The sequence below is a fragment of the Microcoleus sp. w2-18bC1 genome, assembly GCF_036700365.1.
Classification (GTDB): Bacteria; Cyanobacteriota; Cyanobacteriia; order Cyanobacteriales; family Microcoleaceae; genus Microcoleus.
Genome location: NZ_JAUBOS010000001.1, coordinates 57,672 through 115,342 on the forward strand (window position 1 = coordinate 57,672; position 57,671 = coordinate 115,342).

The 57,671-nt window shown below is 44.9% G+C and carries 39 protein-coding genes and 1 riboswitch (2 of these 40 cut by a window edge); of the genes, 15 read left to right on the forward strand and 24 right to left on the reverse strand.

What is annotated here, in order from left to right; all coding sequences use genetic code 11:
- On the forward strand, positions 1-412 hold the 3' portion of the coding sequence (locus tag QT979_RS00260) for a Uma2 family endonuclease (RefSeq protein WP_333212024.1). Its footprint begins 176 nt before the window's first position; 412 of the gene's 588 nt are visible here — the last part of the coding sequence; its start codon lies beyond the left edge, outside the window; its stop codon occupies positions 410-412.
- Positions 413-466: 54 nt separating this feature from the next.
- On the forward strand, positions 467-3,850 hold the full coding sequence (locus QT979_RS00265; protein WP_333307404.1) for an Eco57I restriction-modification methylase domain-containing protein: 3,384 nt from the start codon (positions 467-469) through the stop codon (positions 3,848-3,850).
- A 503-nt stretch (positions 3,851-4,353) separates the two neighbouring features.
- Here QT979_RS00265 and QT979_RS00270 read toward each other — a convergent pair.
- On the reverse strand, positions 4,354-4,608 hold the full coding sequence (locus tag QT979_RS00270) for a DUF559 domain-containing protein (RefSeq protein ID WP_333307407.1): 255 nt from the start codon (positions 4,606-4,608) through the stop codon (positions 4,354-4,356).
- Positions 4,609-4,964: 356 nt separating this feature from the next.
- The gene (locus QT979_RS00275; protein ID WP_333307410.1) at positions 4,965-9,824 is read right to left on the reverse strand and encodes a glutamate synthase-related protein; all 4,860 of its coding nucleotides are present in this window, start codon (positions 9,822-9,824) and stop codon (positions 4,965-4,967) included.
- 1,572 nt (positions 9,825-11,396) lie between these two features.
- Between QT979_RS00275 and QT979_RS00280 the strand changes: the two genes are divergently transcribed.
- The 5 genes from QT979_RS00280 to QT979_RS00300 all read left to right on the forward strand — a co-directional run bounded on the left by QT979_RS00280 (position 11,397) and on the right by QT979_RS00300 (position 20,959).
- A complete protein-coding gene (locus QT979_RS00280; protein ID WP_333307413.1) occupies positions 11,397-16,889 on the forward strand; it encodes an AAA family ATPase in 5,493 nt (1,830 codons plus the stop codon).
- Positions 16,890-17,022: 133 nt separating this feature from the next.
- Positions 17,023-19,158, forward strand: a complete 2,136-nt coding sequence (locus tag QT979_RS00285; protein ID WP_333307416.1) for a phosphodiester glycosidase family protein — start codon at positions 17,023-17,025, stop codon at positions 19,156-19,158.
- 85 nt (positions 19,159-19,243) lie between these two features.
- Entirely contained in the window at positions 19,244-19,402 is a 159-nt protein-coding gene (locus tag QT979_RS00290; RefSeq protein WP_333307419.1) for a hypothetical protein, read from the forward strand.
- A 325-nt stretch (positions 19,403-19,727) separates the two neighbouring features.
- A complete protein-coding gene (gene aroF, locus QT979_RS00295; RefSeq protein WP_333307422.1) occupies positions 19,728-20,588 on the forward strand; it encodes a 3-deoxy-7-phosphoheptulonate synthase in 861 nt (286 codons plus the stop codon).
- A gap of 173 nt (positions 20,589-20,761) precedes the next feature.
- Positions 20,762-20,959, forward strand: coding sequence for a heavy-metal-associated domain-containing protein (locus QT979_RS00300; RefSeq protein WP_333209897.1), 198 nt, complete (start codon positions 20,762-20,764; stop codon positions 20,957-20,959).
- A 114-nt stretch (positions 20,960-21,073) separates the two neighbouring features.
- On the opposite strand, the gene QT979_RS00305 is transcribed toward QT979_RS00300, so the two are convergent.
- Together QT979_RS00305 and QT979_RS28925 are read right to left on the reverse strand one after the other, a co-directional pair.
- On the reverse strand, positions 21,074-21,484 hold the full coding sequence (locus tag QT979_RS00305) for a metalloregulator ArsR/SmtB family transcription factor (protein ID WP_333307886.1): 411 nt from the start codon (positions 21,482-21,484) through the stop codon (positions 21,074-21,076).
- 109 nt (positions 21,485-21,593) lie between these two features.
- Complete coding sequence (locus tag QT979_RS28925; RefSeq protein ID WP_445304746.1) at positions 21,594-21,812, reverse strand: hypothetical protein; 219 nt, start codon at positions 21,810-21,812, stop codon at positions 21,594-21,596.
- A gap of 275 nt (positions 21,813-22,087) precedes the next feature.
- Here QT979_RS28925 and QT979_RS00315 point away from each other — a divergent pair, with 275 nt between their 5' ends.
- Positions 22,088-22,348: a DUF7219 family protein gene (locus QT979_RS00315; RefSeq protein WP_006631574.1), complete on the forward strand. Its 261-nt coding sequence runs from the start codon at positions 22,088-22,090 to the stop codon at positions 22,346-22,348.
- Positions 22,349-22,465: 117 nt separating this feature from the next.
- Here QT979_RS00315 and QT979_RS00320 read toward each other — a convergent pair whose 3' ends face one another.
- The gene (locus tag QT979_RS00320) at positions 22,466-23,566 is read right to left on the reverse strand and encodes a metal ABC transporter solute-binding protein, Zn/Mn family (RefSeq protein ID WP_333307427.1); all 1,101 of its coding nucleotides are present in this window, start codon (positions 23,564-23,566) and stop codon (positions 22,466-22,468) included.
- Positions 23,567-23,632: 66 nt separating this feature from the next.
- Here QT979_RS00320 and QT979_RS00325 point away from each other — a divergent pair, with 66 nt between their 5' ends.
- Together QT979_RS00325 and QT979_RS00330 are read left to right on the forward strand one after the other, a co-directional pair.
- Complete coding sequence (locus QT979_RS00325) at positions 23,633-24,352, forward strand: metal ABC transporter ATP-binding protein (RefSeq protein WP_333307430.1); 720 nt, start codon at positions 23,633-23,635, stop codon at positions 24,350-24,352.
- A 128-nt stretch (positions 24,353-24,480) separates the two neighbouring features.
- Positions 24,481-25,320 carry a metal ABC transporter permease gene (locus tag QT979_RS00330; protein WP_333209902.1) on the forward strand — a complete coding sequence of 280 codons (840 nt, stop codon included), beginning with the start codon at positions 24,481-24,483 and terminating at the stop codon, positions 25,318-25,320.
- A 287-nt stretch (positions 25,321-25,607) separates the two neighbouring features.
- Here QT979_RS00330 and QT979_RS00335 read toward each other — a convergent pair whose 3' ends face one another.
- From QT979_RS00335 to QT979_RS00355, 5 genes are all read right to left on the reverse strand, one after another.
- Positions 25,608-26,288 (reverse strand): CADD family putative folate metabolism protein, encoded by a 681-nt coding sequence (locus QT979_RS00335; RefSeq protein ID WP_333209904.1) that lies wholly within the window; start codon positions 26,286-26,288, stop codon positions 25,608-25,610.
- A gap of 121 nt (positions 26,289-26,409) precedes the next feature.
- Positions 26,410-27,492: a WD40 repeat domain-containing protein gene (locus QT979_RS00340; protein ID WP_333209906.1), complete on the reverse strand. Its 1,083-nt coding sequence runs from the start codon at positions 27,490-27,492 to the stop codon at positions 26,410-26,412.
- On the reverse strand, positions 27,480-28,451 hold the full coding sequence (locus QT979_RS00345) for a GTP-binding protein (RefSeq protein WP_333307434.1): 972 nt from the start codon (positions 28,449-28,451) through the stop codon (positions 27,480-27,482). The genes QT979_RS00340 and QT979_RS00345 overlap by 13 nt, the downstream gene beginning before the upstream one ends.
- A gap of 182 nt (positions 28,452-28,633) precedes the next feature.
- Entirely contained in the window at positions 28,634-29,668 is a 1,035-nt protein-coding gene (gene cobW / locus QT979_RS00350) for a cobalamin biosynthesis protein CobW (protein WP_333307437.1), read from the reverse strand.
- A 368-nt stretch (positions 29,669-30,036) separates the two neighbouring features.
- Positions 30,037-30,447 carry a DUF1636 domain-containing protein gene (locus tag QT979_RS00355; RefSeq protein ID WP_333160448.1) on the reverse strand — a complete coding sequence of 137 codons (411 nt, stop codon included), beginning with the start codon at positions 30,445-30,447 and terminating at the stop codon, positions 30,037-30,039.
- Between the two features lie 22 nt (positions 30,448-30,469).
- A riboswitch (cobalamin riboswitch) is annotated at positions 30,470-30,616 on the reverse strand.
- 267 nt (positions 30,617-30,883) lie between these two features.
- Here QT979_RS00355 and QT979_RS00360 point away from each other — a divergent pair.
- Both QT979_RS00360 and QT979_RS00365 read left to right on the forward strand, forming a co-directional pair.
- Complete coding sequence (locus QT979_RS00360) at positions 30,884-32,875, forward strand: serine/threonine-protein kinase (protein ID WP_333307440.1); 1,992 nt, start codon at positions 30,884-30,886, stop codon at positions 32,873-32,875.
- Between the two features lie 87 nt (positions 32,876-32,962).
- A complete protein-coding gene (locus tag QT979_RS00365; protein WP_333307443.1) occupies positions 32,963-34,246 on the forward strand; it encodes a serine/threonine-protein kinase in 1,284 nt (427 codons plus the stop codon).
- Here QT979_RS00365 and QT979_RS00370 read toward each other — a convergent pair.
- The 3 genes from QT979_RS00370 to cynS all read right to left on the reverse strand — a co-directional run bounded on the left by QT979_RS00370 (position 34,238) and on the right by cynS (position 36,955).
- Positions 34,238-34,849 (reverse strand): type IV pilin-like G/H family protein, encoded by a 612-nt coding sequence (locus tag QT979_RS00370; RefSeq protein ID WP_333307446.1) that lies wholly within the window; start codon positions 34,847-34,849, stop codon positions 34,238-34,240. The two genes, QT979_RS00365 and QT979_RS00370, sit on opposite strands and share 9 nt — an antisense overlap.
- Positions 34,850-34,904: 55 nt before the next feature.
- Positions 34,905-36,284, reverse strand: coding sequence for an ATP-dependent protease ATP-binding subunit ClpX (clpX, locus tag QT979_RS00375; RefSeq protein ID WP_333307449.1), 1,380 nt, complete (start codon positions 36,282-36,284; stop codon positions 34,905-34,907).
- 227 nt (positions 36,285-36,511) lie between these two features.
- Positions 36,512-36,955 (reverse strand): cyanase, encoded by a 444-nt coding sequence (cynS, locus tag QT979_RS00380; protein WP_333209926.1) that lies wholly within the window; start codon positions 36,953-36,955, stop codon positions 36,512-36,514.
- Between the two features lie 539 nt (positions 36,956-37,494).
- Between cynS and QT979_RS00385 the strand changes: the two genes are divergently transcribed.
- Both QT979_RS00385 and QT979_RS00390 read left to right on the forward strand, forming a co-directional pair.
- Positions 37,495-37,839, forward strand: a complete 345-nt coding sequence (locus QT979_RS00385; RefSeq protein WP_333209928.1) for a slr1659 superfamily regulator — start codon at positions 37,495-37,497, stop codon at positions 37,837-37,839.
- A gap of 147 nt (positions 37,840-37,986) precedes the next feature.
- Positions 37,987-40,125 carry an ATP-binding protein gene (locus QT979_RS00390; RefSeq protein ID WP_333307454.1) on the forward strand — a complete coding sequence of 713 codons (2,139 nt, stop codon included), beginning with the start codon at positions 37,987-37,989 and terminating at the stop codon, positions 40,123-40,125.
- A 590-nt stretch (positions 40,126-40,715) separates the two neighbouring features.
- Here the strand turns inward: QT979_RS00390 and QT979_RS00395 are convergent.
- On the reverse strand, positions 40,716-40,973 hold the full coding sequence (locus QT979_RS00395; RefSeq protein ID WP_333209931.1) for a hypothetical protein: 258 nt from the start codon (positions 40,971-40,973) through the stop codon (positions 40,716-40,718).
- 102 nt (positions 40,974-41,075) lie between these two features.
- On the opposite strand from QT979_RS00395, the gene QT979_RS00400 reads away from it, so the two are divergent.
- On the forward strand, positions 41,076-43,661 hold the full coding sequence (locus tag QT979_RS00400) for a PAS domain S-box protein (protein WP_333307457.1): 2,586 nt from the start codon (positions 41,076-41,078) through the stop codon (positions 43,659-43,661).
- A 93-nt stretch (positions 43,662-43,754) separates the two neighbouring features.
- Here QT979_RS00400 and QT979_RS00405 read toward each other — a convergent pair whose 3' ends face one another.
- The 10 genes from QT979_RS00405 to QT979_RS00450 all read right to left on the reverse strand — a co-directional run.
- Positions 43,755-44,216 (reverse strand): VOC family protein, encoded by a 462-nt coding sequence (locus QT979_RS00405; protein WP_333307460.1) that lies wholly within the window; start codon positions 44,214-44,216, stop codon positions 43,755-43,757.
- A gap of 497 nt (positions 44,217-44,713) precedes the next feature.
- Positions 44,714-45,199, reverse strand: a complete 486-nt coding sequence (locus QT979_RS00410) for a glutathione peroxidase (RefSeq protein ID WP_333157861.1) — start codon at positions 45,197-45,199, stop codon at positions 44,714-44,716.
- A gap of 289 nt (positions 45,200-45,488) precedes the next feature.
- Entirely contained in the window at positions 45,489-46,382 is an 894-nt protein-coding gene (locus tag QT979_RS00415; RefSeq protein WP_333307463.1) for a DUF2382 domain-containing protein, read from the reverse strand.
- A gap of 222 nt (positions 46,383-46,604) precedes the next feature.
- Complete coding sequence (locus QT979_RS00420; protein WP_333209941.1) at positions 46,605-47,468, reverse strand: DUF2382 domain-containing protein; 864 nt, start codon at positions 47,466-47,468, stop codon at positions 46,605-46,607.
- Between the two features lie 390 nt (positions 47,469-47,858).
- A complete protein-coding gene (locus QT979_RS00425; RefSeq protein ID WP_333230378.1) occupies positions 47,859-48,374 on the reverse strand; it encodes a DUF1499 domain-containing protein in 516 nt (171 codons plus the stop codon).
- 188 nt (positions 48,375-48,562) lie between these two features.
- Positions 48,563-50,221, reverse strand: coding sequence for an adenylate/guanylate cyclase domain-containing protein (locus QT979_RS00430; protein WP_333307466.1), 1,659 nt, complete (start codon positions 50,219-50,221; stop codon positions 48,563-48,565).
- Positions 50,196-52,754 (reverse strand): response regulator, encoded by a 2,559-nt coding sequence (locus QT979_RS00435; RefSeq protein WP_333307469.1) that lies wholly within the window; start codon positions 52,752-52,754, stop codon positions 50,196-50,198. The genes QT979_RS00430 and QT979_RS00435 overlap by 26 nt, the downstream gene beginning before the upstream one ends.
- On the reverse strand, positions 52,751-53,143 hold the full coding sequence (locus tag QT979_RS00440; RefSeq protein ID WP_333209949.1) for a response regulator: 393 nt from the start codon (positions 53,141-53,143) through the stop codon (positions 52,751-52,753). The genes QT979_RS00435 and QT979_RS00440 overlap by 4 nt, the downstream gene beginning before the upstream one ends.
- Before the next feature lie 210 nt (positions 53,144-53,353).
- Positions 53,354-54,778 carry a response regulator gene (locus QT979_RS00445; protein WP_333307472.1) on the reverse strand — a complete coding sequence of 475 codons (1,425 nt, stop codon included), beginning with the start codon at positions 54,776-54,778 and terminating at the stop codon, positions 53,354-53,356.
- A 7-nt stretch (positions 54,779-54,785) separates the two neighbouring features.
- Positions 54,786-57,671 carry the 3' portion of a PAS domain S-box protein gene (locus QT979_RS00450; RefSeq protein ID WP_445304749.1) on the reverse strand. It continues 1,059 nt past the right edge of the window, so only the last 2,886 of its 3,945 coding nucleotides appear in the window; its start codon lies off the right edge, out of view; the stop codon is at positions 54,786-54,788.

The following is a 57,671-nucleotide window of genomic DNA, read 5'->3' on the forward strand; positions in this document are numbered from 1 at the left end:
GCAAAACTATAAGGCTTTTATCGGTGACTTACGGTTGTCGATACCGCGCTATCATCTCTATACTTATCCAGATGTGATGGTGGTTCAAGGCGAACCAGTGCTTTTAGACGATCGCACAGATACAATAATTAATCCTTTGATGATTGTTGAAGTTTTGTCAAAAAGTACGAAAAATTACGATCAAGGGGATAAGTTTGATTATTATCGCTCGATTCCTGAGTTTCGAGAATATATTTTAATCGATCAGTATAAATTTTATGTCGAGCAGTTTGTCAAGACTTCGGAAAATAAGTGGCTTTTAAGTGAATACGAATCGGCAGATGCAGTGCTGGCTTTGTCTTCGCTGCCGTTTCAAATTCAATTGGGCGAAATTTATGAAGGGATTAGATTTGAAACGACTGGCGCTAGTTAGGATTTCACAACCGCTTTTTTGCTGTAAAATTAAATCGATCGCCTTTTCAACTTTATGACAAATCGCTCTACTCGCGCCCTTTTTCACAGCAAAACACTCAACACTGCTTTGCGTGCTTTTAGCTTTCCGCAAGATATGGAACAGCGCCGCCAAAAATTGGGAAGGTGGATTGCTGCACTTAAAACGGGTACGTTAGACGAAGTTAAAGAAGTTTCGCTGCACGGCAGTTTTATTAATGATATTTTTCAGGATATTTTGGGATATTGCTCGGTAATTCAAGGTGGGGGGAAAGCTTGGGAAATTAACGCGGAACAAACGATATCTGATGGCGGCGGTTCTGCTGACGGGGCGATCGGCTTTTTTACTGCTGCTGGCAATCCTAAAGGCACAGCCGTTTCCCTGCAAGGTAAAGTGATTGCTCCGATCGAACTCAAGGGAGCGAAAAATGATTTAGACCGTCCCGCATCCGGGCGATCGGAATCAGCAGTTGACCAAGGTTGGCGCTACGCTAATTATACACCCGATTGTCGCTGGATTATTGTCTCGAATTATCGAGAGTTGCGACTTTATCATACCAATAAAACTCCTGCTTATTACGAACAATTTTTTCTGGCTGACTTGGCGGATATGGAAGCTTTTAAGCGGTTTTACTTTCTGCTGTGTCGCCGCAATTTTTTGCCTAAAAACCAAGATCAAACAGGTTCTGTTATAGACAGACTGTTAAAAGACTCTGACGAAGCTCAAGAGGAAATCACCAATAAATTATATCAAGAGTACAAAGCAATTCGACTCGCTCTCGTCAAGCATTTTCGCTTTTCTGGGCCGCAGGATATCCCCAACCGCGATCGCGTACTCATCGAAAAAGCTCAAAAAACTTTAGACCGCGTTTTATTCATTGCTTTTTGTGAAGATAAAGGGTTGCTGCCGCGAAACACCCTCAGCAACGCTCACGACCACACAGACCAATACAATCCTAGATTAATTTGGGAAAATTATCAATCTGTATTTCGCTGGGTAGATGTGGGAAATGATGACCCTCCTGTACCGGGATACAACGGCGGTTTATTTAAATTCGATCCGGTTTTAGACGCACAATTGACTGTGCCAAATCCCTTATGCAGTCTGCTTAATAAGCTGACCAGATTTGATTTTGATACCGAAGTTTCTGTTGATATTTTGGGGCATATTTTCGAGCAGTCTGTTACAGATTTGGAAGAATTAAATGCTGAAACTACCGGACAGGAATACAATCAGAAAAAAGGCAAGCGGAAAACTCAAGGTGTGTTTTACACGCCAGCTTTTATTACTCAGTATATTGTCGAGGTTTCTCTCGGTGGCTATTTGCAGCGGCGAGAGCAAGAATTGCGCGATTTCTTCCTAATGGGCGAAGTTGCTGAAGTGTCGGTGCAGCCAGCAAAGAAAACTGCAATTAAGTTTTGGAAAACATATCGAGACGAGGTGCTGCAAAAAACGCGCGTTATCGATCCGGCGTGCGGTTCGGGAGCTTTTTTGATTGCGGCTTTTGATTATTTGATGCAGCAGTACGAAAGAGTCGATCGCGAATTGAATGCTTTGGGATGTCAGCCAAAAGACGGCAACTCGCTGGAATTTGACCGAAGCATTTTAAGTAACAACCTGTACGGCGTAGATTTGCTGCCGGAATCGGCGGAAATCACTAAACTTTCTCTGTGGTTGAAGACGGCCGAACCTGGTAAAACCCTGACGTATTTGGATGATAATATTAAAGCGGGAAACTCGATCGTCGCTGACAGTAATGTAGCAGATACAGCGTTTGATTGGCAAGCTGAATTTTCCCAGATTTTTGCTGATGGCGGTTTTGATGTTGTGATTGGCAATCCGCCTTACGTGCGGCAGGAGTTGCTATCTCCAATTAAACCATACTTGCAAGCAAATTATGAATCATATAACGGCGTAGCAGACCTTTATACTTACTTTTATGAACTCGGATTAAAGATTCTCAAACCGGGGGGAGTGCTTTCGTATATTGTCACAAATAAATGGCTGCGGTCGGGATACGGCGAACCTCTACGCAAGTTCTTTGCCAGTCAAGGTTTACTAGAGCAAATTATTGATTTCGGACACGCGCCAATTTTTGAGGATGCTGATACTTTTCCCTGTATTGTCGCAGTTAGAAAACCTAACGCTTCTCTATGTATCTCTGAAACTGAAAGCGAGAGTGAGCAAGGTAAATTTGAACCTAATTCGTCTGTGATTGTTTGTCCGGTTCCGCGCGAGGAACTTGCTAATATCAACCTTACACAATACGTTCAACAACACGGCTATCAAATTTCGCGAGATCGTTTTACTGCGAATGCTTGGAGTTTGGAACCTCCTGCTGTTGATGATTTGATGCAAAAAATTCAACGAGTGGGTGTTCCGCTTAAAGATTTTGCAGGGGTTAAGCCTTATCGAGGTATTTTAACAGGATTGAATGAAGCTTTTTTAATTGATGAAGCTACTAAAAACAGTCTAGTGCAAGCAGACCCTAAATCCGCTGAAATCATCAAGCCATTATTGCGAGGTCAGAACCTTAAACGCTGGAGTCCAGAGTGGGAAAATCTTTGGATTATTCTGCTGAAGTCTAGCAGCGATAGTGTATGGCCGTGGAGTACCGCAAACGATAAAGCAGAGGAAGTATTTTCACAAACATTTCCATCGGTATATAAGTATATGAAGCCGATGCAAGAAAAACTGTCTAAGCGTTCCGACCAAGGGCGTTACTGGTGGGAACTGCGATCGTGTGCCTACTATAACGTTTTTCAAGAACCAAAAATTATCACTCAAGATTTGGCTACTTATTCTTGGTTTTGCTTCGTCTCTCAAGAGATATACCCAGTGAATACTTGCTATCTATGGCCAACAGGAAATTTTTATATGCTTGGGTGGCTGTGTTCGCCAATAACTTGGTGGATTTGTCACCACACTTTGCAAAAAGGAATCAATGACACACTGCGAATGTTTAGAGAACAGGTAGAAGCTTTACCCATCGCACCACCAACTGACTTAATTCGTGCCGAAGTAGAACCAATTGTCAGCCGTTTAATTGAAATCGCCAAAACTAATCAAGAAACTCACCGAGATGTCTTGCAATGGCTGGAAATCACTTATTTAATTGATAAAGTCGGACAAAAACTCGAAGATTTTTCTGCCCTTTCTTTGGCAGAGTTTGTAGCAGAAATCAGAAAGCGGATGCCGAAAACTAAATCCTCCGATCCTCTCGGCGTTGCTGGACTAAAAGCAGTCCGCGAAACTTATAATGAATATGCACCGGCCATTCAATCTCGCAAAGCTGAGGCGTTGAGACTCGAACACCGTTTATCCGACTTAGTTAATCAAGCTTACGGATTGACACCGGAAGAAATAGATTTGATGTGGAAAACAGCACCTCCGCGAATGCCGATCACCCGACAGATTTGATCTAATATTAGAGCCGTGTTTGTCTTCGTCTGGAATGTTGGGATAACAATTTTTGCCGCCGACCAATTATGCAATTTGTGCGGGATTTAAAGGTTAATTCTTGACCTTTGAGGTAATTTTTAATCTCCTGTCATCTTGCTCCCCCCTTAGCAAGGGGGGTAAAACACCTAATGCTCTCAGCGATTTAATCCCCTGTTATCCCATCTTGCTCCCCCCCTTAGCAAGGGGGGGCTGGGGGGGGTTAAAAAGCCAAGCAACAACGAAAAAACCCTCTTGCTCTCCCCCTTAGCAAGGGGGTAAAACACCTAATGCTCTCAGCGATTTAATCCCCTGTTATCCCATCTTTCTCCCCCCCTTAGTAAGGGGGGGCTGGGGGGGGTTAAAACACCTAATGTTCTCAGCGATTTAATCCCATCTACAATCACATCTAGAACCCCATCCAAATTATGATAAACATTATCATTTGTAAACCTCAAAAAATTAATTCTTGCTGATTCAATAAATTATTGCCTTTCCGCATCATATTCTACAGCACCTTCTTGAAAATGACTATCACCGTCAACTTCTAGTGCTAACTTGATTTCCGGTGAGTAGAAATCAATCACAAATTCTGCTACGCTGTACTGTCTGCGAAATTTACAATTCTCAAGCTGTCTGTTTTTGATTTTGTCCCAGAGACGTTTTTCAGCTTTTGTCATTTCTCTGCGAAGCCGCTGTCGCTTGAGTTTTTCTGAGGTTTTGTTGTAAAGTTTTGTCATTTTTTTATTGGGGTCTTTTCGTTGCTTGCTTGGCTTTTTTTACCCCCCCCAGCCCCCCCTTGCTAAGGGGGGGAGCAAGAGGGTTTTTCATTGCTTGCTTGGCTTTTCTTACCCCCCCCAGCCCCCCCTTAGCAAGGGGGGGAGCAAGAGAGTTTTTTCGTTGCTTGGCTTTTTTTACCCCCGTTGCTAAGGGGGGGAGCAAGAGGGTTTTTCGTTCTTGCTTGGCTTTTTTTACCCCCGTTGCTAAGGAGGAGCAAGAGGGTTTTTTGAGGTTTTGTGAACTATCCGTGTAAGTCCGGTAGATGAAAAAAAGGGGCAACTCGCGTCGCCCCTCTTCTATTTAATCAACTGGAAAATTACGCTTCCACAGCAATCTTTTGTTCCGAAGCCTCCGGCGAATTCGCTTCGCTTGGCGGCACAACTTGCCAGAACTTAGGCAAATATTCCGACCAATTTGCTAAAATATTCTCAGCTTTCTTGCTGCCGGTTCGATCGCACTGAGCCTCAATCAACTCCTTCAATTGCGCCTCCCCAGCCGCCGTACAAACGCGCTGCATTTTCACAATCTCCCCGTTGACGTGAGCCGGAAAAGTCCCATCTTCATCGAGGAAATAAGCCAAGCCACCAGTCATTCCAGCGCCGACGTTGCGGCCGACTTTTCCTAACACGACAATCACGCCGCCAGTCATGTACTCGCAGCAGTGATCGCCCGCACCTTCAATGACTGCTTTCGCCATCGAGTTACGCACCGCAAACCGTTCGCCAGCTTTACCCGCAGCTAACAGAGTTCCCCCCGTCGCACCGTACAAACAAGTGTTACCGACGATCGCATTTTCGGAAGCATTATAAGTCGCACCAGCCGGCGGTGCGATCGCGATTTCGCCCCCGTGCATCCCTTTACCAACGTAGTCATTGGCTTGGCCTGACAGTACCAGCGTCATCCCCGGCAAATTGAACGCGCCGAAGCTTTGGCCCGCGCTACCAGTGAAGTTGAGGGTGATTTGACCGCTAAAACCAGTGTTACCGTGTTGCTGTGCGATCGCACCTGCTAAACGTGCGCCTACAGTGCGATCGGTATTCACCAATTTTACACTCTTGCTAACAGTGCCGTGATTGGCGATCGCACTTTGAATCTCAGCATCCGCCAGCAAATCGTCATCTAACACAGGCCCGTTAGTGTGTACATCGCCGTGGATCAAGAAAGATCGATCGCTCTTAGTATCAGGTAACTTGGTCAAACAATCCAAATTAATCGCTTGAGTTTTAGTTAGTTGCACCCCCTCGCGCATTTTCAGCAAATCCGCGCGGCCGATGATATCTGCGATCGACTTATAACCCAATTTCGCCAGCAAACTCCGCACTTCTTGTGCTACGAAATAGAAGAAATTAACAACGTGTTCCGGCGTTCCGGGGAACCGTTTCCGCAAGTGTTCTTGTTGAGTTGTCACGCCCACCGGACAACTATTCATGTGGCAAACGCGAGCCATAATACAGCCTTCTGCAATCATTGCCACCGTGCCAAAACCGTACTCTTCGCCGCCCATCAAAGCGCCTACAATCACGTCCCAGCCACTTTTAAAGCCACCGTCAACGCGCAGTAAAACTCGATCGCGCAATTTATTTTCCATCAGCACCCGGTGAACTTCAGTCAATCCGAGTTCCCACGGAGAACCTGCGTGCTTAATCGAACTCAGTGGCGAAGCACCGGTGCCGCCATCGTGGCCGGAAATTTGAATCACATCAGCATTTGCCTTAGCGACACCGGCGGCTACAGTCCCGATGCCGACTTCCGACACCAACTTCACCGAAACTCCTGCTTTCGGATTGATTTGGTGCAAGTCAAAAATCAACTGCGCCAAATCCTCGATCGAATAAATGTCGTGGTGAGGAGGAGGCGAAATCAGCGTGACACCCGGTTTCGATCGGCGCAAATAAGCAATGTACTCGCTCACTTTCGGCCCCGGCAATTGACCGCCTTCACCCGGTTTTGCACCTTGTGCGATTTTAATTTCGATTTGTTGGGCGTTCATCAGGTACTCAGGAGTCACCCCGAAACGCCCGGAAGCTACCTGTTTGATGGATGAAGAAGCTGTATCGCCGTTCTGCAAACCTTTCAAGTGAGGTAGCGTTTGTGAGAAACCCGCCGCGCTCACATCGTTTAGCACTTTGTAGCGCACCGGATCTTCGCCACCTTCGCCGGAGTTCGATTTGCCGCCGATGCGGTTCATGGCAATCGCGAGAGTTTCGTGGGCTTCTGGGGACAAGGCGCCCAGGGACATACCGCCGGTGGCGAACCGCTTGACAATATCTGCTACAGATTCTACGTCTTCAATGGCAATGGAAGGGCGATCGCTCACAAAATCCAGCAAATCCCGCAAAGCCGTTACCGGGCGATTTTCGAGCTGTTTCTTGTAAACCTCGTAATGGTCGTAGGCACTTTCACCATTTTTGTCACCAATTGGTGTCATTTTTGGTTCGGCCCCATTGCCGTTACCGTTGCTTCCTTCTTCCTTCTTCCTAACATCCGTTACATCCGTTACATCCGTTACAGAATCCGTTGCCGAACTTCCTTCTTCCTTCTTCCTTCTTCCTTCGTTAAAAGTAGTCACAGCCTTGTGCAAAGCCTTCGCCATTTCCGGGCTGTTCATGTGATATTCACCGCCCCGGCGGTACTGCACAAAGCCGTAATTTTCCAGCTTTTTGAGGTGCAATTCTGGGAAAGCCTGACTGTGGAAAGACATTACCTCGTTAGCCAGTTCCGCCACACTCAAACCGCCGATCCGAGAAACAGTGCCTTTGAAACCCAAATCGAGCAAATCACCGCCAATGCCGATCGCCTCAAAGATTTGCGCCCCCTGATAGCTAGCCAGCAGTGAAATCCCCATTTTCGACATAATCTTCAGCAAGCCGTTTTCCACCGCTGTGCGGTATCTAGCTTGAGCCTGTTCCACGGTAATATTGGGAACTTTGCCGTGCTGCATCAAGTTTTGAGTCTTGCTGTCAGACCACCAGGCGCGCACGCTTTCCAATGCCAAGTAAGGGCAAACAGCCACCGCCCCGTAACCAATCAAACAAGCGAAGTGGTGAGTGCTCCAACATTGCGCGGTATCCACAACCAGCGAAGTTTGCATCCGCAGGCCGACGCTAATTAAGTGGTGGTGAACCGCACCAACTGCCAGGAATGGCGGAATATAAGTACATTCAGCACTCAATCCAACACTAGATAAATCTCCCTCTTCCTTCTCCCCTCTTCCTTCTTCCTTCTTCCTTCTTCCTTCTTCCTTCGATAGTCGATCGCTCAAAATCAGAATTCTCGAACCCTCGCGCACCGAAGCAGCCGCCTTTTGACAAAGTTGCTCGACTGCTGTTTTCAAACCAGAAGGTCCAGCAGAAATTTTGTAAAGAGTTGACAATTCCGTAGCTGGGAAAGACTTTTGATCTTTCAAGAAAGACAGTTCAGCGTCGTTGAGTACGGGAGAATCAATTTTCAGCCGCTTGGCATTTTCCGGCACTGCTTGCAGTAAATTGCCCCGCAGGCCCACATTCATCGTCAGCGACATCACCATCCCCTCGCGCAGGGGGTCGATCGGCGGATTTGTGACTTGAGCGAACCGCTGTTTGAAATAGTTGTACAGCAACTGAGGCTTTTCTGACAATACAGCTAAGGGAGCGTCGTCGCCCATGCAGAAAGTCGGTTCTTTCCCAGAACTCGCCATCTCGACGATTACCATGTCCAAATCTTCGGCTGTGTAGCCGAAAGCAGTTTGGGTTGCCAACAGCGTTTGCGAGTCTAGGGTTGCTGTTTCGGCAAAAGGCTGCGGTTCCAAGGTTTCGCGGTGTTTTTCCAGCCATTCGCCGTAGGGATGCCGCTTAGCAATTCGCTGCTTGAGTTGCCAATTTTTGAGAATTTCTTGAGTTTGGAGGTCAACGGCAATCATTTGTCCGGGTCCCAAACGGCCTTTTTCGACAATATCTGCTTCGGGAATATCGACAACTCCGGCTTCGGAGGCCACAATTACCAAACCGTCTTTAGTAATGCAGTAGCGGGCCGGCCGCAAACCGTTGCGATCAAGCGTAGCACCTACTTGTTTCCCGTCGCTGAACACCAGCAGTGCCGGGCCGTCCCAAGGTTCTTGAATGCCGCTGTAATATTCGTAAAAATCGACAATTTCTGGATAGGGAGCCAAATCCGGCTGATTTTTGTAGGCTTCAGGTACCAGAATTGTCAGGGATTCTAGGGGGGTGCGGCCGGAGTGCACCAACAACTCCATCACGTTGTCTAAGTTTGCCGAATCGCTGCTTTCGGGATTGACAATTGGGTTGAACGTGTCGATATCAGCTTGAGTCCAATTCGGGTGAGCTAAATTGGCTTGCCGCGCCTTCATCCAGGTAATATTGCCCAACAGCGTGTTAATTTCGCCGTTGTGTCCCAGCAAGCGCATCGGCTGGGCTAAGTGCCAGCGGGGCATGGTGTTGGTGCTGAAGCGCCGGTGATAGACGGCAAAAGAGCTTTTATAAGCGGGATTTTTCAGGTCTGGGTAAAATTCTGCTAGTACAGCCGATCGCACCATGCCTTTATAGACGATCGTGCGGCAGGAAAAAGAGCAAGTATAAAAGTCTTGGCGGGTGAAGTTGGGGCGATTTGACAGCGCGTGTCCGATCGTGCGGCGCGCCAAAAATAGATGTTTGTCGAGTTCGTCTCCGGCTAAGTGCGGTGAACTGACAATTACTTGTTCGATTTGAGGTTGATTTTCTAGCGCTTGCTCGCCCAAAACCGATGGTACAATGGGAACTTTGCGCCATCCCAAAAGTTTCAGCCCGCGATCGGTCAGAACTTGCTCAACCACCTGCCGCGCTATAGTCGCTTGAAATTTATCTTGAGACAGAAACAGCATTCCCACGCCGCAGTTTTCCCGCGCCGGAGGCACAATTCCCTGTTCGGCAAACCAAGCATCCAGCAATTCCCAAGGAATCGCGGTCATCAAACCCGCACCGTCGCCGGAATCCGAGTCAGCGCTGCAACCGCCGCGATGTTCCAGACAAGTTAAAGCTGGAAGCGCTTTTTCAATAATCGAGTGCGTAGCTTCGCCGCTTTGGTTGGCAATAAACCCCACACCGCAGGCATCTCTTTCTTCCACTAACCAGCTTTGGCCGGCGAATGGAGTTCCTCGCTCTGTTTGATGCACGTTTCTGTTTGGATCGATCGTGTTACCCATGTTGATTGAATGTTATTTCCGTGATTGTGTGTTGATGCGTTTTTATAGCTCGGAGAGAGAAGGCTGCCGAGCGGTGGGAGCCTAGTAAACTTTAAGACAGCACATTGGAAGCTGATTTGATTAAAAATTTACGTCTATGCGGCCTGTACCTAGCACTGAAACCCTGTTTGCAGATTTTAAATTATCTCGCTCGCATCGCCTCAGAGATGTCTCCTAGAATACCCTGCTGTTAAAAAGCAGTGATTCTTTGGGCGATCGCCGCCCTGCAACTAGATACATTGCAGCCGATCTAGTTTTTTGTGTGGGTTTTTCCTGAGTCCGCAAGGGTAGCCTTGCAGCGAACACAGGTAGATAGTAACTTTAGCGTTATTTTGCTTGCTGCGCTGTTGAGTTGCTTTCGTCAGCGCCCGCAGACACAAAAGCAACCTGCCCGCTCAGTCGGTAGGTGCAATGTAGCAGCGCGGTTCACAACTGGTGAAACCTGTCTTATTGTGAAGTCAACTCTCAAGCCGCGAACATCAAGTTTATCAAAAAATTGATAAAATTTCACCCATTAGACTTAGAGTTTGCGTGCAAGTCTTGTCAGCGATCGTCCAGAACTCACGCTAAGATGCCTAGCCGAAAAAGGTTGACAGTTTTCCATAACTCTAATTGAGATTTTTTTACCCACAAAGTTTTGTCATCTCAAATCCGTTGGCATCGGAATTATTGATCTCTCTCTTCCCTTTCTCTGTATCCTCTGCGTCCTCTGCGGTTTAATCATTCCGATACAACGGGAATGGATATCACTCATCAATGCAGGATATTTCAAGGATTTCTAACACATTAGGAGCATCTGGTAGAGCCTGCGCCGCCTTTTGGAACACGCGCCCAAATGGATACTTGCTTGCTGACAAGATTCGGGGAGAGGCAAAAATTTTAGACCACTGTCCAAGCTGCCAGATTCATTGAAGTAAATCTCAAATCTCAAACTCAACTCGACTAACGCTCACAAGATTGTCCTTGGTAATTTTGTTTAGCTCAACCGTGAGCGTTTTTACAGATTTGATTGGCATGGGGAATATTTCATGCCTATCTTTTATAAAAGAAAGGTTAGTTAGGGGAAATCGTAAGACTGGTAAAATGTGCAGATGGTGATTACGCTCAATTCTGCATACAGGTAGACCGAAGCCCAGTGATATAAATCATGGTAATCCTATTATATGAGAGAAATAATTAAAATAACTTGACACTGATTAAAATAGCAGAGCGCTTGAGAATTCACGCTTTTTTCGTAAGGAAGAGGTTGGCTTAAATTAACCCCGCACACTTGTATCAATGCGTGTTAATGACTCAGAAAATCAGCCAAAAGCTAAAGTAATTTTAGGTCAACGCTATCTCAAAAAAAGTATACAACCAAAAACAACCAAAATATTAAGTCTGGCTTTAAAAAAGCGCTTTCATAATTTGAGCGACAAAGTAGATTAAACTAAATATAGTTAATCAATAGCACGGCCGATAGAGCGAAAATAGTAGATAGTAACTCTAAAAAGCTTCAGGCTTGACAGAAGCAGTAGGAGTAGGTAGGTAGGTATGGCTAGCATAACAAATATTTTTCGAGGGTATCAAATCAACGAGCAAATATACGCAGGCAATCGAACTCTAGTTTATCGTGGCCGTCGGTCTTCAGATCAGCAGCCCGTCGTGATCAAACTGCTGCGAAATGACTTTCCCCGCTTCAACGAACTGGTTCACTTCCGCAATCAGTTTGTCATTACTAAAAACTTAGAGATCCCCGGCACTGTCAAGGCATACAGCCTGGAGACTTACCATAACCACTATGGTCTGGTGATGGAAGACTTTGGGGGAATTTCCTTAAGTAGTTACCTCGCTAGTCTGGTATTCGCCAGCAAGGAACCTCTGGAAGGCTTGCCCATTAACGAGTTTCTTCCCATTGCAATTCAAATTTCCAACTCGCTTGACGGACTTTATCGCCACCACATCATCCATAAAGACCTCAAACCTGCCAACATTCTAATTAACCCTGTCAGCAAACAAGTTAAGCTGATTGACTTCAGCATCGCTTCCCTGTTGCCGCGCCAAACCCAAGAAATTCAAAATCCCAACCTCCTCGAAGGCACTTTACCTTACATATCTCCCGAACAAACTGGGCGAATGAACCGAGGCATTGACTACCGCACGGATTTCTACTCTCTGGGAGTCACATTCTACGAACTGCTGACGAGACAGTTGCCTTTCCAAAGCGAAGATCCGATCGAGTTAGTACACTGTCACCTTGCCAAGCAGCCTATCCCAGTTCATCACCTCAACAATAACGTTCCATTGGTGCTGTCTGAAATTGTTAGCAAACTGATGGCGAAGAATGCTGAAGATAGGTATCAAAGTGCGATCGGACTCAAGTTTGATTTGGAAACTTGTTTGTACGAATGGGAAGATACAGGTCAAATTACTTCCTTTAAATTGGGAACGCGAGATTTGTGCGATCGCTTCATCATTCCCGAAAAATTATACGGTAGAGAGAACGAAGTATTCTCCCTACTAGCAGCCTTCGATCGCGTGAGTGCAGGAAGCGCGGAAATGATGCTGGTGGCTGGCTTCTCAGGCATTGGCAAAACCGCTGTTGTCAACGAAGTTCACAAACCGATTGTCGCAGCTAGAGGTTACTTCATCAAAGGCAAATTCGACCAATTTGGGCGCAGCCAACCCTTCTCAGCTTTTGTACAAGCTTTTCGCGATTTAATGAACCAATTGCTGAGCGAAACAGATGCTAAAGTTGAACAGTGGAAGACTCAAATCCTAGCAGCATTGGGCGAGAATGCTCAGGTAATTGTTGAGGTAATTCCCGAACTAGAGCGGATTATCGGAGAGCAACCACCCGCACCAGAACTTTCGGGCAGTGCTGCCCAAAATCGCTTCAATCGGTTATTAGAGAACTTCATTCAACTCTTCGCCACCCAAGAACATCCCCTCGTCATCTTCTTAGACGACTTGCAATGGGCCGACTCAGCCTCATTGAAGTTGATTCAACTTCTGATGAGCGATCGCGATCGGCACTATCTCTTATTAATTGGAGCGTATCGAGATAACGAAGTCAGTCCCGTACACCCTTTATTACTGACATTATCCGAAATTCAACAGACGGGAGCTACAGTCAACACCATTACCCTCACGCCGCTGGATTGCGTCAATTTGAATTGTTTGATTGCCGATACTTTAGTTTGTTCTAGAGCGTTGGCTATGCCCTTAACAGAACTGGTCGATCAAAAAACCCAAGGCAATCCATTTTTCAGCACACAATTCCTCAAATCATTGCATGAAGATGGGCTAATTACCTTTAATTTTGATGAGCGGTATTGGCAGTGCGATATCGCGACTGTGCGAACCTTAGCCCTGACTGATGATGTTGTCGAGTTCATGGCGATTCAACTGCAAAAGTTGCCATCCCAGACTCAAGAAGTTTTAAAGTTAGCTGCCTGTATTGGCAACGAATTTGATATAGAAACGCTGGCGGTAGTGTGTGAAAAATCTTCTTCAGATACGGCAGCCAACTTGTGGCCAGCTTTGCAAGCAGGGTTGATTCTCCCACTAACTGAAGTTTATAAGTTTTTCACTTCAGAGGAGTTGGAATTCACAAATCAGAATTCAGAAGAAGAAAGCGATACTTCTGACTCGTGGTTCCAGAATCCAGAATCCTGTTATTACAAATTTCTGCACGATCGCGTACAGCAAGCAGCTTACGTTTTGATTCCCGAATCCCAGAAACAATCCACTCACCTCAATATTGGTCAACTTTTGTTGATTAATACTCCCACAACAGAAAGGGAAGAGAAAATTTTTAATATAGTCAACCAGTTGAATTATGGTGTTGATTTAATTACCGAGTCAACCGAGCGTTACCAACTGGCTGAGTTGAATTTAATCGCTGGACGCAAGGCGAAGAATTCTACTGCTTATGCTGCAGCCCGCAAATATTTAAGTTTTGGCAGGCAAATTCTAGCTCCCGATAGCTGGCACACTCACTATGAAACAGTTCTCGAACTGCACGTATTAGGGGCAGAAACCGCATACCTGAGCTATGATTTTCAGGACATGGAGGAATTAGCAGCTTTAGTCCTGCACAATGCCAGAACGCTGCTGGATAAGGTGAAAGTTTATGAAATCGAGCTATCTGCTTGTACGGCGCAAGTCAAACCTCAACAAGCAGTTGAAATGGGGTTAGCAGTTCTCAAACTCTTGGGAATCTGCTTTCCAGAAAATCCAACACCGGCAGATATCCAGCAGGGACTAGAACAAACCGCATCACTTTTTGCTGGGAAAAAAATTGCAGACTTTATAGATTTGCCAGAAATGGAAAATCTCCAAAAGCAAGCAGCCTTGCGAATTTTATCAGCTATAGTTTCTCCAGCCTACATCACTGCTCCACTTCTCCTGCCACTGGTTATTGTCGAAATGGTTCAGTTGTCGGTTAGTTATGGGAATGCTCCCTTATCTGCTTTTGCTTACGGCTTGTATGGATTGGTATTAAGCGGTGTACTTCAAGACATTGAAACTGGGTTTGAATTTGGGCAATTGGCGTTAAATATTGTTGATTTATTTAATGCTAATTACCTCAAAACCAAAGTCTATTATACAGTCGGCGTTCACATCATACATGGTAAACATCATGTTAAAGAAACCATCCCTCTTTTAAAAGAGGGTTACGCCAGAGGACTGGAAACAGGAGAGCTAGAATTAGGATATTCAGCCAAAGAAATTTCTCAATATTCATATTTAATCGGTCGGGACATTGCAGGGCTCGAAGAGGAGGTAGCGACCTACTGCAATGCGCTGGTTCAATTTAAACAAGAAGCAGCGTTAAATTATACTCAAATCGTTCATCAGGCTTTATTAAATCTGCTGGGGCGATCGGAAAATCCCTGTCAATTTGTGGGAGATGCCTACAATGAACAAACAATGCTCCCATTTCACATCCAAGCAAACGATCGCAACGGACTCCACTATTTTTATTTCCATAAACTGCTTGTGTGTTACCTGTTTGGAGAAACCGAGCAAGCTTTAGAAAATGCTCGGCAAGCCGAACAGTATTTAGACGCGGTGACGGGTATGCTCAATGTGCCGATGTTCTACTTTTATGACTCTCTAGCACGGCTGGGAGTGTGTAGGGATGGGGGTTCATCGGAAGAGAAAGAAGAACATCTGCAAAAAGTGAGAAGCAACCAGGAAACCCTTCATAAATGGGCACATCACGCCCCCATGAATTTCTCGCACAAATGTTATCTAGTGGAAGCCGAACGGTTCCGAGTGCTGGGTGAATATGTGCAGGCGATGGAGAGTTACGATCGCGCCATTTTTCTTGCTAAAGAAAACGATTATCTCAACGAAGAGGCTCTGGCGCATGAATTGGCTGCTAAATTCTACCTGGCATGGGGGAAAGAAAAAGTTGGTCAGGTATATCTAATAGATGCTTACTATGCTTATGCTCGTTGGGGAGCGAAAGCAAAAATCGACGATCTAGAGCAACGCTATCCCGAACTTCTCGCTCCTATCTTCAAACAGGAAAATGCTCGTTCATTCGAGGAAGCTACTACCTCCCATGAGACTTCATTGATTTCTAGTCATCGCCAAACAATTGCTGGAAGTACGAGCACCGCAGTAATAGATTTACCAACTGTTATCAAAGCTTATCAAGCTCTGTCTAGCGAAATTAAGCTGGAACAATTGCTCACTACCCTTATGGAAGTAGCGATTCAGAATGCAGGCGCTCAAACAGGAGTATTAATTTTGAAAGAAGAGGACAACTGGACAATCGCCGTCCACTGTAGCGATCGCCAAGGCTGTCTTCTGCAAGAAACTATTGGGATCGAGAAGAGCGAATCTATTCCCCAGACTGTGATTAATTACGTCAAACGCACCAAGAAAACCCTAGTTTTCGATGATGTCAAAACTGAATTAATATTTACTTCTGACCCGTATATACAGCAGCAGCAACCTAAGAGCATCCTCTGTAGTCCGATTATCCATCAAGGCAAAATGATGGCAATTCTGTATTTGGAAAATAATCTGACGACAGGGGCATTCACTCACGATCGCGTGGCCCTCCTCAACATCCTCTGCTCCCAAGCTGCCATCTCGCTGGAGAACGCCCGCTTGTATCAGCAATCTCAACAGCTTTATCAACAATCTCAGGATTATGCTCAAAAACTGGAGCAGTCTATCCAGGATCTCAAACAGATGCAACTGCAATTGGTGCAGGGTGAAAAAATGTCGGCTCTGGGAAATTTAGTCGCAGGTGTAGCCCACGAAATTAACAATCCCGTAGGCTTTATAGCAGGCAATTTGCAACCCGCTCAAGAATACGTGGGGGATTTATTCAATTTGATTGATTTGTATCAAGAAAAATTTCCCAATCCGGGAGTGGAAATTGAAGCAGAAATAGAGGATATGGACTTGGAGTATTTGCGAGAAGATTTGCCCAAATTGATTGGTTCGATGCAGGAAGGAGTCGATCGCATCCGCAATATCAGTACGAGTTTGAGAACGTTTTCCAGGGCAGATAGCGATCGACCAGTTGCTTTCAATATTCACGATGGACTTGAAAGCACTGTGCTAATTCTCAAGCACCGTTTAAAAGCCAGCGAGTTTCGCCCTGCCATTGAAATTGTGAGAGAGTATGGTAACTTGCCCCTAGTGAAATGCTTTCCGGGACAGTTAAACCAGGTATTTATGAATGTGCTGGCTAATGCTATTGACGCTCTGGAGGAGTCCAATAAGGGGCGGAGTTTTAGTGAAATTAAAACCCTACCTAATCAAATCACAGTTCAAACAGCTCTGAGCGAAGACAATAATCAGGTTGTGATTCGCATTAAAGATAATGGAGTGGGGATGTCGCCCGAAGTCAAGGAAAACATCTTTAACCACTTATTTACAACCAAGGCTGTGGGTCAAGGAACTGGATTAGGATTGTCGATCGCCCATCAAATTGTTGTAGAAAAACATGGAGGTACGTTACTGGTGAATTCTTCTTTGGGGGAGGGTTCGGAGCTGGTGATTTCTATTCCGGGGTGAGCCTTTTGTAGTAGGGCTTGAGGGCAATTAGTGCGATCGGCTAAAAATATCGGATTTAGTAAGAAGAAACATACGGATCTTCCGGGTTTCTAAATCCCCATGCGTTTAGAAGTGAAATTGTGAGTTGTAAGCTGTGAAACGTAATTTTTTCTATTGGCGTCTAATATTGTCAGTCTCGATTTTACCCGTACTGGCGATCGTCCCGTCTTTAGTGTGGAATCAACCCGCCAGAGCACAAGAGGGGGAGAGGGCTGGGTTGATTTATTATGCTTCGAGAGCCCGCCAGGGAATGAATTCCCTGGCTGATAGCGAAAGTCGGTTAAAACCGACTGAAATATTCACCGATAGTTCTCTTGAGAGAACTTCAGTTATGAGACAGGGGTGGAAACCCCTGTCGGACTATAAGTTTTTGGCTCAATCTGTACCGCCATCTTCGATAATTAGACAAGGCAGCCAAGTGTCTCTAAACGGCCGCATTCTCCCCCTAACTTGGACTCAGCAGCCGGCAAACAGCACTTCTGGGAATTTCCGAACTTGGATTGCTGATGTTGGATTGATGCAAAGTGCGGGAGTGGATTTGCTTAGCAGCGCCGACAGTGCCAAACAACCGGTGCAGTGGTTTTCGGTATCTTTAACCGGCGCTCAAAGCTTAGCAGCGCGGGCAACAGGCCCGTATCGTTACTTAGATGTTACCGATTTTGCTAGACTTGCGGGCTGGGAGATATCTGCTGATGGGAATATTCTAAAAATTACTTCTCAAAGTGCAAGTGTTACCGGAATTCGGCAAGCAGAAATAGAATCGGGCGATCGCATTGTAGTAGATCTCGATCGACCCGCCCCCTGGCAAATCAACTTTGTCAATAAACCAATCCCGTCGCCGACACCCACACCCAACCCCCCGGACGACCCCACAAAGCCCGCTATCCCACTGCCAAACCTCCGCACAGCGCCAAACCTCGAAACACCAGACGACCCGACCAAACCCGCTCTCCCGCTGCCAATAACGCCCGCAGCGCCGATCGCCGGTCAAGAATGGTCGATCGCGATCGATGCCAAAGCCGCACCCGCCATAATTCAGCAGACTTTCTCAACCAGCAAACAATTGCTATCACTAAAAGTCGAACCTGACGGCGTTCAAACCAAAGTCAAAGTCACGATTCCTTTAGGTTGGCGGCCGCAAGTTTTCAGTCTGGGAAATCCCAATCGATTAGTAATCGATATTCGGCCAGATTCGTTACTAGAAAAAAACATTGTTTGGGCGCCCGGTGTGCAGTGGCGACAGCAGTATCAAAATTTAGGTAATGCTCGTTTTCCGGTAGTTTGGTTAGAAGTTAATCCCCGTCAAGCTGGTGTAAAAATTCGACCAATTCTCAGCAATCCGCCTGCTGATCAAGGCACTGCACCTTTATTGCAAACAGCAGAAGCGTCGGGTGCGGCTGCGGCAATTAATGCAGGTTTTTTCAATCGAATTAATCGCTTAGCTTTAGGGGCAATTCGGCGGGACAATAAATGGCTTTCCGGGCCGATTTTGAACCGGGGGGCGATCGCCTGGAACGATCGGGGAGAATTTGCGATCGATCGTTTAACTTTGCAAGAAATTTTGATTACTCCGGCAAATCAATTTTTGCCTGTTTCTCACCTCAATAGTGCCTACGTACAACCGGGAATCGGTCGCTACAATTCTGATTGGGGCACAACTTATACTCCGTTGTCTGGCAATGAAATAGTTGTGACAGTTGCGGGCGATAGAGTTGTCAGCCAATCCCCCGGAGGTGCGGTGGGAACAACAACTTTTTCCATTCCAGCTAACGGTTATATTTTGGTTTTGCGTGCCGATTTGTTCCCGGCATCTGAACTCTCTATCGGCACTTTATTGCGTTTGGAAACTAACACTTTTCCTGCTGATTTCAACCGTTTTCCTTACATTATCGGCGGCGGGCCGGTGTTGGTACAAAACAGTCAAGTTGTGCTGGATGCTAGGGCGGAAGGGTTTAGCGATGCGTTTGTTAGACAGACAGCAATTAGAAGTGCGATCGGGCGAAATGCTGCGGGGAATTTGCTGATTGTAGCGGTGCACAATCGCGCGGGCGGGGCGGGGCCAAATTTCGCAGAACTGGCGCAGATTTTGCAGCAAATGGGTGCTGTGGATGCTTTAAATTTGGATGGGGGAAGTTCGACGGGTTTGTATTTGGGAGGTAGTTTGCTCGATCGACCTCCGTCAACTGCTGCGAGAGTTCATAATGCGATCGGTATTTTCATTCAACCATAAGTAGTTAATCTTCGACATTAATTTTCGGCGGTTAGAAACCGTTACTACACAAACAAAGTCCACCTACGTGGACTGGTAAATGTGAATGTCCCAACCTGCGGAGGCAGGTTTCGTCTTTGTAGCCGCGGTTTCCAACCGCCGCGGCATCTACAAATCTTTTGCCAAAAATAACTTGACATCCCAGTCTCCCTGTGCTAGCTTGTCGAATAGTATGGTGTTTAATCCACAAATCGCAGCACTTTAGCTATGTTCACAGCCAACAGCTATTTTTATTTTTGGTACAGCCAAGTTCGCCCGGAGTGAATTGGTAATTCACTGTGAACATCCGGGCGAACCGCAGATTAACACCTGCGGTTTTGTTTTTTCTAGTTTTTTTCCCAACCACCAATCGAGTACAAGCGAAAACAGCAATGACATTATTCAGTAACTGGTACAACAGCTTTTATTTTTGGCCCAACAAGAGTTCTGGGTAAATTGTCGCGCTGTCTTTTCGCACGAACCCGGAACTCTTAAAAGTTCCGGGTTTTTTGTTGTCAACCACCCACTTAATTTTCCTGGAAAATACCCTCATGTTAGAAGCCAAACTCGTCACTAAATCTCATCCCGAACACCAAACAATTGTCAAAATCTCAGAAACAGTCTCAGTCGGCGGCACAGAATTACTAATCATCGGTGGCCCCTGTACCGTCGAAAGTTCTGCACAAATGGAAACCGTCGCCCGCCAACTATCCGCCGCATCCGTGCAAGCTTTGCGAGGCGGAGTCTACAAACCCCGCACTTCTCCCTATGCTTTCCAAGGGATGGGAATTGAGGGACTGGAAATTTTAGCTGATGTCAGCCGGCGTTACGGTTTACCCGTGGTGACAGAGGTAATGTCGATCGCCCAAATCGAGCCAGTTGTCACCTATGCTGATATGCTGCAATTAGGCAGTCGGAATATGCAAAACTTCGAGTTACTAAAGGCGATCGGTCAAGCCGGAAAACCAGTCCTGCTAAAACGCGGTTTGTCAGCCACAATCGAAGAATTTGTGATGGCCGCCGAATACATTCTCAGTCACGGAAATCCTCATGTAGTTCTCTGCGAAAGAGGCATCCGCAGCTTCGACAATTACACCCGGAATGTATTAGATTTGGGTGCAGTCGCAGCACTGAAACAGTTAACTCATTTGCCAGTAATTGTAGACCCTTCTCACGCCGTCGGCAAGCGAGAATTAGTCGCACCACTAGCCAAAGCAGCGGTTGCTTGCGGTGCAGACGGATTAATTATCGAGTGTCACCCGCAACCGGAAAAATCGGTTTCTGATGCGCGGCAAGCTCTTTCTTTACCAGATATGGTAGATTTAGTTGCGAGTTTGCGCCCTGTAGCCGCCGCCGTTGGCCGGTGCATACCCGAAATTAATGTGCATTCACAGGTATTAAGTTTGAAGTGATATTAGTGGGAAATAATCTATAAATTTTAACGTCAAACTCTACAGTCGGTTTTAACCGAATTGAGCTTTGAGGCAGGGGTTTAAACCCCTGCCGAAATCGGGGAAAGCGCGTGTTTCACGAATTTAGATTAAAATAAAAAATAATACTGTCATCTACGAAAATTTGCTTAATTATGGCAATACTACTTAACGTTCCCTCGATCGTCTGCTCTGGCTGCGGTGATACAATTACCAAAGCCATCAAAACTGTTGAATCCGATGCTACTGTCAATGTGGATGTCGCAGCTAAGACTGTTACAGTAGAAGCTCAAGCTTCGGAAGAGTCAATTAAACAGGCGGTTGTTGCTACAGGCCACACCGTCCAAGATTAATATCTAGTTGGGTGGGGGCGGATTTACGAGATTAGTGGTCTTAAACCAAAATAATTGGTAAAAGCCGCCCCTAGAGAATTTTAAATCCATTACCAATGCCCAATGCCCAAAAGCTTAATCTGCTTCGTCTAAGTGGTCGGCGACGGCTTGGTAAAGTTCAAAAACGTGGCGATCGAGTAAACTATAAAAAACTTGTCTCCCAACCTTGCGGTAACTTACCAACCGCATCGCCCGCAATGCCCGCAACTGATGCGATACTGCTGACTCACTCATACTCAATGCCGCAGCTAAGTCACACACGCACAGTTCTTGTTTTGCCAAAACCGACAGCAGCCGCAGGCGATTCGCATCTCCCAAAAGACTGAAAAACTCAGCCATCCGCTGCGCTTTTGCGGTGTTGAGAACTTGTGTTTGGATGTCCCCGGCCCGTACACTGTCAACTAGGTGCGGTCGATCGCACACTGGTGTATCGTTTTCTTGGTGAGGCTGACTTATCGCTCCATTAACAGCAGAGTTGGGTGACATCTTTTCCCGGCTAATTTTAATTCTCATTTTCATTTTAGTGCGATCGGCAAAGCTTTTGTAACAAAACTTTTACACTCCCTTGACTTATATCTGAATATGTGTTCATATATTAGTAGAGACAAACAACCCCACCAGGAGAATGTAAAATGACTACTGCCACCCAAACAAAATGTGCCTGTCCTTCATGCTCGTGCGTTGTCAGCCCCAGCGGAGCCATTGAAAAAGACGGCAAAACATACTGTTCCAGTGCTTGCGCTGACGGACACCCCAACGGCCAAGGCTGTGGCCACACCGGCTGCGAGTGCCACAAATAAATATTCGGCTTCACAAAAGGTTAATTACCAACTGCCAAATCTATCTTTAGGGAGATGCGAACCGCGCATTTCCCATTTTTTTTGCTTTTAGGTTAAAGAAAAGTTAAAATAAAGCTAACTTAAGGTTAAGACTGTATTAATAGACTAAATACAGAGCGAAAAAGCACAATTGCTACTTACGCAATACAATAGAAGCAAGTTAGCGCCGCGATACTGAGTACAAATAGTGCTATTAACAGCAGAGACCGAACCACAAGTTGAATACCAAAAGTTTAATTAGGAGGGGGCAATGAAAGAGCGGGAAGATTTTTTACATCCTCGCAATCGCTACTACGGTGATTTCACGCCAGAAAACTTGGCGTTTAATGCCAACTTGCAGGAGTTTGCTCAAAAAATAACTTATATTTGCTCGCTGGAAACAGGGGGGAAAATTAGTGCTGAGAAAGCCTATAAAGATATTAAGATGCTTTGGAAAGACTTAAAATCCTCTAAGAAGCAATTGGGAATTGGTCAAAAACCCCCCAGTACCGAGGAGCAAAATTCACCTTAAAGTCATCGCAGCCAACGCAGCGTTGGCAATCGAAAACCCCTGCGATTGCGAGCGCTGCATTTTGCTGCGTACCCATTAAATGTAAGGTGCTTGGTAGTAGGCGAACTTTAGAAAATTCTATGGTTTGGGAGTTGGTGCAGTTTCTCCGGCAAAGGAAGTACAATTACCGCCGAGGCCAGAAATAATCGCGCAAGTATTAGTTTTCAGCATTCCCTGATATGTATCAGCACCGGTGCCCGGGCCGCCCAACTCGTCGCTGTAAAGTTCTTTGTCCCAAATTTTGACATTTGCCTCCCTCGCCACAGTCTCCATCAACTTCGGATTAGTTGTAGTTTCGGCAAAAATTGTCGGCACTCCTGCGGTCTTAATTTCTGAGGACAATTCGGCAATTCTTGCGGCGGTGGGCTGTTCCTCTGTCGTCACACCCTGCAAAGCTCCAGCCATCTCTAAACCGTAAGCATCGGCATAGTAACTCAGAGCATCGTGAGTTGTTACTAACTTGCGTTTTTGGGCTGGAATAGTCGCAATTTGAGCTTTAATCCAAGTATCTATTTTTTGCAACTCATCTGTTAAGCTGGCTGCATTTTTTGTATAAATTTGAGCATTGTTGGGGGAAACTTTGATCAATTCATCGCGAATTGTTTCTACCATACGGATGCCATTTTGAGGGTTATGCCAAACGTGAGGATCAGGGACTTTTTCGCCTTCTGCATGAGATTGGTTTTCCCCTTTCTCTTCGCCGTGTTCGTGCTCGTCTTTGCCCATCAGCGGTTTGGGAACGGCGAGTTCGTGGACGGCGATTTTGGGCGCGGAATTACTGCTGGATTGAATTAACTTAATGATGCTGGGTTCGTGGTTGTAGCCGCCGTATAAAATCAGATTTGCTGTTTCAATCGCTTTGCGGTCTTCCGGTTTGGTTTGATAGGCGTGGGGGTCGTCTCCCGGCTTGATTAGACAGGTAGTGTCGATCGAACTTTGAGCGGTTTCTTTAGTTAGGTTGCAGATAACGCCAGTCGTGGCCACGACTTTGGGCAAGTTAGCGGCCTGACTGGCTGGAGTTTGAGTTGCGGCGGGACTCTCTGGCACTTTATTACTTGCGTTCTGTGCTCCACTGCACGCAACCACTCCGCAACCAATTGCCAAAACAGCCGTACCCCACAATCGGCGGGTTTTTCCAGCCAAGTTCTTTAACATTTTCACCTTTGGAACGATAATCATTATTGCTTTTTCGAGTTATCCTATTGTAGTAGCTACGAACAAGAATCGTTCTCAAAATCTCTAATTATGCTAGAAGTGCAAGACTTGGCTGTCAATTATCGCGGAATTGCGGCCCTCAACAGCGTGAATTTCCAGTTAGATCCCGGACAATTAACCGGTGTGTTCGGCCCCAACGGCGCGGGGAAAAGCACGATGGTGAAAGCGATGCTGGGATTGATACCCACCTGTCGCGGTTTGGTCAAATATCAGGGGCGGCTGCTGAAGGAACAGTTGTCGCGGGTGGCTTATGTGCCGCAGCGATCGCAAATTGACTGGGATTATCCGATTACGGTGTGGAATGCGGTAATGATGGCACGAACCGTCCAGACTGGTTGGTTTCGCAGTCCCTCGAAGCAGTCGCAAGAATTGGTGAAAGCTGCTTTGCTGCGGGTGGGAATGTGGGATTTGCGCGATCGGCAAATTGGCGAACTGTCTGGCGGACAGCAGCAGCGGATTTTCTTAGCAAGGTCGATCGCCCAACAAGCCGATTTATTTTTTTTCGACGAACCTTTTAACGCGATCGACAAAGCAACTGAAGAAATTATTTTCAATATTTTTGCAGAGCTCAAGGCCGAAAATAAAACATTGCTAGTAATCAGCCACGATTTAGGCGAAACTTTAAAACAGTACGACAATTTATTATTGCTAAATAAGCAGTTAATTGCAAGTGGTACCTGCCGGGAAGTGCTCACCGCAGCCAATATTCAAAAAGCCTATGGATACGATTTAAGTTTAGTTTCAGCGTAAGCCAAAAAAGATTTATCTTTAAAATTGATAGTGGCACGGGCGGGACGCCTGTGCAATTGATAGTGGCACGGGCGGGACGCCTGTGCAATTGAAGGTGGTTGAAAAAATCCTATTATTGACGTAATTCAATGTTAAACCTACTAATTGAGCCGCTAAAATTCGAGTTCATGCGAAATGCGATCGCCGTCGGCGTTTTGCTAGGAATTCTCTGCGCCGTTGTCGGCTCCTACTTAATTGTACAGCAAATGGGAATGATGGTTGACATGATAGCCCATTCAGTATTAGCAGGATTGCCAGTGGCTTTTTCTTTAGGTTTCAATATTTCGATCGGCGCCTTTATATCGGGAATTATCAGCGCGGTAATTATGGCGTGGATTCAATCGCAATCGCGCCTAAAAATTGATGCAGTCATGGCATTAATTTTATCTACATTTTTAGCCATTAGCGTCACCTTGATTAGCTTATTGCGGACAACAAAATTAGACTTAGACGGGTTTCTGTTCGGGAATATCTTGTCAGTTGCACCGACGGACGTGCAGCAGACTGTGGTGATAACTTTGATAATTTTGGCGACGGTTAAAATCTTTTACAAAGAACTGCTATTCTATACTTTTGACCCTCTGGGGGCGCAAGCGTCCGGTTTACCTGTAAACTGGATTTATTTGGGGATGATTTCGGCGATTACGCTGACGATTGTTGCGAGTTTGCAAACTGTGGGGGCGCTGTTAGTAATTTCGCTATTAATCGGACCGGGAATTACGGCGTATTTGTTGGTAAAAGAGCTACATTTAATGATGGGATTAGGAGCAATTATTGGGATTATAGCTAGCGTGACTGGTATGTATCTCAGCTATTATTTTAATATGCCGTCTGGGGCGGCAATTGTATTAGTTATTTTTGGGTTATTTTTAGGGGCTTTGCTATTCAGTCCCAGTCAAGGAATTTTGACAAGAAAGAGAGCAGGATAATTCGATTAAGTGTAAAACTCTTGATAAATATCGCTTTTAGCTGAGTCTCTATCCCGCTAAATCCCCTTTAAAAAGGGGGACTTTGATCCTTTGCGGTTCTTCCCGAATCGAAGGGGACTTAGAGCCTTTCCGGTTCCCCCCTTAAGAAGGGGGGCTAGGGGGGGATCTGGGCCTAGTAGTCAAACAGCAGACTTGGTACGACGTTAGACTTGGTACTAAGTTTGACGCGCTTGTTGACAGCAATGGCACTCACCCGCCGCTACAAATTATGCGTTTTTTACGCCTGATTACTTAGCTTGACAATAGGTTTCATAAACGCCGTCAAGCAGTAAGTTGATAGCAAAAGTTGCTTTCTCAGTTGCTAACAGCGCTTCCTGTTTTGCTTCTTCAGTTTGGCAAAGTTCTAACAGCGCTTCGCGGGTAGCTTCCGAGTGGAACTCGTCGGCTTTTTCGTGGACTTTAAAGAAAGACAAAGCAGATTCGGAATCGATGCCGTAAAATTCCTTCAAACCAGCGATTTTGGTTGTAGAAACTTCGGGGATTTGCGCTTCGTAAGCGTAAAGGGCTGCTAAACCTGTGACAGGCGATTCGCTGCGCGCTAAGTCTTTGAGAATGCGAACGGATTCGCTGGTTTTTTCTAAGTGTTCGTGATCGATAACAGCATTTCTGTCTAAACCCAAACCTTCGGCAAAGCGCAGCCACAGTTCAGGGTGATTAGCAGCGCCTCTCTCTTCTTCTATCAGGTTTTCGAGGAGCATTTGACGAATTTTGATGTCGTCACAGGCGGCGTGCGTAGCGCTGACGTAGGTGGGGAAGTTGTGGACTTGCAGATAATATTCTTTGGCGTACTCTTGCAGCATTGCGAGGTCGAGTTTACCTTCGTTCCACATTTGGTAGAACGGGTGTTTCAGCAAGTGGTTTTGGTCGAGAATAGTGTTGAGTTGTTCGAGAAATTGCTGTTGGGTCATAATTGTCGATCGCCTTGGAGGATAGTTCAGCCACTAAAATGGTATTGTAATCTAGCATTTTGTCAAGACCAAGTTTTCAATTTTTATGTTTTGGTCAAACTGGTGCGCCCGTTATGCCAACTTAGCGCCGCCCGAAGCCTTTGCCGCGCATAGACTTTGACCAAACCAGCAATTCGCCACCGCATCCGCCAGCGGCGAGAAACTGACCTTCGGGATGCCATGCGAGACAGGAAAAACCGCCCTCTGCACCTTCTAGAATTTGCAGCAATTGTTCTGCTTCCCCCCACAAACAAACTTGACCATCTGCGGCGGCGGAAGCTAATAAAAATGTGCTAGGTTGAAAGGCGATCGCATTTACCACATTTTCATGCACCTCTAACGCCCAAGAATCCCAACCAACACTTTCATCAGCGTCTCTTTCCCAGACGGAAATGCCTTGAGAGCTCGAAGCAGCTAACAAAGGTGCACCCAAAGAATTAGTTTTATCCGACCAAGCTAACTCCCGAACTTTCCCCGGAAAACCCTGCATTACCCACGGTTCAAAATTTCCCCATTCATTAACAATGAGAGTATTGTCCATATTGCCACAAGCTAAATATTCTCCTTGTGGCGACCAAGCAATTGCACCGGTTGCAGAGGGTACTGATAAAATTTCCGGGTCTTCGTCCCAGTCTTCGCCATGCCAAACTTTGACGCCTTGATAGCCGCTAACTGCCAGATATTGAACCATCGGATGCCATGCTAAATCGAGGATAGATGATGACTCGAAATTCAGCGTTACTTCAACAACATTATCCTCAGCATTCCAGACTTGAACGTAGCGGCCCATACTGAAAGCTAACTGGTTGCAGTTGGGACTCCAAGCTAACTTATCAACCCAGACACGCTGGTTATCCAAATCAGCAATTAATTCCCCAGAATTAACGCGCCAAATTCGCACTTTTCCATCTTGTCCGCCAGCAGCTAGGAATTGACTGTCGCGGGAAAAAGACAAACAATCGGCTGACTTACCCGTGGCACTTTGTAGTGTTTGCAAGGACAATTCATTAACTTCCCCTACTTCCGCCAGCATCACTTCCCCCGCAGCAGAACAGACTGCTAAACTTGTACCATCCGGCGACCAAGTAACAGCAGTTACGTAGTCAGACAGCATTGCTTTGGCGTGAAATTCCAGGGTTTGTTCGCTACTTTTTAAACTAGACACCGACGGAAATCCTCTCGCAATTGATTTTCGTTTAAGTTACGGCCGATGAATACGAGTTCATTTTTCGGAGTTTCGGTGGCTTTCCAAGGCCTATCCGGCCGGCCATCGAACACCATGTGTACTCCTTGGAAAACAAATCGCTGGTTGTCTCCGGCGACATTCAAAATTCCTTTTGTCCGAAAGATATTTGGCCCTTGAGTCCGCAACAATTCCTCCATCCAATCGCTGAATTTGTTGCGGTCAATAGCGCCGGATTCTACTATTGCTACGGAGGTAACTGTTTCGTCGTGTTCGTGAGTGTGCTCGCCCAAAAAGTCGGGTTCGATTTCTAATGCGCGGTTCAAATCAAATGCTTTAACGCCCAACAAAGCATCCATTTGTAATTCAGCATTGCGGGTTCGGTGAATTTTTGCCATTGCATTCATGGCGCGAATTCGCTTTTCTAATTCAACCAATTCTTCGTCAGTCACTAAATCTGTTTTGTTGAGTAAAACTACATCAGCGAAGGCAATTTGTTCTTGAGCTTCGTCTGCATCCCAGTGCTGCCAGATGTGCTTGGCATCCACTACGGTGACAACTGCGTCTAGCAGCAATTTTTCCCGCATATCTTCGTCTACAAAAAATGTTTGAATTACGGGTGCGGGGTCGGCTAAACCTGTGGTTTCGATGACTATGTGATCGAATTTGTCGCGGCGCTTCATTAAGTTAGCGATAATCCGAATTAAATCACCTCGGACTGTACAGCAAATGCAGCCGTTGTTCATCTCAAAAATTTCTTCGTCGGCATCAATTATCAGTTGGTTGTCGATGCCTACTTCGCCAAATTCGTTGACGATGACTGCAACTTTTTTGCCATGTTCCTGTGTTAAAATGCGGTTCAGTAGCGTAGTTTTGCCTGCACCCAGATAGCCTGTGAGAACAGTAACAGGAACTGATGCGATCGCCCCAGCACTCACCATACTTGACCTCGATTATTGTACAATGATAACCATTATCACTATTCTATACCAGACTTGCTGGCAGTGACCACAATATTAAATAATGTTAATAAATTGTTCGTGAGAGCTTGGAGGAGTGAGTTTTACCAATAATATTTGCTGCAATTCAAAATATCGATAAACCCGCCCCTCTCAGATGAAACTTAATTGTTAATCATAGTTGCAATTCGATCGCGATCTAACTCTCGACCGATCAGCACTAATTTGGTTTGGCGGAGTTCGGAAGGTTGCCAAGGGCGATCGTAAAAATATTCTATCCGCGAGCCCACACCTTGTAACACCATCCTCATCGGTTTCTTGGGAACCGCCACAAACCCTTTAATCCGATAAATTTCCTCCTGCTGCATCAAGGATTGCAGTTTTTTCACCAAAGCTTCAGGTTCAAATTCGCGATCGGCAATAAAGTAAGTCGAGTTAATATCATCATCGTGCTCGTGTTCCTCCTCAGTGTCGTGGTGACTCGGACGAGACTCCAAATCATCCTCAACCGCCGCATTAAATCCCATTAGCACATCAGGGTTAATTTCGCCACCTTTGCAGGGCACAATTTTCACACTCGGACGCAACTCTTGCTGCAACCAGCTTTGGACTTTCTTGTGAGTTTCCGCATCTACGCGATCGACCTTCGTTAAAAGTACCATATCGGCACAGGCTAACTGGTCTTCAAACAATTCCTCGATCGGAGTTTCGTGATCTAAACTATCATCAGCCTGTCGCTGTGCCATCAAAGCATCGATATCACCGACAAAAGAACCGCTAGCAATAGCTTCGCAATCGACAACAGCAACAACACCGTCTACTGTAGCACCCGTGCGAATTTCCGGCCAGCGAAAAGCTTGAATTAAAGGTTTAGGAAGTGCGAGGCCAGAAGTCTCAATTAAAATACAATCAATTTGTTCTCTGCGCTTCAACAATTCCTGCATAGTCGGCAAGAATTCCTCTTGAACAGTGCAGCAAAGACAACCATTTGTTAGTTCAACAATATTGCTGCTAACATTTTCTTCTTCGTCGCAAACTTGGCAATCGCGCAGCAGTTCTCCGTCAATTCCGATTTCGCCAAATTCGTTAACCAGAACAGCAATGCGGCGACCTTGATTATTTTGCAATAAGTGGCGAATTAAGGTAGTTTTGCCGCTACCAAGAAAACCAGTGATGACAGTAACAGGAATTTTGTGCATTGATAATTTTGTGCTTATTTGGTGATAGGATATCTCGTGACCAGGCTCTGCCTGGGAATGCTAATCTAGAGGCTCTGCCTCGCTGGAATAAAGGAGCGCTTTTAATACGAGGCAGAGCCTCTGCATATGTGTTACCAGACCGAGATCGTAGGTGACAACTTAAGACTGAAATCTACAATAAAAGTCGCTTTTAAGCAAAGTCTAGATCCCCCTAAATCCCCCTTAAGAAGGGGGACTTTGAGAATATTTCTTGTCCCCCCCTTATTAAGGGGGGTTAGGGGGGATCTAGATTTCGATAAAAACAAGAGAGACGATCGGTTTGACGTTAAGTAGTCACCAATGGGCAGAGCATGGTAACGAGAAAGGCTCTAATTTGCCAGCGGTGGAATCTTTGCTAAAACACCTTTTTTCAGAGCTTGAGGACGCTCCGACCAAGGCAACAAACCGTCCGGTTTAGCATAGTATTGACCCGCGCATTCGAGTACCGCCTCGACGCTTTCCGACTCATTTGCTGGTAAATCGCCAAACAGATAAGTGTACTTTCCAACAGCAGCAAAAGACACCGCACAAGAGTGACTGCAAGCACTCATGCACTCAACCTCTTGAATCTCAAACTTATCAGAAAACTCCCAATCTTTAGCGAGTTGCGACAAATTTTCCATAAATTGTTGACCGCCGCTTTTGCCTTCGCGCTTGCCGTTTTTCCAAACACTAGCGCAAGCAGTGCAAACAAATAGACTGTGCTTTGTGCGTACAGCCGTGTTAATTCCATCCATCATCCGTATCTCGCAGATGCGTTCAAAAGTGAGTTAGATATCGGCGGGCATTCTGACTTGAGAAACCACAAGGGTTTCATTACAGTTGCGGGACAGCGCCGGACTTGCACCGAACTTTCCCCGTTTCCTCTAACGGCTGCTCCCCGCTAGAACCGATCGCGAAATCACATCATACCGCACTTGCAGCCTTTTTGGAAAAAAGTTATGTTGGTAACGTCGATCCATCAAAAAAAAATAACTCTTTGTGGAACAGGCATCTTGCCTGTTGCTGACAGGATATAACCCCACAAAAAAAAATAACTCTTTGTGGAACAGGCATCTTGCCTGTTGCTGACAGGATAGAAACCCATCCAAAAAAAATTCACTGTTTGTGTAACAGGCATCTTGCCAGTTAATGACGGGCTAGAAGCCCCCCCATAAGAACATTACTACAAACTATATGAACGCCTTCCCCAATTTTTCCACTCACGGCTATCAGATTGAAAAAGAACTCGGACACAACAGTCTCGGCGGCCGAGTTACATACTTAGCGAAAAATACGAATACTCAAAAATTAGTTGTAATTAAGCAATTTCAATTCGCTCAATTAGGTGCTAGCTGGGCAGAATACGAAGCTTACGAACAAGAAATTAAAGTTTTGCAAAATCTGGATTTTCCGGGCATTCCCCGCTATTTGGATTCTTTTCAAACTGACAGCGGTTTCTGCATGGTGCAGGAATACAAAAATGCCGAATCTGCTGTAGCGCGGAGTTTTTCGCCGCCGGATATAAAAGAATTTGCGATCGCCGCTTTAGAGATTTTAGTTTACCTGCAATCCCAAAAACCGCCCGTAATCCACCGCGACCTCAAACCGGAAAACTTGTTAATCGATGACGAGTTAAATGTTTACCTAGTAGACTTCGGTTTTGCGCGCTTGGGAGGCGGAAACATCGCCGCCAGCAGCGTAGTCAAAGGCACAATGGGATTCATGCCACCAGAGCAAATGTTTAACCGGGAATTAACACAAGCATCCGACCTTTACGGCTTGGGTGCGACGCTAATTTGTTTGTTAACTGGTACGAAATCTGGGGATGTCGGCAACTTGATCGATGATAATTATAGCATTCATTTCCGGCATTTAGTACCGCCGTTGCAGCAGGGTTGGATGAACTGGCTGGACAGGATGGTAGCGCCAAGATTGCAAGACAGATACAAGTCAGCGGCTGAGGCTTTGGCGGTTCTGAAATCTCTTGATGTTAGCCGCTTGCCGAAAGTGAGGCTTGAGCGCGATCACCTGGAATTAACCGCTACAGAATTGGGAGAAACAATAACAGAAATAATCGAAATTAGCAATCCAATTCCAGATACAATGCTTGCGGGCAGATGGGAAGTTGCCGCGCATCCGAACGACCCGCCACACACACCTTACGACCACCCTTGGATCTCGTTTGAGCCGCAGAAATTTGAGAGCAATAATGTTGCTTGCAAAATCCTAGTTGAGACCAAACAATTGTTGGCAAGTCAAGCTTATGAGCGCTATATGATCTTGCATACTAATTCCGAACCCGACACTTATCAACTCAAAATTAAAGTCACAACAGCTTCTCTCCCCATACCAGAACTAACTACTTTATTGTCTAAGGGCAACCTGATTTTGATCTGCTGGTTGGTGTTATTCGGCTTTCTCTTTAATATGGGCGACAACTCTGCCATTGCTTTCGGTATTGCGAGCTTAGTCTATGGATTTGCAGTTGCTGAAATCACACTCTTAGCAGAATCACATGGAAATAAAAAAACTTGGGTAGGAGGAGTAGTGGGATCGCTAATAGGATTAATTTTATATTTTTTTGTTTGGTCTGATTTTACTGAATTTATTCGTAATTTCCCCCAATCGAACAATACAATTCTATCAATTGCTGCCTCGATCTGGATGGTAATTGCGCTGATATTCTTTAGTTTATGTGGAGCTGCACTTGGAAGTATGATGAATAGGGCTTTGGCTATGACTATTGCTATTATCGGGCAATTTTTATTATTTGCATTGCTTATTATCGAGGCAATCATGGTGGATGAGGTTACAGGAGAATGGATTATTTTGCCAACCAATTTGTGTTGCATGATAGTTTATTTGTGTTGCATGATAATTTATAGGATTTTTCATAATCGGATTGACGAGCCGACTACCCTGAGAAGAATTATTAACATAAATCGCAACAAAAGAGATTTTCTAGTTGCTGGATTTTGTACGAGCTTGGTAGTAGCATTTCGACTGTTTTTAAACGTTGTCGCTCAACGAAAATCGGTTGAACCAATGGAAATAGTAGCTGTAGGAGGAGCTATAATCGCCTCTTTAGCTGTCACTGCTATTCCATTACTTGAGATGATTGTTTTTAAGCCGAATAGAATCCTTGCTAAGTATCGCAAATTACAAGCAAGTTTAATTAAACCTTAAACAATTGCTCGCTTGTTTTACTGAGTTATTGAGGACTGAAGTCCTTACTACAAACCTTGTTGGAACTGAATTTCTTATTACGAACCTATGAACGCTTTTCCTGACTTTTCCAACTACGGCTATCAAGTAACTCGCGAACTCGGACACAACCGCGCGGGCGGTAGAGTTACCTATCTCGCTACCGAAATTAATACTCAACGTTCCGTCGTTGTCAAACAATTTCAATTTGCCCAGACTGGTGCTAATTGGGCGGAATATCAAGCTTATGAAAAAGAAATTCAGATTTTGCGGGCACTCGATAACCCCAACATTCCCCGTTATTTAGATTCTTTCCAAACTGCATCGGGTTTCTGCATGGTACAGGAATACAAAAATGCTACTTCCCTGGCAACTTCGCCGCAGCAAACACCGCAAAAAACCAAGCAAATTGCTATCTCTGTGTTAGAAATACTCAAATACCTGCAAAACCGGATGCCGCCAGTTATCCACCGAGATTTAAAGCCGGAAAATATCTTGGTGGACGATCGCCTGAATGTCAGCCTTGTCGATTTCGGATTTGCTAGAATCGGGGGGGGAGAAGTGGCTGCAAGCAGCGTTGTCAAAGGCACCTTGGGCTTTATGCCGCCCGAACAAATGTTCAACCGCCACCTAACAGTCGCATCCGATTTATACAGTCTCGGCGCCACGCTAATTTGCTTGCTAATCGGCATCAATTCTACCGAAATTGGCAGCTTGATGGACGAGACGGGGCGGATCAATTTTAAACATCGCTTACCGCAGCTAACTCCAGAATTTCTTGACTGGCTGCAAAAAATGGTGGAAGCGAATTTTAAACACCGCTATGCTTCCGCAGATGCGGCCCTCAATGATTTAATTCCCCTGGAGGTAGTTCGCCAGCCTAAAAAATCAAAACTTGCACTGATATCAATCGGAGTGTTGACAGCAAGTGCTGCTATTTTTATCCCGTTTATCTTGAAATATCCTCAACTTCAACAAGTAGTTAAATCCCAACCAGAAGCCAGCCAACAGAATTTAAAACCTGTGACTCAAGTGATGTTAACTAGCGAGCTAAAATCGGAACAAATTATAGATTTTGTGTCTTTAAAAAAACCACAGAAAGTCTATTTTGCTGTCAGTGTCACTAACTTGTCAAAGGGAGAATATCAAGGTATTTGTAAGTTATTTGATCCTTTCGGAAACTTGGTAGACCAGGGTCAATCTCGTTTAATGACAACGGCAAATAGACTAAAAACTTGGTGCGGGTACAACTTTAAAAATGATAGGCATTCTGAGCCACCTGGGAATTGGAAGTTTGAATTTTATTTAGACAATCAAAGAATCGCCCAACATAGTTTAAAGGTATTACCTTAAAGTAGTTGTATGGCGCGGGCAGTAAGTTTTTGTGCCGTCAAAAGTTGGCTGAATCGGATAGGTTGGATACCCACCCCTTGACAGCTCGCTTTCGCAGATGACCGAAATTGTTGTTAGTTGATTGCTAACATCTTTTCTGAAAGCAAATACTGCTCCTCTGTATACTGCGGCGTACATTGTGCCTTCCCCTTCTTCAAATCTACGTATAGCAATCACGACGCTCGCGCTTTCAACTTGTGCTGGTTCGCGCTTATTCTCCAAGATTTGAACTGGGTTCATTGATGATGACAGAATTTTGTACTTATAGTTATTTGTGGCTCTCAGTTTGACACCCAACCCTTCCAGGGAATCACTAAATTTGTTATTTTTTGCATAGTAAGCTTGCTGCGCTTCATTGATCGAAGTAATATCTTGTTTCACTTCTGTCAATCGCGCAATACTGGTTGGCATGACAATAGTGTTGAGTTGGAAATCGTAAAAAGATGCTAGTATGCCAGCAAAAAAGCCGCTGTAAATTAAACTCCGTACCAGCACACTGGATACTAAAAATCTGATTTGTTTACTTTTTTTATCTATATCTGTTGACATTTTTAAAGCTGTCATAAAGTAAATTTGCCAAGCTTGTAGGGTGCGCCACAAGCACCCTACAGATTACAAACTATGCAGTTTCGTGCTTCCGCCAAGCGGGATGCCACAGTAATTCCGCAGTCGATCGCTTCTCGACCATTTCAGGAGTAATCATACAATTAGCCACATCCTTGCGAGAAGGCAACTCGTACATGACATCGAGCATTAACTCTTCTAAAATGCTGCGGAGAGCTCTGGCGCCAGTTTTGCGACGATAGGCCTCCTGGGCGATCGCCCGTAGCGCTTCCGGCTGGAATTCCAATTCCACGCTGTCCATCTTCAACAGCTTTTGATACTGCTTCACCAGCGCATTCCGGGGCTCGGTCAATATCTGCATCAAAGCTGCTTCATCCAGCGGCGAAATCACCGTTACCACCGGAATCCGCCCGACAAACTCAGGAATTAAACCAAACTTGACTAAATCGTCCGGCTGTACCTGCTGCAAAATATCAGCAGCCCGCTTGTCTTTCGCCGGCAAAGTCGAGTTGCTGTCGCTTTCCGTTGGCTGAATAAAGCCCAAGGATTTTTTACCCAAACGTTGTTCAACTATTTTTTCCAAACCGACAAAAGCACCGCCACAAATAAATAGAATTTTGCTAGTGTCAACTTGAATAAAATCTTGGTAAGGATGTTTGCGGCCGCCTTGCGGGGGAACATTAACCACTGTTCCTTCCAACATTTTTAGCAGCGCTTGCTGCACTCCTTCTCCCGATACATCCCTCGTGATCGAAGTGTTTTCGCTTTTGCGAGCAATCTTGTCAATTTCATCAATATAAATAATGCCCCGTTGCGCCGCTTCCACATCAAAATCGGACATTTGCAACAGCCGCAGCAAGATATTTTCTACATCGTCGCCGACATATCCAGCTTCTGTCAGTGTCGTCGCATCCGCTACCGCAAACGGAACTTCGAGCATTTGCGCCAAACTTTGCGCTAACAAAGTTTTGCCACAACCTGTGGGTCCTACTAGCAGGATGTTGGATTTTTGCAGTTCTACATCGCTATCAGGGGAAGACTTCTCGCTATCTTTAGCTTGGTCAACGCTCAAGCGCTTGTAGTGGTTATAAACTGCTACAGAAAGGACTTTTTTTGCTGAATGCTGGCCGATAACGTGGTTGTCTAAATGCTGCTTAATCTCTGTTGGTTTCGGAATTTGAGCTAAAACAATTTTCGATTTATTCGATCGACCCGGACGCCTGGTTCCTTGTCCCTGAGACTCTCGCACCTCTGATTGGGGAATCTGTTGACCAATTGTTTTACTGGAGTCAAAGAACTCCTCCTCTAAAATTTCATTGCACAGTTCCACGCATTCATCGCAAATGTATACGCCGGGCCCAGCTATTAACTTGCGGACGTACTCTTGCGACTTGCCGCAAAAGGAGCATCTGAGATGGGAGTCATATTTTGACATATTTGCCTCTTAATTTACGGTTGCGGTTGCTTGTTTCGACTGGGGAAGTTGCCGCGGGAGCGACCTTAGCTTTGCCCTAGAAGGGTTTCCCGATCGGACACCCAAGCCAGTCAAGCTTCGCGATCTCTATTTCTAAGTTAACACTTTTGAGGCTTTAGTCATTAGTCACAAGTCATTCGAGCAAATTTAAATTTTTCATTTTCACTTGAAAATAAAGCCGCACGGGCTTACCATTTTTTGTATTCCAAAAATTTTCCTGACATAATTATTTTCACTCGATCGCCTTTTGGGTCTGCTTCTTTCTCGACATCCAAAGTAAAGTCGATCGCGCTCATAATCCCGTCACCAAATTTTTCGTGAATCACTGCTTTGAGTGGCATCCCGTAAACCTGGATAATTTCATAAAAACGATAAATCAGGGGGTCAACCGGAACCGAGTTCTCCAAAGAACCTTTTAAGACAGGTTCACAGAGAACCGCAGCGGTCTCGCTATCTAGCCCCAAAGCCGAGATAATTTTCTCGGCTTCATCTGCTGATGCGGTAGCTTGACGATAAAGAACCGCCGCAATCCAAACTTCGTCGCGCCCCAAAACTTTTTCCAAATCTGCAAAACTAATTCCTTGAGCTTTTTTAGCAGCCAAAAGCTTTTCTGTAATTCCTGAAATTGCCATTAAATATTCTCCCCTTCACTCCAGTGTCAGATGTGAAATATCTCTCATGTTTTGGGGATTTTGTCAATACCAAGTTGAGAAAAAAATCCAATTGATAGCTCGGATCATCAGCAAAAGCCGCTCTCGTCAACCCACAACTCATACAATTTGAGATTTGAGATTTGAGATGTTAGGTTGGCAATGACTGATGACTATCAGGGTTTGGAGCCAGTCAACACTTGCATTCTTTTTGCCAACTGGTATCACAACTGACACAACTGATAAATCCTAAAATAACTCATATAGCCTTTCTCAAAAAGGTGAGGTACGAATTTTGACCTGGAAAGCTTGACAATACAGGGTTTCTGTATACCTCATTTATCTGAGAACCGCTATAGCTGCCCTGTGGCAATGGTACAGTTGGCAGTATATGTAATAAAAGTTACACAAACCAAGGCATTCGGCAAACGGCTGAATTTTGCTCGTGCTAGCCTGAAGATCAATCCTCGCTCCCTCCGCCAAAGCCCCTTTACCACTCAAAACCGGCAACTGACAAAAGTATGGAGATTCAGACCAAAGATTACACGATCCAGTACGATCGCGCTACGCAAACAGTCACCTGTAGCGGCTCGTTCCGACTCAGCCAGGCGGAAGAATACGAACCGATCGTCGATCTGCTCAACGAAGTGGCTGACTCCTGCCCAAACACCGTTACTCTAGACTTGCGAAAGCTAGAATTTTTAAATAGTTCTGGAATTAATATTTTCTCAAAATTTGTGATCAAAGTGCGCCAGCAAAAAAATATTCAAATCGCCATCAAAGGTTCTAAACAGATCCCCTGGCAGATAAAATCCCTGAAGAACTTGCAGCGGCTGATGCCTTCCTTGCACTTAGAATTGGAATAATAACGAAAAAGGTAAACAGGAATCCCCGGCTAAGTCCGAGAACCAAGATGAGGGTGGCTGAAGTTAATCGCAATAAGTCATAGTTAAACTAGCACAAAACCCTAAAAAACTTCAGAACCGACTAAAAATTACCAATTTTCAATTGCTATGCAGGAAGAACCATCGACAGAACAGCTACTTTTCGACGTTCAGCGGCTGAGTGCGGAACTTGAAAACTTGAAGCGCGAAAAGGTTGACCTAGAAATCTTGCTGGAGACTACCACCGAACATTCAGATACGATGGAAGCTCACTTGCTGAGCAAAGCTCAGTTGGCGCTGCGTTCCAGCGAAGAGCAGTTTCGGGCGATCGCCTCGGCAACTCCCGTGCCGATATTAGTTTCTCGCCTCTGTGACGGCTTAATTATGTATGCGAACGCTCAATTGGCTTCTCTCCTGAACATACCCCTAGAAAAATTGATCGGCTGCTGCACTCCAGACTTTTACTTCAACCCCACAGATCGCCCAAACCTACTTGAGGCACTTGCTAAAGAGGGATACCTGCAAAACTACGAACTCCACTGTAAAAAATCAGACGGCACCGCTTTCTGGGCGATGATCTCGGTTCAGTCGCTGGTGTTTAACGGGCAGCAGACGGCATTGTGCGTCTTGTACGACCTCACCCAGCGCAAGGAAGCAGAACAAACCCTCCAAGAAAGCGAAAAGCGTCTCCGCCGCCAGAGTTTGGCTTTGTTGCAGCTAGGTAGGCAGAGGACTCTCAACAGCGGTGCGCTGAATGTGGGAATTCGCGAAATTACCGAGGCTGCTGCCCGGACTTTGGATGTGGAAAAAGTCAGCGTCTGGCTTTACAACCATGGAAGATTTGGAAATCGCTACCCCAGCGATCAGCAGCTAAATTTTACGGAGAGAGTGCTCGCCCACAACCAAACAGAGCCATTAGATACAGAGACCGCTACCCCTGATCCAAACGAGGGGGTTAATCATTCTAAGTTTAAAATCCCCAACCTCAAATTAGTTTGTCTCGACGTGTACGATCGCACCCAAGAGAATCATTTGAGCCGGGAGTGCATATCGGCAAGCGATTTAAATTTATCAATTTTAGATGTTGAAGGCGACGCACCGGGCGAAAATTTGCGCTCGGACAATGGTTTAGAACCTCCGACAAAGACTCAAAACTCTGTACCAACAAATTTGTCCCACTCATCTTCCCTAGCCGAACATTCCGGTGTGCTGCCAAATGCCAGCAAGCCGAATTCATCCATATTAAATGTAGCAATTAGGCTCGGGGGCCAGATCGTGGGCATCCTCTCTCTCGAACATATCGGCGCGCCCCGCCAGTGGGCTTTGGAGGAGCGCACCTTCGCTGATTCTTTGGCAAATTTGGTAGCACTGGCGATCGAAGGATTTGAGCGCCAGCGGGCTCAGGAAGCACTCTCCAAAGCCAAAGCGCAGCTAGAAATGACCGTCGATCAGCGCACCACTCAACTCACCACCGCCAATAAACTGCTCCGCATCGAAATTGCCGAACGCAAAAGAGCCGAAATAGCCTTGCAAGAAGCCTTACACAAAGCTGAAGCAGCTTCGAGAGCTAAAAGCACTTTTTTAGCCAATATGAGCCACGAGCTGCGGACGCCGCTCAACGCGATTATCGGTTACAGCGAAATGCTACAAGAAGAAGCACGGGAATCGGGACTCGAAGAGATCATTCCCGATACCCAAAAAATTTATAACGCCGGCAAACACTTGCTGACTTTAATTAACGATATTCTAGACCTTTCTAAGATAGAAGCAGGTCGGATGGAGCTTTATTTAGAAAAATTTGACCTCAGTAATTTAATAGAAGAAGTTGTTGCAACTTTGCACCCTTTGGTCGAAAAAAATCACAATCAATTGCAAGTTTCTTGCTCTGAAAATTTGGGAGTGATGTATGCAGATTTGACTAAAGTCCGGCAAATTCTGTTCAATTTGCTCTCCAATGCCCTGAAGTTTACCGAAGGTGGAACGGTGCTGTTGAGTGCGACTCGCGAACCAGCAGGCGATAGCGATTGGGTGTATTTGCAGGTATCTGATACGGGGATTGGAATGTCGGCTGAACAGCAACAGAATTTGTTTCAACCTTTTATTCAAGGGGACGCTTCGACTACTCGCAAGTACGGCGGCACCGGTTTAGGATTGGCCATTAGCCGCTTGTTTTGCCAGATGATGGGCGGCGATATAACTGTTGAGAGTGAGTTGGAGGTTGGCTCTACTTTTACTGTTCATTTAAAGACAAAAGTTGATATTAATTAGAAGCAAGTTGGGTAACTAGCAATGTAGCAGATTTAAGGGATTTAACGGGTGGGGAATTTTCCAGAAATTGTGGATCGGATTTAACGGCTTTAACGGATAGCAAAAGATGGAAGAATTTCCCCTTACTAATTTTCCCATTACCAATTACCAATTACCAATTACCCATTCCCTTTTTAATTGTGACACCGATCGCGATCGACCTCTGTTGTCGATCACACAGTAGCATTTTTTTTCAGCCTAGAATACCTATATTATTCCAAGATTGTCCTGCAGGCACGATCGGGGGCCTCGCTGCATTCACAATTCCCACCTCAACCTAATTAAGGCGGTGGGGGGTTGCTTCCAGAAAGGCAATTTGGTAAAAGTAATGCTATGGTCGCGAAGCAGTAGAAGGCAAAATTTAACAGGAAATCAGGAAGTTTCAAAAGTCTCTGGACGCAGAAACACAATTCTGCTTTTTGCCTTCATACTGCTTCTACGGGCGAGATAGCACTGCTGCTGAAAGCAATGCACAATTTCTCAGAATCAAAGGAGTGCATCTACATGATTAAACCTTGCAGTCAACCGCTAAAAATAAACCCTTTTACCTGTTATCGCGATCCGGCTACAGGCAGGTGGACTACTGTAGTTACAAGTGTTCCAAACACTGGCGCAACAGACTCTAGTTTCAAAGCAGAAGCCGAAGGCGAAAACGAAGGTAAAGCAGGAACGATCCTTTCTGCTTCGCCTGCTGTCTCGGTGTCGAAAAAAGTCCTTTCTTTCTCCCTGCCTCCGTTTAAACACCGTGCCAAAAAATCTGCTGTTAGTGTCAGCAGGTAGCTATCGCAGGGGTCTAATCTAGTTTCCACGGTTAGTCCCCGGCGATCGTCAAACCAAACAAAACAAACTTATCCATAGCCTAAACTGCCAAAAAGCGATATACTGGCAGCAAACTTTCTCCTGCAATATCCGTGAAGTATTTGCTCGATCGCTGCCTCCACTTTGTATGGACAGACCGACCAATTCGCCAGCGGGGAACAATCATCGTTGCTATCCCCATTATTTTTCTGTTTGCTTCCCTGCTGGCAATTGCAGCCCTCCGAGAGATTACCATACAGATAAGAGAGCGAGGAGATACTAATAGGGCAATACTTCAGGAAACTAACCGCTTGTTAACCCTTGTGGTGGATGCGGAAACGGGCATTCGAGGTTACGGCTTGACGAAGCGCCCCGCATTTCTCTCACCCTACTTAGAAGCCAAGAAGAGTTTGCCTCCGCTGCTGGCTAAACTCAAGGTTATGGTTCAAGAAAACAAACTGCAAGCTCAGCGATTTGAAGATATAAAAAAAAGTACCGAACAGCATATAAATTTCTTGCAAAACACTTTGAATAAGCTCGACAGTTCGGCAACAAGCCTGCAGTCGCCGGAAATAATTGAGGTGTTCACTCAAGGCAAATTGAGGAGGGATAACCTGCGTGCAAAAATTAATGTGTTTGCTAATGCCGGCGAAGCCTACCAGAAAGCTCTAGATGAGCAAAGACGGGGTTTGATAGATTTCACTAATTTTGTGCAAGTTGCTGGTTTGCTTTTCGGCTGTTTGGGCGCAGGGGCTTCCTGGTATTTATTTGATGCTTTAGAGAAGGAGTTGAGGAAGCGGGAAGCAGGCTTGGAAGAAAGTACAAGTCGCATTCAAGCTGTGGTAGACAATGCGGCTGACGGGATTATCACTTTGGACGCAGGGGGAAATATTGAGTCTTTTAATAAGGCAGCAGAAAAGATTTTTGGCGAGAAAGCCGATCGAATAATTGGCTCTAACTTGCGGCGACTGATAGCTCAACCGCAGCCTTACAGCACCGTGGGGGATTATTCGATCGAATATTTTGTGTTACATCCAGATACTCCGCTGAAGACTTACCAGCAAGAAACAGTTGGAATTCGCCACGATGGAACTAAGTTTCCGATGGAGTTAGCTATCAGCGAAATGCGTCTGGCAAATCAACATTTGTTTATTGCGATATGCCGCGATGCCAGAGGACGAAAACAAGCCGAGGAAACTCTGCGAAAGCAAGCGCAAATGCTGGATTTGGCCAACGATACGATCGCGGTACTAGACTTGAATGGGGCGATTTCTTATTGGAATTTGGGGGCGAAGTGGCTCTACGGCTGGCGGAAGTCGCAAGCAGTAGGAAAAAACATTCACAAGCTTTTACAAACAGAATGGGCCCAACCTTTTGAGGTAATTCAAAAAGTATTTTTCGAGAAGGGTTCTTGGCAAGGAGAACTGATGCGAACTAAGAAAGACGGGACAAAAATAACGGTGGCAAGCCGATGGACGTTGCAGTACGACGATCAAGATCAACCGGTTGCTATTTTGGAAATCAGCAACGATATTAGCGATCGCAAACGCTCAGAAATTGCTTTAGCCCAAAGCGCCCAGCGGTTTCGCGCTACTTTTGAGCAGGCGGCAGTCGGCATGGTGCAAGCGAGTGTGGAAGGTAAATTTCTGTTAGTCAATCAAAAACTTTGCGATATTTTGGGCTACAGCCGCCCAGAATTGCTGGAGAAAAAATTTCAGGATATTACTTGGCATGGAGATTTGGCAAGTGAACTGGAACTTGTGCGCCAATTGTTAGCAGGAGAAATTGAAAATTTCTCTCTGGAAAAGCGCTACATCCGCAAAGACGGAGAGTTGGTGTGGGCAAACTTGACGGTTTCGCTGCTGCGAGAACAAAATGGCACTCAATTTCTGATGAGTGTGGTTGAAGATATTAGGGATCGCAAACAAGCGCAGGAATCGCTGCGGTTGCGCGCTCAAGAATTGAGGTTAACAGCTCAAAATCTGGCTCAAACGACAAATGTTTTAAGAAAGCGGAATCAAGAATTAGACCAGTTTGCTTATGTAGTTTCTCACGATTTGAAAGCGCCACTCAGGGCGATCGCCAATCTCAGCAGTTGGATAGAAGAAGACCTCAGCGAGTCGATGACAGAGGATACTCTGCACCAAATGAACCTGCTGCGTGGCAGAGTTCACAGGATGGAAGGTTTGATTGAGGGACTGCTGCAATATTCCCGCGTCGGACGAATTCAAGTGCCTTCAGAAATGGTAAAAGTTGAGAATTTATTAGCCGAAATAATTGATTCGTTGGCGCCACCCTCTGGATTTGAGGTGAAAGTTGAACCGGGAATGCCAACTTTTGTGACAGAAATATTGCTGTTGCAACAGGTTTTTTCTAATTTAATTAGCAACGCAATTAAACACAACCGAGCTGAATCGGGTCACGTAAAAATCTCGGTTAAAGAGTTAGATGATTTTTACGAATTTTCTGTAGAGGACGACGGGCCGGGAATTGATCCTCAATATCACGATAAAGTTTTTGTAATTTTTCAGACCTTGGAAGCTCGTGATAAAGTTGAAAATACTGGGATTGGTTTGTCGCTGGTGAAAAAAATTGTCGAAGGTCAAGGGGGCACTATTTCCCTAGAATCTGCCGAAGGTGAGGGATCAACTTTTCGGTTTACTTGGCCGAAGCAACCTATTAGCCAAGACGGAAAATAAAACAACTCTAAAGGTAGGATGTTTACGGATTACCGCAATCCAAAAAGTAAATGTAGGGTGTACCCGGACTACAGAGAACCCGATAGCGACTGTTTAAACTGCATCACAACGGATTTCGATGATAAATCCATCAGGATCGTAAAAGTAAATGCCGCGTCCTGTAGCGCGAGTGACGGGGCCGCTATCGATCGCAATTTGATTAGACTTTAGCACTTCCAGAGCGCGATCGAACAAAGCCGGATTGATGTCGAAGGCTAAGTGGTTGGCGCGGGTAAAAGCTTTCTCCGGGTCTGGGTTTGGCGGTTCCAAGTCTGGCTGCCAAAATAAGTCAATAACAGTACCGTCTGGGGTAACGAAATTAGCGACTTTACCAGCGGCTACCATTTCTGTTAAAGTTGCGGGAATTTCTGTGCCTGTTAGTTCGTGCAGGCCGAGAATTGTACCGTAGAAGTGGCGGGAAGCTTTCATGTCGCGCACGTTTAAAGCGATATGGTGAACGCGGCGCAAATTCCCCGGCGCGAGGACAATTTTGACGTTGTTTTCGGTAGTTTGCATGATTGTCATCAATTGCGAATGTTCAAATTGAAAGCAGTTTTATTTATTCAGATGGTCTGCTGTAAAATAAGCATTTTCAGTGGGTAGTCAGGAGTGGAAGCCTCCGATTTCTACTATGAGGACTGAAGTCCTCACTACCAACACTTTTATTCGGGTCGTGCGATCGCACATACTATCCATTAGTATTATTTTTCTTTGGGAAACGATGCCATGCCTACAAATAGCATGGTCAGACCACCTGCCAGAATGGCGAAGGCAAGTACACCTACAACTAAATCTAATCCCGATGTATTTTCCATTAAATTAAACAGTTCTCCAATTAAATACAATCATCGGTATTTGTTCATGGTTTAGTGCTTGCACACAAGGGGGAAAAGCAGAAGAAAAAAATAGCTTTCAACTGATTGGAAAAAAAGCCTATTAATTCCTTCCCTCTTCCCTAAACATCCATCCGTTAAATCAGTTAAATCCTGTACACTGCTTAGTTGCCGAACTTCTTATTTCGCCAATTCTCGATCGATAGCAGCGATTAGTTCTGGCGAATCGGGGCCAACACTGCTGCGGAATCTGGCAACCACTTCACCCTGTTTGCTAACTAAGAATTTCTCAAAATTCCAGGAAACCTCACCCTTGGGATCGACTGCACTCGTAAGCTTAGCGTACAGCGGGTGTTGCTGAGTGCCTTTAGCGCGTACTTTGTCAAATAATTCAAAGGTTACGCCGTACTTGGTAGTACAGAAATTGACGATTTCTGGATTACTTCCGGGTTCTTGACCTCCGAAGTCGTTGCAGGGAAATCCTAAAACACGGAGTCCAGCCGCGCTGTACTTCTTGCTCAATTCTTCGAGCCCTTTGTATTGAGGTGTATAGCCACATTTGGAAGCTACATTAACTATCAAGAGTACCTTGCCAGCGTACTCTCCTAGCTGCTTGTCTTCGCCTGCGATCGTTTTTACTTTAATGTCGGAGATTGTGCTGGGCATTTTCAAATACTTTTAAATTTGACCACCACAATTTTACCGCAAGTCGCTACCATTTTGTCTAGAGGTCGATCGCTAAAAATTTAAATAGCCCGGTCGGGGCGGGTTGACGGATATCAGGCTTATATTATAGATATTGGTGAACCCGCCTCTACCAAAATCACGATTAATTTACCGAACATGATCTTAGTAGACGGCGGTGAACTTTCCCACAGCATCTATCGGCAAAGTCAGCCATTAGATTTAAGTTTCTCGCTAATAGCTAAAATCTACACCAAAAAGAACGAATATTTTAACTCTCTGAATGGTGTTCCGTCATCCATTTTTGGTAAGTATCCTCAAGTTGCTTGTCTTCGAGAACGAGTTCTAGGCGAACTTTGACGCAACCGTGACGAGGTTGAGAGGCGATCGAATTTAAGATTTTGCTAGCTTTCTGCACAGAGGTAAATTCTGCCTTAACTGTTGGTTCATGGCGATCGCTCTTAACCTCCGTCAAATCTATACCGGTGATGTTTCCCTCGCCTAAATCTATTTCGGCCAACACCTTCGGATCGTCGCCGACTTGTTCGACAATCAGCTTTTCCCACTGGATGGGTACTTGTACCATCCGAGTTTCAATTTCTTTACGCACTATGACTTCGCCGACTTTCCGCTTGCTGCGATTGATCACCAATCGTTCTTCTAGCAGGCGAATTACTTCTTGATCAACAATATCGAAGTTTTCCTCATCCTCATCTGTCTCCAAATTTGGATCTGTGAGCTCGGCATCTGTTAGATTTGACATATCTGTTGAGGGATTGGTTAACTCACTGTTGCTAAATTCACTATGCGTTCCAGAGGCATTTTCTAAATACGGAGGCTCGCCATTAGCCGACACGAACGGCAGCAAATCGATTTGACCCGAATTAATAGTTACAAACAGCGCTTTTTGATGATAATCTACTTTTTTGAGCAGCTTAATACTTAATAAAAAAGTGCGGGTATTTTCGCTGCCTAGCCCGGCAACCACAAAGTTTAACTGACCGTTAGCATCAAAATAGACATCTTTAACTTTGCCGACCAAGTGACCTTGGTTGTCTTTGACGGTAAAACTTTTTAGCTTCGTTCTGACTTTTTCAGGAACCTGGTTGAGACGGGTTATTGATTTGGCAGTTGCTATCTTTTCTGCTGATGCTTGACCGTTCATTTTTTAAACTTTCCTGCTTAGGGATTTTTATTATCAATTGGTAAGGGGAAATTGGTAAAGGCGGGGAAAGTGGATAAACGTTGCCAAAACTAGACAAGTTTTGTACCCCCCCCCGCCGCTCACATAGGAATTGCGCGATCGCTACCAATCCAATCAAACCTGCGCGGTGACAGAATTATGTCATTAAGGCGCAATTCCTATGCAATAGCTGTTGCGGTTGGTTTAGATCTTTGGATTTTTATTATCTACAACCGCAGTTCCATCAGTTTGAACGTCTAATTCTTCACGACGCAAGGTTTCTTCGCCCTCAACCGTGCTGCGAACAACTTCTTTTCTGACGTTGACTTCTTCCCGGACGAAAGCTTCCTTATGGATGTCGGCCGTTTCTTCGTAGACTTCCATGCGTGCAACTTCCCCTGATTGGAAGTCAGCCTCACCGACTGAAACTACTCGACCTGCTTCTACCGGGGTTACTCGATCAATTACGACTCGTTCTTTTTCAATTGGTACTGAAGCTCGCGCTGTTTCAGTTTCCACGCGCTTGCCAACTGCTACTTCGCCTGTTTTTGCGCGGTGTTTGTTGGCAATCAAGCGTTCTTCATAAAGCTTGAGATTTTGGTGCTGCTGTTCGTTGGTTTCGTAGAGGGGGCGGTCGATATCGTAGTTGTAGCTGCTGCGATCGTAGCTAGCAGGAGTTGCAGTGCTTGCAGCGGCGGCAGTTCCTTGATTGCGGTAGACGCCTCTTACCTGTTCTTCGCGATCGTAATCTACTGCTTCTAATTCATTGTAAGCCGGCAATTGTTCTGCTTGAGCTTTGTTGCGAAGACCTGTGGCGTGGACGCGACGGGCTCCATAGTCGAAGCGAGCCGAGCCGATTGGCAACAATACTTTTTTGCCAAAAATCCAAATACCGGTGTCAATTACCAGATAGCGGAAACGACCAGTGTCATCAACCAAAGCGTCATAGACCGTGCCTACTTTTTCATCAGAATCGCCAGCATAAACATCAAATCCCTTGATGTCGTCTCCAGCAAATATCTCTTCCTGATAGTTAGGATAAAATTCTGCTAATCTTTGAAGTGCCATGTTTTTTTTCCTCTTTGCTCTACTTAAGTTAATAGTAGAAATTAATTCGCTAACTTCCCTCTCCCTAAAGTCAGAAGTGTATAATTTAGGTTGTTTAATACTATAGGAATACTACGGCATCTCTGCTTCTATGCTAGCGCACTCAGCTATTTTAAAGATTGTAAAACTCTACAATCGTCAATCTTATAACAAGTATTAAAACTCAAAGCCAACCGTAAGGATACTGCCTTGCTGGGTCCTACTACCCTTGCAGGATACTCCTTTGCATTGTGCCTACTGTTAATAATTGTTAACTATGTGGTGAAAAATCAGCATTACATAGTATTACCAAAAGATCAAAGCCCCTCATCTTGCACGAGAGGGGCTTCAGGAAAGCTAGAAATTTTAAGTTCAAAGTTGATTGAATTGAGTTCTGATAGCTTCTATCCGACTGCGGTTAACTCCCAAATCCGACTGTCCCAGACGGGAAGCCGATCGCACATGAATGACTTTTGCTCCATCATCTACCAAAAATTCAACGTCATCAACAAACCCCATCAAAGCACTGGTGAACTCCGCATAGAGGTAATTATCAGTTGCCGTGATAATTTTAGTTTTTCCATAGGAGTCGATTACCCCTTTTAGCTTTACCATCGCTTCACTCTGGGACGAAGTGTAAGCCAAAGGCTCAATTTTGTGTTCGGCATCTTGACTGAAGCTGCTGACGCAGTTGGGGGAACTCGGGCACGCTGCGAGTTTTCCTGACTGAATCCCGATATTGGCAGGTCTTGTTCCAGCAAACATTGTTTTTTCTCCGGGTATAGCGATAAAAGTAGCGATCGACAGTACCGCTACTGCTAGCAGTGATATTAAAATAACTAGGACTCTTTTCAACGCTGTCGGCGATTTTGTTTCAACTGTTTGCAAAGGATTAGCCCTCCAGAAAGTGCAAGTTGGATATAATACCAAATCCGGCTTAAATACCCCCTTTATTTCTTAGTCTGCTAAGGCAGACTTCGTTTGTCTAGTAGCGGTTTCAACCGCCGAATCATAAAGGGTATGGCAAACCCAGATTTGGTCTCCTTTTCATATTAATTGAAATTGACCTCTAAAATTTAAAAAGATTTTTTTTGTTCTTCAATTAACCAGTAAGTCAGCATTCTTCCTTTACCTTTAACCGGGATATGACCCCGTTCTTCCAAAACAAACTGCTCTTTCAAACGCTCATAAGTCGCAGCCGTCACTTGAATTTTACCCGGCAATCCGTTCGACTCCATCCGCGAAGCTACATTAACAGTATCCCCCCACAAATCATAGCTAAATTTACTAATCCCAATAATTCCAGCCACCACCGAACCGCTGTGAATTCCGAGCCTCAATTGAAAATTTTCTCCCATTTTGGCATTAAATCTCCTCAAAGCTGCCTGCATCTCCAAAGCTAAAAGTGCGATCGCCTCAGAGTGATCCTCCCGCGGCGTCGGCAAACCCCCAACCACCATGTAAGCATCCCCAATCGTCTTAATCTTTTCCAACCCGTGCAATTCAGACAACCTATCGAACTCCGAGAAAATCCCGTTCAAAATTTCTACCAACTGCGTCGGACTTTTGTGAGCCGAAAACTCTGTAAAACCCACCAAATCAGCAAACAAGACGCTCACATCATCAAAATGATCCGCTATCAACTTTTGCTCTTTTTGTAAGCGATCTGCAATAGGTTTCGGTAAAATATTGAGAAGCAATTTCTCGGTTTGTTCTTGCTGCACTTTCAGCGCTGCTTCAGCTTGTTTCCGCTGAATCAGTGAACCTAGCTGCGTAGCAACCGCACTCACTAATTCCAACAAGCGAGGCTGACATTTCAGAACTTTTTCGCGATAAAAAATCAAAATAGCTAACACTTGATTGTCCGCCAAAATTGGCACCCCAAAAGCCGCTTTCAATCCCACACTCACCGCAATTTCCGCTCGTAAAAAAACTTGTTCCGGTGCAGTAGAAACATCATCGATCCATTCAGAGTGCTGCGACTGCCAAATCCTACCTGGGAGTCCCACACCGGGAGCAAAAATCAACTGCCAACTTGTTTGTCGGAATTCGGCAAAACTGGAGTCGCTGACGTACCTGCCTGTCGCGCATTTTAAAAAGCCCTCACTGCAAGGAATCCAAGCTTCGCCCAGATTCCATTCAATAGTTTGGCAAATTAAACCTAAAATCACATCTATAGCCGACTCAAAATCCTCAGATTTGCTAATAGCTTGAGTTGCCTGCAGCAGCAATCTTGTTTCCATTTCCACCTGGTGGCGTTCAGCTATTTCCTGGTGCAACTGGATATTTTGAGCAGTCAATTTTTGATTTTTTTCTTGCAATTGCATTTGCAATGAACGCACAGTAAGTTGATTGCTCACTCGCGCCAAGACTTCTTTCACCTGAAAAGGTTTGGTGATATAATCGGCTCCGCCCACTTCAAAAGCTTGTGCTTTATTTATTCCTTCTTCTAGCGCGCTGAGAAAAATTATGGGAATTTCCCTAAATTGCGATTGTGCTTTTAATTTTTTACATAGTTCGTAGCCGTCAATATCAGGCATCATAATATCGAGCAGAATCAAATCGGGGGGGCTAGATTGAATTGCATCTAACGCCGAAAAACCATTAGTAACGGGTCGAACTTTATAGCCATTTTTTTGCAAAATTCTAATCAACAAACGCAGATTATCTGGCGTATCGTCAACTACTAAAATATCTGCTTGATAGTTTTCAGTTTGTTCCGCCTTGATCTGCATTATCTGATTCCTCCGCCTCGGCAATTAAATTGAGAATTTTCTGGTAATCAAAATTATCGAGATGACCCTGGAGGATTTCCGCTAATTCAGGATGAGGCTCCCTTATTTCGTCGATTGTCCTGACAATTAAGTCAAAATCAGCACTGCGGATTACCTGCTTTATGTTGTCTATCCATTGTGCCGGAAGTGTAGGTAAATAAGCAAGCGCAGCATTAGGGAGGGAGCCAGATAAATTATTTCGATCGCCTATTGAGATAAAGTCCGTTGAGTTAGAGTACAGATACTTAACCCCCAAATGTTTGGTCAGGGTATCAAATATATCTGTTTTGCGGAAAGGTTTGCTAATAAAATCGTCGCAGCCGACCAGTAAAGCAAACGCTTGCCTTCCTTCAATTGTACTAGCTGTCAAAGCAATAATCTTCGGAATCGGGGAGTCGAGATGGGAAATATTCATTTCCTCCTCTTGCTCTCTCTGCTTGATTCTCGCCTTAATTTGTTTAGTAGCTTCGTAGCCGTCCATCACTGGCATTCGCACATCCATCAAAATTAAATGCGGATGCCAATTTTCCCACATTTCTATTGCTTCCTGACCGTTGGTGGCTTGTTCCAGCGCGAAACCCAAAGGAGAAAGCATTTTGACTAAAAGTTGGCGGTTGTCTTCGCGATCGTCCACAATTAAAACCCGGTAGCACGGTTGATTGGGTTCCAACCCACTAACTTCGCGGTTAAGTTCCGGATCGGGAATCTCACCAACATCAACTGCACTCACTGGAATTTCAAATTTAAAAGTGGTGCCAAGTTCCAGTTGACTTTCTACGACAATTTCTCCTCCCATCAGGCGGACAAATTGACGGCTGATTTTCAATCCTAAACCCGTGCCTTTCTGAGTTTTTTGACCGGAAGCTGTTTGTACAAAAGCCTTAAAAATATTGCCCAATTCTTCGGGAGCAATGCCAAATCCTGTATCTTCAATTTCAAAGAGAAGGAAAAAACTAGGCACTGTTGAATCCTCAGCCTCATCGCTGCATTCAACCTTGGCAAAATCACTGCTAGTTCTCGAAAAATCCCGAATGCTTCTTGTAGTATCAAAGCAAGCTGTGGGACTATCCAATAAATCCAGAAATCCAGATTTATCTAACTTTATAACTCTTAAGATGATTTCGCCTGTTTGGGTAAACTTAATCGCATTACTCAGAAGATTAATCAGCACTTGCCGCAGTTTAATATCATCGGTTCGGACGTACTGAGGAACGTCAGCATCGCGCTGGAAACGCAACTGCAATTCTTCATTATGGACTCGCAGTTGAAACATATCTTGCAAATCGTCAAGCAAGCGGTAGAGGTCAAAGTTTTTCGGGTTGAGTGTCATCCGCCCCGCTTCGATTTTTGACAAGTCTAAGACTTCATTGATCAAGGTAAGCAAGTGTTCGCCACTACGGCGAATAATTCTCATATTTTCTCGGTTTTCTACAGTAAGATCCGGGCTGGGTTCCATGATTTGTGCAAAGCCGAGTATAGAATTGAGAGGGGTGCGTAACTCGTGGCTCATATTGGCAATAAACGTGCTTTTAGCTTTGTTTGCTGCTTCAGCAGCTAATGCGGCTTGTTGCAGTTGTTCTGTGCGTTCGTCAATTTGGGCTTCTAAGGTGTGGTGGTAATCTGCTAGTATTTTTTCGGCTTGTTTGCGATCGCTAATATCTTGAAAAGCTGCGATCGCATAAACAATATTTCCGGTAGGGTCAAAAATCGGCGTGGTATTGATCTCGATCGCAATTCTTTTGCCATCTTGACGGATTTCTACATCGTCAACCTTGACAGATTCTCCTTTCAGTGCACGCAAAATTGGCAGATTATCCGGCGGGTACAACTCATCAGTATTGGCAACATAAAGTTGATAAGTGGCAGCTAATTGTTCCGCAGTGCTTTCGGGGATAGTGTCTGCACCCAGCAAATCCCTCGCTGTCTGGTTGAAATAGGCGATCGAACCATCGGGATGATAAACAGATACCCCCACTGGTAAAGCTTCTAAAAATTGACTCAGGCGGCTTTCACTCGCAGACAGCGCCTCATTTACTAGCTTTAACTCCTCGTTTACTTCTTGGCGCTTATGAATTTCATCTGTTAACTTTTGATCTTGCAAATAACTGTGAACTGCTTCTACTACCGTTAATTTTAAGTCTTCATTTTGCCAAGGTTTAGGAATATAACGGTACAATTTAGCATACTTAATAGCATTACTCAGGGATTCCAAATCAGCTTGCCCCGTTAGCATAATGGTCAGCGTCTCCGGCGAGCTTTCGTGAATTCTTCTGAGCAGTTCATCCCCTTTAATATCCGGCATGATATAATCGGAAAGCACCAAAGCAATCTCGTATTCATCTGCCTGCAAATCTGCCAGCAACTCTAAAGCATCAGCCCCTCCTTCAGCGGTTTCAATTATACACCGATCGCCGATCGCCTTTTTCAGTTCAATTTTTAAACTGTTCAAAACATCAGGTTCATCATCAATACAAACAATCACAGGTTTTTTCATAACTTAGCCAGGCCAGATTTTATAGTCTCTATTAAGTCTTTGCTTTGCCAGGGTTTGTACAAACAACAGTATAAATCTGCTTCTTCTACTGCCCGCTGAACAGCCGCTGCATCCGCTTGTCCAGTCAACATCACTTTAATAATTTTAGGATATTTTTGGTGAACTTTAATTAAAAGTTCGTCACCTTTAATTCCCGGCATCAGCCAATCAGAAACAACCACAATCACCTGAGCTTTTTCTTGAAAGTCCTCCAGTAAACCTAAAGCTTCATCACCACTTTCAGCTAATTCATAAAAGTAATCATTTTTAAATTCTTTTTTGAGCTGAATCTTGAGAGTATTCAAAATATCCGGTTCATCATCAACGCAAAGAATTATAGGCTTATTCATCTTTTCCTCTCTGCTTAAATTTTAGTAGGTTTACCCACATGAGTTGCTTTTACATTATGGATTTCCGCCAAGTATGCAGGATATCTGTCTCCTATCTTATTTTAATAGGACTTCCGAAGATAAACCCGGTTTCTTGTAATAAATCTTGTGTTTGTCAGCGAGACAGCGATGACTGCCACCGCGAATTAGCCCCCTGCAAGTAAGTTTTGTTTAATAAATTGGCAGCGATACTGTAAAAGTTGTCTGCCCCGGTACAGAATCTACAGCAATTGTGCCTTGGTGTTTTTCCACAATTTTTCTTACAATATCCAATCCCAAACCGCTACCTTCGCCTGCAGATTTAGTTGTAAAAAACGGCTGAAAAATTTTGGAAATAACTTCTGAGGGAATACCTTTGCCGTTATCAGTAAACTTGAGGAAAATAGTTGCCTCTTGCTGCCGAGTTTCAATAGTTAAAATACCTTTATAATCCATTGCTTGCAAGGCATTATGAACAAGATTCGTCCAAACTTGATTTAAGTCATCGGGATAGCACATAATGTCTGGTAAATCTCCATAATCTTTAACTACTTCTATACCGTGTTTCAGTTGATTTTGATAAAGAGTTAACACCGTTTCAATGCCATCGTGCAAGTTCGCCTGGACTTTTTCTGGTTGGCTATCAAAATGAGCGTAGGTTTTTAAGGCAAATACTACTTTCCCCGACTTCGCTGTCGCTCTTTGGATCAGGCTAATACTTTTTTTAAAGCTCGCAAACTGGTAAGCACTATTTAAAACTACTTCCCAATCCGGGGATTTAAAAAGTGGCAAGATATCTTCTATGTTTTCGTAGATTCCCATGTCTACTAAAGTATCCGCAATTTCCTCCGGGTTGTCAACATATTCTGCCATCAAATTCCCGGTCAACTGCTGCTTAAATTTCCGTTTCTCTCTGCTTGTAAATAAAACTTCTTGATGGGTTGCTCTGTACAGTAAAGCTAAAAAATAAGCTTTGCTTTCCTCCGAAAGTTGTTGATAAATTTCAGGAAATTTTTCTAAAAACTCTTCGGAAAAATTAGCTATATTATTAATAGAGGAACCTATAATGCCCAGGGGTGTATTGATTTCGTGGGCAATGCCGGCAATCAGTTGTCCCAGGGCTGCCATTTTTTCCGATTGAATCAAATGCTCTTGAGTGGCTTGCAGTTGGTGCAGTGCCGTTGCTAAATCTTGATTTTTTTCTTGCAAAGTTTGTTGCAGTGAACAAATTTTTAAATGAGTTTCTATCCGGGCTAAAACTTCTTCAACCTGAAACGGTTTAGTAATAAAGTCAACTCCGCCAACTGCAAAAGCTTTAACTTTATCCAGCACGTCATTGATCGCACTAATAAAAATAACAGGAATGTCTTTAGTTATTTCAGAAGCTTTGAGTTGCTGGCAAACTTGATAGCCGTCCATTTCCGGCATCATAATATCCAGCAGCACTAGATCCGGGGGTATTTTTTGAGATGCAGACAATGCTAGTTTGCCATTGGGAACCGGGCGAACTTGATAGCCTTTTTCGCTCAAAATTCCTGCCAGCAACCGCAGGTTTTCTGGCGTATCATCCACTACTAAAATATTAGCTCGATTGGTTTTAGGTGAAGTTGAAGTCATCGGGTATTTACTGTTTCTCACTGAGATCGATTATGTTCAAAACTCTGTCATATTCAAAATTATTAATGCAATCTTGAAGCTTGCCCGCAAGAGAGAGATTGACAGTGCCGATTTGTGCGATCGAAGTTGCGATCGCCTCCATGTCCACACTCAAAATATTTTGCTTGAATTGGGCTATCCAGTCTGGAGAAAGAGAGGCGAAAGCCTCCGGTGTCAGCACCTCTTGACTTGACTCCTCTACACCTGTGGCACTTACTGCGGTTGGATCTTCATAAATATAGCGTACTCCTAAATGTTTTCCCATTGCCACAAAAATGTCCTCCTCTCGGAATGGTTTCCGCATAAAATCATCGCAACCCGCCGAAAGAATCACCGCCCGTTCTTCCTCCAAAACGCTAGCAGTTAGGGCTACAATCGCCGTTGCTTGCCCGCCAGTTGTAGTTTTAATCTGTTTCGTTGCCTCATAGCCATCCATCACAGGCATTCTCATGTCCATCCAAATCAGATGCGGTTCCCACTCCATAAAAATATCAACCGCTTCTTTACCGTTATTCGCTTCTCTCAACTCAAATCCGAGTGGACTCAGAAGTTTTACTAAGAGTTGGCGGTTCAAAGGTTTGTCGTCCACAATTAGCAAGCGATAACTCGGCTGATTCGGTTCGAGGGCAACCACTCGACGTTGAGTTTTTTTGCTTTCAATATCAGCAGCTTCAACCAGATGAACTTGGATATCAAACTGAAATACTGCACCCTTTCCGATCTCGCTGCTAACAGTAATTTCACCTCCCATTAATTGCACGAACTGGCGGCTAATAGCTAAACCTAAACCCGTTCCTTCCTGAGAATCTTTACCTGTTTTCGTCTGCACGAATGCTTCAAACAACTGATGGATTTCCTCAGCAGCAATGCCTGCACCAGTATCTTGAACTTCAAAATGCAGCCAGTAGCGGCCGGGTAATTGGTCAGTGCTTTTTTTATGTATATTCCGCTTTCCCCCTTTGACTTGCACCGACACTCCCCCTTCTGAAGTAAATTTAATTGCATTATTTAGCAAATTAATTAAGACTTGCCGCAATTTAACTTCATCAGTACAAATGTAATGGGGAACTTCGGCGTCTCTGTCGAAGATTAACTGCAAACCTTTTTGCTCAGCTTTGAGAGCAAACATATCTTCTAAATCGTCGATTAGTTGGTACAAATCGAAGTTTTTCTCATTAATCGTCGTGCGTCCGGCTTCGATTTTTGACAAGTCTAAAACTTGGTTAATTAAAGCCAGTAAATGTTCACCACTCCGCAGGATAATTCCAACATCTTCTTGATTTTCTTGAGACAACGTTTTACTGCGAAGCATGACTTGAGCAAAGCCGATAACCGCGTTCAGGGGCGATCGCAATTCGTGGCTCATATTGGCGAGAAACGTACTCTTCGCTTTGTTTGCTGCTTCGGCAGCTTCTTTCGCCTGCTGCAGTTTGATTTCCGCTTGTTTGTTATCAGTAATGTCTTTAATAAAACCTTCGTAGTAAAGTAGATTTCCTGCTTCATCGCAGACAGCTCGACAATTTTCCGAAATCCAGATTATGCTGCCATCTTTGCGGTAGATTTCCGATTCAAAGTTTGATAGTATCCCGTACTCGTTCATCAGCGCTGCAAATTCGTCGCGGCGGTTCGGTTTCACGTAAAGCTGGTTATAGAAATTCGGCTGTGCTGCTATTAATTCCGCAGGCGAGTCGTAACCGTAGATGTTAGCTAAAGCGGGGTTAGCGCTGATATATTTCCCGTCAATAGCAGTTTGAAAAATTCCATTCAAAGCATTTTCATAAATGTTACGGTACTTTTCTTCTGCTTCCCGGAGGGCAGTTTCTGCTTTTTGGCGCTCGGTAATATCGCTAGAAATCGACAAAAAACAAGCTTCTCCGTCAATATCGATGGTTTCTATCGACAGCAGTGCTGTTCTTTCTGTACCATTTTTATTGCGAAACCTCAGCTCATAATTGTGAAGAGCCGTCTTGTTTTTTAACATTTGAATCATGCGATCGCGCTCTCCCAAACTCGCCCAAAAATTGAGTTCTACCGCTGTTTTGCCAATGATTTCTTCGTGACTGTACCCCATCATCCGACAAAAGCTCTCATTGGCTTCTATGTGGCGACCATCGCTGATTCTCGTCAGGGTAATCGCATTAGGACTTAAACGAAAAGCTTTAGAAAACTTTTCTTTTGCCTTGGCAAGATCGGCGGTACGTTCGGCCACTTGCACTGCTAAATTGTCGTTGTATTCCTTTAATACTTTCTCCGCTAGTTTGCGTTCCGTAATATCTTGAAAAGCACACATTCCATAGATAATATTTCCTTGGGCGTCGTAAATAGGAGTTCCCGAAATTTGCAGGGGGATAGTTTTGTCCGTCGAGGAGATTTCAATGTCATCAACAGTGACACTTTTGCCCTGCAAAGCATTTAACATTGGGTCGCGTTCCGCCGGATAAATTTCCTGAGTGCCAGCTAAATAAGCTCCGTAGGATTGGCGCCAATTTTCGGAATTTGTTGCCACAATTCCTTGACCTAAAAGCTGCTCTCCTATAGGATTAATGTAGTGAGGTTGACCGTTTGGCTCTGCAATAAAAATGCCTAGCGGTACTGCATTGAAAAATTGTTTGACTCGGTTTTCACTTTCCGAAAGAGAAGTAAATGAATGCTGCAATTGCTCGGCCATGCTGTTAAAAGAAGCGGCAAGTTCTCCGAGTTCGTCTTGGCGATTGAGAGTGAGCTTTGTCTCCCATTCATTCCGTGCCAAAGCTTTCGCCGCCGCATTCAATCTTAAAATCGGCCGCACCACCCATTTAGCAGTAAGAATCCCCAGAATTGTCGCCCCAATCAAAGCGGCAACCGACAGCAAAAA

What these genes read in the sequence shown, in the direction of transcription:
- QT979_RS00265 (WP_333307404.1), top strand. Translation starts at nt 467, where the DNA reads ATGACAAATCGCTCTACTCGCGCCCTTTTTCACAGCAAAACACTCAAC.
- QT979_RS00270 (WP_333307407.1), bottom strand. Translation starts at nt 4,608, where the DNA reads ATGACAAAACTTTACAACAAAACCTCAGAAAAACTCAAGCGACAGCGG.
- QT979_RS00275 (WP_333307410.1), bottom strand. Translation starts at nt 9,824, where the DNA reads ATGGGTAACACGATCGATCCAAACAGAAACGTGCATCAAACAGAGCGA.
- QT979_RS00280 (WP_333307413.1), top strand. Translation starts at nt 11,397, where the DNA reads ATGGCTAGCATAACAAATATTTTTCGAGGGTATCAAATCAACGAGCAA.
- QT979_RS00290 (WP_333307419.1), top strand. Translation starts at nt 19,244, where the DNA reads ATGTCCCAACCTGCGGAGGCAGGTTTCGTCTTTGTAGCCGCGGTTTCC.
- aroF (WP_333307422.1), top strand. Translation starts at nt 19,728, where the DNA reads ATGTTAGAAGCCAAACTCGTCACTAAATCTCATCCCGAACACCAAACA.
- QT979_RS00300 (WP_333209897.1), top strand. Translation starts at nt 20,762, where the DNA reads ATGGCAATACTACTTAACGTTCCCTCGATCGTCTGCTCTGGCTGCGGT.
- QT979_RS00305 (WP_333307886.1), bottom strand. Translation starts at nt 21,484, where the DNA reads ATGTCACCCAACTCTGCTGTTAATGGAGCGATAAGTCAGCCTCACCAA.
- QT979_RS00315 (WP_006631574.1), top strand. Translation starts at nt 22,088, where the DNA reads ATGAAAGAGCGGGAAGATTTTTTACATCCTCGCAATCGCTACTACGGT.
- QT979_RS00320 (WP_333307427.1), bottom strand. Translation starts at nt 23,566, where the DNA reads ATGATTATCGTTCCAAAGGTGAAAATGTTAAAGAACTTGGCTGGAAAA.
- QT979_RS00325 (WP_333307430.1), top strand. Translation starts at nt 23,633, where the DNA reads ATGCTAGAAGTGCAAGACTTGGCTGTCAATTATCGCGGAATTGCGGCC.
- QT979_RS00330 (WP_333209902.1), top strand. Translation starts at nt 24,481, where the DNA reads ATGTTAAACCTACTAATTGAGCCGCTAAAATTCGAGTTCATGCGAAAT.
- QT979_RS00335 (WP_333209904.1), bottom strand. Translation starts at nt 26,288, where the DNA reads ATGACCCAACAGCAATTTCTCGAACAACTCAACACTATTCTCGACCAA.
- QT979_RS00345 (WP_333307434.1), bottom strand. Translation starts at nt 28,451, where the DNA reads ATGGTGAGTGCTGGGGCGATCGCATCAGTTCCTGTTACTGTTCTCACA.
- cobW (WP_333307437.1), bottom strand. Translation starts at nt 29,668, where the DNA reads ATGCACAAAATTCCTGTTACTGTCATCACTGGTTTTCTTGGTAGCGGC.
- QT979_RS00355 (WP_333160448.1), bottom strand. Translation starts at nt 30,447, where the DNA reads ATGATGGATGGAATTAACACGGCTGTACGCACAAAGCACAGTCTATTT.
- QT979_RS00360 (WP_333307440.1), top strand. Translation starts at nt 30,884, where the DNA reads ATGAACGCCTTCCCCAATTTTTCCACTCACGGCTATCAGATTGAAAAA.
- QT979_RS00365 (WP_333307443.1), top strand. Translation starts at nt 32,963, where the DNA reads ATGAACGCTTTTCCTGACTTTTCCAACTACGGCTATCAAGTAACTCGC.
- QT979_RS00370 (WP_333307446.1), bottom strand. Translation starts at nt 34,849, where the DNA reads ATGACAGCTTTAAAAATGTCAACAGATATAGATAAAAAAAGTAAACAA.
- clpX (WP_333307449.1), bottom strand. Translation starts at nt 36,284, where the DNA reads ATGTCAAAATATGACTCCCATCTCAGATGCTCCTTTTGCGGCAAGTCG.
- cynS (WP_333209926.1), bottom strand. Translation starts at nt 36,955, where the DNA reads ATGGCAATTTCAGGAATTACAGAAAAGCTTTTGGCTGCTAAAAAAGCT.
- QT979_RS00385 (WP_333209928.1), top strand. Translation starts at nt 37,495, where the DNA reads ATGGAGATTCAGACCAAAGATTACACGATCCAGTACGATCGCGCTACG.
- QT979_RS00390 (WP_333307454.1), top strand. Translation starts at nt 37,987, where the DNA reads ATGCAGGAAGAACCATCGACAGAACAGCTACTTTTCGACGTTCAGCGG.
- QT979_RS00405 (WP_333307460.1), bottom strand. Translation starts at nt 44,216, where the DNA reads ATGCAAACTACCGAAAACAACGTCAAAATTGTCCTCGCGCCGGGGAAT.
- QT979_RS00410 (WP_333157861.1), bottom strand. Translation starts at nt 45,199, where the DNA reads ATGCCCAGCACAATCTCCGACATTAAAGTAAAAACGATCGCAGGCGAA.
- QT979_RS00415 (WP_333307463.1), bottom strand. Translation starts at nt 46,382, where the DNA reads ATGAACGGTCAAGCATCAGCAGAAAAGATAGCAACTGCCAAATCAATA.
- QT979_RS00420 (WP_333209941.1), bottom strand. Translation starts at nt 47,468, where the DNA reads ATGGCACTTCAAAGATTAGCAGAATTTTATCCTAACTATCAGGAAGAG.
- QT979_RS00430 (WP_333307466.1), bottom strand. Translation starts at nt 50,221, where the DNA reads ATGCAGATCAAGGCGGAACAAACTGAAAACTATCAAGCAGATATTTTA.
- QT979_RS00435 (WP_333307469.1), bottom strand. Translation starts at nt 52,754, where the DNA reads ATGAAAAAACCTGTGATTGTTTGTATTGATGATGAACCTGATGTTTTG.
- QT979_RS00440 (WP_333209949.1), bottom strand. Translation starts at nt 53,143, where the DNA reads ATGAATAAGCCTATAATTCTTTGCGTTGATGATGAACCGGATATTTTG.
- QT979_RS00445 (WP_333307472.1), bottom strand. Translation starts at nt 54,778, where the DNA reads ATGACTTCAACTTCACCTAAAACCAATCGAGCTAATATTTTAGTAGTG.